We start from the raw sequence: 56,185 nt of genomic DNA on the forward strand, positions 1-56,185 counted from the left end.
CGTCGCCGCGCTGCGCCGTGACGTGGTCGGCGGCGATCTGGACGCGGTGGACGTCCGCCGGCTGACCGGCCGCGGCGCGATCGCCGTGACCCGGCCCGGCACCGGCGCCGTCATCGCCGGCCGGCGCGTGCTGGTGACCGGAGCGGGCGGATCGATCGGCAGCGAGCTGTGCCGACAGGTACGTCGCCTCCAGCCGAGCCGGCTGTTCCTCCTCGATCACGACGAGTCCCATCTGCAACGGCTCGGGCTGGAACTGTACGGCTCCGCCCTCCACGGCGACGACATCGTCATCTCGGACATCCGCGACCGGGCGCGGATCGACCAGGTGTTCGCCGAGCTACGCCCCGACGTGGTCTTCCACGCGGCCGCGCACAAGCACCTGCCGCTGCTGGAGCGTCACCCTTGCGAGGGGGTGAAGTCCAATGTGACCGGCACCGACAACGTCGTACGCGCCGCGCTCGCCGTGCAGGCGGAGCGCTTCGTGCTCATCTCCACCGACAAGGCCGCCGACCCGGTCTCGGTGCTCGGGGCGACCAAACGGGTGGCCGAGCTCATCGTGCAGGACCGGGCGGGCGCCTCCACCGTGCTGACGTCGGTGCGGTTCGGCAACGTACTCGGCAGCCGCGGGTCGCTGCTCACCGTGCTGGCGGAGCAGCTCGGCTCGGGCCGGGCGGTGACGGTGACCCATCCGGACGTCGCGCGGTTCTTCATGACCGTGTCGGAGGCCGTCGGACTGGTCCTGGAAGCGGCCAGGATGGCGAGGGGCGGCGAGGTGTTCGTCCTCGACATGGGCGAGCAGGTACGCATCCTCGACCTGGTGCGCACCGTCGCGCAGGCGCTGCATGTGCCCGACCCGGAGATCGAGTTCACCGGGCTGCAGGCGGGCGAGAAGCTGCGCGAGACGCTGTTCGCCGAGCACGAGGTGCACCTGCCCACCCGCCACCCGCGCATCCACGCCGCCGCACCGACCTCCCGGGACGAGGTCGCCACGGCGCTCGGCTGCCTGCCTGCCCTGTACGCCGCGGCGGACACCAACGACCGTGCGGAAGTACGGCGGCTGCTCGCCCGGATGCTGCCCGGATTCCCCGCGCAGGCCCAGGTCAGGGAGCGGACTCAGGAAGGGGAAAGAGCTCGTGTGGTGCCAGGTTGAGCCTGCGCAGAACCTTGAGCAGGTCAGGATGGTCCGCCAGGCGGCCGCCCGCGTACTCCCAGGCGAACGTCAGCTGCCCCTCCCAGTCGGAACGCTGCCACTGGGCGATCATGCCGCTCAGCTCGTCGGCCGTGGGCCAGCGCCACTGCTCGAAGGAGAACGCCTGGAGCATGCCCATGTAGCGGGTGACCCCGGCTTCCCGCAGCCGGGCGATGGCGTTCGGGATCTTCGACCAGTCGCAGGGCTTGCCGACCAGGCAGGGATAGACGTCGACGCTCATCACGTCCGTCGTGCCGCGGAAATCGGCGAACTGGTTCGGGTCGTCGACGTTGACGAGCGTGAAGCGGTCGGTGTCCGGGTCGAGGGATCGCACCAGGGCCGCCCGCTCGCGGACGTCGGCGGCGGCCTGGGGGCAGTTGAGATTGGTGTTCGGCTCGTCCGCCACGAAGTAGCCCGCGACCCGGGTCGACCCGGCGAGACCGTAGCGCTCGAACTGCTTCTTGACCTCGTCGTCGCTCCACTTCCAGCCGCAGTTCTCCTTGTCGTAGCCGCCCAGCCAGACCAGCGCCCGCTGGCCCGCGGGAGTCTCGTCGAGATGGGCGGGATTGACGTCGGCGAGGCTGTAGCCGTAGCGGGCCGTGTCCTGGTCGTGGGTGTTGAGGGCCACGGACGGGAACGGGGCCGCTCGCTCCGGCGGACGGTCCGGCGACTGGGGGCATCCGGCGGCGAGCGAGCCGGCCACCAGGACTCCGACCACGGCCAGGACGTGGCGCCTGCGCGGCCGTCGGCCCCGGGTCTCGGAGTCGGTCATCGGCATGTCTCCCTCGGACGTCGGGACACCCTCACACCGATCATCGCCCCCCGCGCACGGATGCGCCTTTTCCGACCGTAAGGGACACGTCATGGAATTCAACGAAGCCGTGCGGCGCACCCTCGGCGGCCACTGGCGGCTGCTCGTCGTGTTCGTGCTGCTGCCCATGCTGCTGGTGGGCGCGTTCGAGCTGCGCGACGCACGGGCCTACGTCTCCACGGCGCGTGTCCAGGCCTCCGCCACGCTGCCCACCACCGACGTGCAGGCCAACGCCATGCTGAGCCGCGTACGGGCCGTCGCCACCAGTGGTTCCGTGGTCAAGGCCGCCCTGAAGAAGTCCCGGGTCGACGACCGCAGCCAGAGCCAGGTGGGCCACGAGACGACGGTCTCCCGGCTCGGCGGCTCCGCGGTGTTCAATCTCAAGGTCACCGACCCCGACCCGCGTACGGCGGAGAAGCTCGCCGGGGCGCTGTCCGAGGAGCTGGTGGCGTTCTTCAACGGTTCGGGGAACGTGCTCGTCACCCAGCTGACCGACCGCGAGCGCGCACTGCAGCAGGAGCGGCTGCGCGTCGCGGCGAAGCTGCCGCAGGCCGCGGACGAGGCGGAGGCCGGCCGACTGACCGCCCAGCTGGGCTCCATCGACCAGCAGATCCTCGACGTGCAGAGCTCGCTGCGCGCCGCGCAGGCCGCCGGGCTCGGCGACCGGACGGCCTCGCTGCTGTCCTCCGCCTCCGACGCCACGCCGGTACCCCCGCTGTCCGTCATCCGCCTGGCTCTGGCCGGGGCGATGGGACTGGTGGCCGGGCTGCTGGTGGCGGCTCTGCTGGAGGTCGTCCGGCCGCACGTGGCCGGACAGGGCGCCTTCGGCCGTGAGCTCGGCGCCCCGGTGCTGGGCAGGCTCGGCACGACCGGCCGCCGGTGGCACCGGGCCGACCCCGACGCGCCGCCCACGGTCGACGCCGACACTCTCGTCACGCTGCGCCGGGCCGCCGCCCGCCGCCGCGTGGGAACGCTCGTCCTGACCGGGCCGGCCCCCGACGCCTGGCTGGCGGCCCTGGCACGGGATCTGGAGTCCCGGCTCGGCGGCGCCCACGGCACGACGCCGCGCGCCGGACGGGCCGGCCCGTGGTCTCCGGCGGCACCCTCCGAATCCCCGGCAGCGGCGGAAGCCGCCGGGCCCGCGGACAGCAACGGCGGCCGCAGAGACGCCGGCGGCGGCCTCGGCGCGCTCGCCGGCATGGGCTCGGCCACGGCGGTCCGCGACGAACCGGTGCAGACCGACGGCCGTGTCAAGGTGGCCGCCGCGGCTCGCGCCGCCGCGCTCCGGGTGCGCGCGTTGCACCAGGTCGACGATGTCTCCGACAGCGGCAGGTACGGCCTGGTTCCCGTGGAGCCCGCGCTCCCGGACTACGCGGAGCTGCGCCGCGTACAGGACGTTCTCGCGACGACCGGCTGGCCGGTCGTCGGAGTGCTCGCCGACCCCGTCCGCCGCCATCGCTCACGACCGAGGTGATGGGGGTGCGCGCGCTGCTGGTCCAGGCCGGGGAGCGGCTCGTGGTCGACTGCCGCTGGTCCCCCGTCGCCCGGCTGCTGGCGGAGGGCGGCGCCGGCGCCTGGCGGCCCGCCGACGGGACCGGGGCCGACGTGCGGGTCGAGGTGGAACCGCAGCACCGTCCCTTCGACATCCGCGGGTGGCGGCCGCTCGCCCGCGGCGCTCACGTCCGGGATCGTTCCGTGGTGCTGCACAACGCTTGCGGGAGCGGTTTCGACCTGTGCCTGACCGTCGTCGCCGAGCAGCTGCAGGTGCGGGCCCGGTGGCGGCCTCCGGCCCGGGAACGGATCGCCGCGCGGCTGCTGCGCTCCCGGTTCCACCTGCTGGTCCGCGCGGTCCTGCTGCAGTACCCGGCGCTGTGGTGGGCCGGGCACCACGGCCGGGTGCCCCTCCACGCCGGAGCCGTGACCCTCGGCGGCTCGGTCCCGCTGCTGGCCGGACCGGGCGGGACGGGCCGCTCCACCCTGCTGCTGCGGGCCGTCGCCGACGGGGGGCGCGCCTGCGCCGACAACCTGTGCGTCACCGACGGCCGGGATGTGTTCGGGCTGGTCGAACCGGTGCGGGTGGAGGGCGGCGGCGGCCGGCGGATGGCGTACGGGCGCTCCGAACGCCCGCTGCCGAGCCGGGTGGACAGCCTGCGCCCGGACCGGCTGGTGGTGCTGTGCCGGCGCCCCGGCGCACGGCCGTCGGTACGCCCCGCCGACCCCGCACAAGCGGCGCGGTCGCTGGTCGCCGGCACCTACATGGCAGGTGAGCTGCGACGGTACTGGCCCTTCGCGGCGGCACTGGCGCTCGGCACCGGCCTGGGGCCGGCGCATCCGCCGGTCACCGGGGCCGCGCAGGAGCTCGCCCACCTGCTCCCCGCCGACGAACTGGTGCTCGGGGACCGGCCGGACGAAGGACTCGCCGCACTGTACGGCCTGGTCTCCAGGCCCGTCGCACGGACGGAGGAGCGGCCATGACCGCACGGACGGTGGCGGTCGTCGTCACCCGGTTCGAGGCCGGCGCCGGCGTCGTGGCGCTGCGCGGCGCCCTGGGCCTGGATCCCGCGGCATTCCGCCCGACGATCGTCACCGGACGCGGCGAGCGGCTGCTCGGCGTCGCCCGTGAAGCCGGCATCGAGGTGGTCGTCGAGCCCGCGCTGGTCTCGCCCGTCTCCCCCGCCGACGACGTGCGGGCCCTGCACCGGCTGACGCGGCTCTTCGCCCGCCGCCGGTTCGACGTGGTGCACACGCACAGCGCCAAGGCGGGCGCACTGGGACGGCTCGCCGCGCACCGCACGGGCGTCCCGCGCATCGTGCACACCTTCCACGGTCTGCCCTACCACAAGTTCGAGTCCGCCGCGCGGCGCGGTCTGTACGCGGGCATCGAGCGGCGGCTCGGACGCTGCACGGACGTGGCGCTGTGCGTGGGAACGGCGGTCTCCGTGGAAGTGATCAGGCGCGGTCTGGTGGCCCCGGAGCGGGTGCGCACGATCGGGGTGCCGGTCGGACAGGACGCGCCCGTCAGGACTCCGGCCGCGCGGTCCCGGGCCCGCGCCGCGCTCGGTCTGACCGGCCCGGGGCCGGTGGTGGGCGCGGTCGGCCGCCTGGCGTACCAGAAACATCCGGAGGCGTTCGTCCGGGCACTGGCCGCGCTGCGCCACCGCCCCGGCCTGACCGGGGTGTGGCTCGGTGGCGGCGAACTCGCCGGCGAGGTGAGCCGGCTGGCGGAGCGGGACGGGGCTCCGGTGCTGTTTCCCGGGGAGCGTGCCGACGTCCCGGACCTGCTGCCCGCCTTCGACGTCTTCGCGCTGCCGAGCCGCTACGAGGGACTGCCGGTCGCCGTCGTCGAGGCGATGGTGTGCGGCATACCGGTGGTGGCGACGGCCGTCAACGCCGTACCGGACGTGGTGGTGCCGGGGCGCACGGGGCTGCTGGTGCCGCCGCAGCGGCCCGACGCGCTCGCGAGGGCCGTCGCCCATCTGCTGGACCACCCGCGCGAGGCCGCCCGCATGGTCGCCGAGGCCCGCGCCCGGATCGACGACCGCTTCACCGCGAAGACCCTGAGCGAGGACCTGTCCGCGGCCTACACCCCCGAAAGCCCCTGAACCGAGGAGCGGGCGACATGCACGTCGACATCATCGGCGGTCCGGCCGCCGACCCACGCACCGGCCTCACGGTGTTCGACAGCACCGAGGCCCCGGCCGACCTCGCGCTGCTGGAGCGGGTGCGCCGGGGCACCGAGACCGCGGACCTGGCGGCGCCGCCCGTGGTCCTGCCCGACTTCTGCCACAAGGGCAAGTCGGAGATGCCCTCCAGCATCGCGGTGGCCACCAGGGGCGCGATCCGCCCGGCCCTCACCGACGCCGCGCTCAACTGCGGCATGGCCCTCGCCGTGCTGGACGTGCCCCGGCCCTCGGAGGCCGCCGTGGAGGAGTTCTACCGGCGAGTGCGGCAGCGTTATCCCGAGCCGCCCCGCTGGAAGGCCGAGCTCAGCCGCGCCGAGGTGCTGCGCGCCGCGGTCGAGGGAGCAGGCTTCGCCGCCGAGCGGTTCGGTATCGACCCCGCCGACGTGGAGCACATCGAGGAGTTCGGTCACCTGCCGGTCGAGGAGTACGGAGGTGCCGCGCGCGCTCGCCGTGAGCTGCCCTGGCTGTGTGTGCAGCTGGCCCGCCTGCGGTTCGGCGGCATCGGGCCCAGCACGCACTTCCTCGAACTCCAGGAGGTCGAGGAGGTGCTGGAACCGGACACCGCCGCACGGCTCGGCATACGGCAGGGTCAGGTCACGCTCCAGTACCACAACGGCGGAGGGGTGCTCACCGGCCAGCTGGGCGAGCTGTACGCCCGCCGGCAGGCCGCCTCGCGGCTGCTGCGCACCGAGATGGCCGTGCAGAAGCCGCTCACCCATCTGCTGCGGGCGGGAGGGCCGGCAGAGCTGCGGCGCCGGTACGCCGCGTACTTCCGGCACGGCTGCCCGTCGGTGCCGGTCGAGGGCGACGAGGGCCGGCGGGTGCTGCTCGCCCAGCGGCTCGCGATGAACTACGGCTTCGCCTACCGCCTCGCCACCTACGCCTCGTTGCGCGCCTTCGCCCGGCTGGCCTTCGGGGCCTCCCTGCGGCTGGTCGTCGACTCCCCCCACAACTCCATCTACGAGGAAGTCGTCGACGGCCGACCCGCGTTCGTGCACCGGCACAACGCGGCCCGCGCCTGGACCCCGGAGATGATGGCCGGCCATCCCGCCTTCGCCCAGACCGGCCAGCCGCTGCTGGTGCCCGGCACCAACCGCACGTCCTCGTTCCTGTGTGTACCGGCCCCGCAGGCACACCGGAGCCTCTACACCGCCTGCCACGGCACCGGCAGCATCATCGGCGCCTTCGCGCGCAGCGGCCGCAGCGGGCCGGACCCGTTGCGCCGCTCCACGGTCCGCTTCACCTACGACCGGGCCGCACCGCGCGTCGTCCCTCAGCTCGACGACGTCGGAGTGGACGCCGCGGTGGCCATCCTCACGGGCAGCGGCCTGGTCAGGCCGGTCGCCCGGCTCCGGCCGTTCGCGGTGCTGTCATGACGATGGCACCGGCGGACGAGCGGACGTGGCACGGACTGCTGCCTCCCGGACGGAGGTACGTGGCACTGCCGTCCCGGGCGCATCCGATCGTGGTGGCCGAGGACCGGGCGCCGGTGCTGTCCTACGTCCGCGAGTCCCTGCTCGCCGTTCCGCCGCCGCTGCCGGCCTGGCTGTACCCGACGGCCCGGGCGGCCCTGTCCGTGCCGGCCCTGCCGCGCCGGCTCCCCGGCGTGGCCCTGAGCACCCCGGAGGGCGCCGACGTCACGGCGGACGCGGCGCTCGGCGGCATCGGCCGGCTGACCGCGACCGGGGCGGTGGTGCTGCTGGACCACAGCCACGACCCGGCGGCCCGGCTGATCCTGCTGGTGTTCCCGCCCGGCTCCCGGCGCCCCGCGCTCGCCGTGAAGGTGCCGGTCACCACGTCGGCGGCCCAGGGCGTCCTGCGGGAGGCCCAACGGCTGCGCGCGGTACTGGACTTGCCGCTTCGCGCCGCCCGCCCCGCCGTACCGACCGTGATGGGCCTCCTGCGGCACGAAGGCAGGCCGGCTCTGGTGACCACCGCGCTGCCGGGCACGCCGATGCTGGTCGCCTACCACCGCCCCGGCCACCACGCGCGGCCGGCGCCGGTGTGCGCCGACTTCGCCGCCGCCGCCCACTGGCTGGCGGCTCTGCAGTCGGCCACGACCGGTACGGTCGCGCCGCTCGGGCTCGCGCCCGGCGTCACCGAGGCGCTGGAGAACCGGCTGGACCGCCCGGCCCGCGTCCGGCTGCACGCCCTGGGACGGCGGCTGCGGGAGTATGCGGCGCCGCGCACAGCGGTGCACGGCGACTTCTGGCCCGGGAACGTCCTGGTGAGCGGTGGGCGGGTGACCGGTGTCATCGACTGGGAGCGGGCGAGGCGCGCGGGCGGTCCCCTGGCCGATCCCGCGCGGTTCGTCGTGGCGTACAGCGAGTACCTCGACCGCCGCACCCGGCCCGGCCACCGGGTGCCGGGGCACCCCGGACTGGTGGCCGGCCCGCCGGGGACCGCCCTGGCGTACGCCCTGCACGGCACCGGCTGGTACCCGCACCTGGTCGGCGCCTTCCTGACGGCGGCGCTCCGCCGCCTGGGGCTGCCGGCCGCCTGCGGGCGGGACGCCGTCCTGGCGGAGCTGGCCGCCGTGGCCGCCGAGGCCGAGGACCCCGGCTTCGCCCGGGCGCAGACGGAGGCCTTCACCCGTCTGGTCCTCACCGAGGAGGGGCCATGACCGTCGCGACCGCAGCCGCGCGGCCCCTCGCTCCGGCCACCGCCGCCCGGTACGAGACGCTCACCCGGACCACGGCGGCGCTGGCCTGCTGCGCCATGGTCATGCAGCCGATCCTGCGGCCCGCGGGGCCCGGCAACAGCAGTCCGGTGGACCTGCTGACGGTCGCCACGGTGCTGATGAGCCTGCTGTGGGCCGCGACCTGCGGACGGCGGCTGGGGGCACCCTACGGGGTGGCCGGTGCCCTGATGCTGCTGAGCGGCTGCCTCGCGGGCCTGTCCGGACCGCTGCCGGGCACCTCTTTGATGAACGTCAGCAAAGAGGTGCTCCTGCTGGCCTGGTGCGTGGCGTTGTACAACCTGGCGCGGCGGCCGGGCGTCCTGCGCCTGCTGCTGTCGGTGTTCGCCTACGCCGCCGTGGTGTGGGCCGCGGTCCTGGTCGCGGCGACGCTCGGGCACGTCACCGCGATCGAGGGCGTCTCGCCCACCGAGGGCGACCGCCGGCTGTTCACCCTGGGCGACCCCAACTACGCCGCCACCTACTGGGTGGTGTCGGTGTTCGTGGTGTACGCCGCCCAGCGGCCCCGGACCCGGGCGGTCCGCTGGTGCGGATACGCCCTGCTCTGCTGGGCGCTGCTGCTCAGCCAGTCCAACGGCGGGTTCCTCGATCTGTGCGTGGGGCTGGTGTTCCTCGCCGTGTACGCCGCGCACCGCAAGGGCGGCACGGCCGCCGCGGCGGTCGTGCTGCTGACCGTGCTGCTCGCGGTCGGCGGGGCGATCACCACGGCGCCGCTCGCCCAGGTGCAGGACTGGGCGCGGCTGTCGCCGCACGCGGAGCTGGTCAACACGCTGGGCCGCAGCGGGGCGAGCACCGAGCAGCGGGGCACGCTCGTGCGCGAGAGCCTCCAGCTCTACGAGCGGCAGTGGATGACCGGCTCGGGGCCGGGGACCACCAAACAGCTCCTGACCGACCGCCAGTTCGAGTACGCCAAAGAGGCACACGACGACTACCTGGCGGCCCTGACCGAGCGCGGCCCGCTCGGGGTGGCCGGGCTGCTGACCTTGATGGCGTCGGCCGCCTGGCGCTCGGCGCGGGCGCTCCGGGCGCCCCCAGGCAGCGGCTTCGCCGAGCAGGTACCCCGGCCGGCCGGACTGGTCGCGGCGCTGCTGGGGCTGGCCGTGGCGGGTGCCTACTACGAGGTACTGCACTTCCGCTTCCTGTGGGTGCTGCTGGCGTTCGTGGCGGTGCTGGCCTCGGCCCCCGACCCGGACGGCACGCCGGGTCCCGCGGAAGCGGGCCGCACCGGGGATGCGCCATGACGACTCGGTTGAGGGCGGCTGCCCTGGGACGGCGCAGCGTGGCCGGGAACCTGGCCGCGCAGGGCGCCGCCATGTGCCTGGTGTTCGTGGCCAGCCTGCTGGTGGCCCGGCTGGCCGGCGCCGAGGTGCTCGGTGAGTACGCGCTGCTGCGCGTGCTGCCCTGGCTCACCGGTGTGCTCGTCAGCTGCGGACTGCCCCTGGCCAGCACCTACTTCCTGGCCGGCGAGACGCGCGAGGACCCCCGGCTGCGGCCGACACTGGCACTGCTGGCCGCAGCCGGGGCCGTGGGCGGTGCGCTGCTGTGGCTCGCGGTCGTGCCCCTGCTCGACCGGTTCTTCACCACGGTGCCGCGCTGGCAGCTGGCGCTGATGGCGGGGGCGGTGGTCACGCAGCTGCTCACGGTGTGGGGCAAGGCCTGCTGCCAGGGCGCAGCCGACATGCGGGGCGCCGGCCTCGTCATCGTCGCCGAGGAACTGCTCTTCCTGCCCGCCTACGGAATCGCTCTGTGGACCGGTCTGCACGGGTCCAGTGCGGTGATCGCCGGGCTGCTGGGCGGCGGCGTCGCGGCCATGACCGTGTCGCTGGGCCGGCTGGCGAGCACCGGGTTCGCCCGCGGCTGGGGCCGCGTCTCGCGGCCGCTGGCGGCCGAAGTGCTGGGCTACGGAGCCCGCGGCCAGCTCGGCAACTTCCTGATGCTGGTCAACCTCCGGCTGGACTTCCTGATCGTGGGCGCACTGTCCGGACCCGCGGTGCTGGGCGTGTACGCGGTCGCCTCCAAGTTCGCTGAGCTGATGCGGCTGCCGGCCGTGGCACTCCACTACGTGCTCTGTCCGCGCTTCGCGCGTGCGACGGCGCAGGCGGCCGGCGCCGAGATGCGCCGCTTCCTGCCGAGGGCCGCCGCCCTCACCGCGGCGCTGGTCCCGCCGCTGGCCGGCGCCTCCGTGCTCGCCCTGCCGGTGCTGTACGGCCGGGCGTTCGACAGCGCCGTGGTCCCTGCCTGCATTCTGCTCGCGGGTCTGGCCGTCGAGGGCGCGGCAGCCGTCTCGACCGCCTTCCTGTTCGGCGTCCGCCGGCCCGGACTGATCTCCTGGGGCATGGGGGCCGGCGTGGTCGTGACCGTCGTCCTGGACGTCGTGCTGATTCCCCGGTACGGAGCGACCGGTGCGGCGGTCGCCTCCAGTACCGCGTATCTGGCCACCACCGGCGTGCTGGTGGCCATCGCCCGTGCCGTGGCCGCTCCCGGCACCCGACCCCTGAGGAACCGCCATGTGTTCGGCATCCGTTCCATCCGCTTCCGCACGGCCGACCGGCCGCGTCGTCCTCATCGGCGCCGTGCACGAGGCACAGGCGGTACTGGAGGCTCTGCTCCACTCGCCGCTGGTCCGGCCGGCGGCGGTGATCACACCCCCTGACGAGGAACGCCGGCGCCTGTCGGGGGCGGCCGATCTCGCGGGGCCCGCCGCGGCGGCGGGCATTCCCGTGCTGCGCGAGGGCGACGTCAACAGGCCCGAGGTGGTGGCGTTCGTACGGGCTCTGGACCCGGATCTGGTGGTCGCCGTCGGCTGGACCCGGCTGCTCGGCCAGGACCTGCTGTCCGTACCCCGGCACGGCTGCGTCGGCTTCCACGCGTCACTGCTGCCGCAGCACCGCGGGCGCGCTCCGGTGAACTGGGCGATCCTGCGCGGGGAGACCGTCACGGGCAACACCATGATGCTGCTCGACCCCGGTGCCGACACCGGCGACATCGTCGACCAGCGCCGGGTGTCCATCGGCCCGGAGGACACGTGCGCCACGGTGTACGAACGGGTGGCGCGGGCCGGCGCCGAGATGCTGCTCGCGCATCTGCCGGCGCTGCTCACGGGGAACGCCCCGCGCCGTCCGCAGGATCCCGCCGCCGGTGACGTGCTGCCCCGGCGCACGCCCGCCATGGGGGTCATCGACTGGGACCGGCCACCGCGGGCCGTGCACGACTGGGTGCGGGCACTTTCCGTCCCGTATCCGGGCGCGTTCGGGCTGCTGGACGGCGAGCGGGTGATGGTCTGGCGGACACGGCCCCCGCGCCGCGAGGAACCCGAGGGGGCGCCCGGCCTCGTGCTCGACGTGGAGCCGGGCGGGGTCCGCGTCGCCGCACGGGGCGGCAGCCTGCTGGTCACCGAGATGAGCGGTCGGGGCGAGCCGCCGCAGCCCGCCGCCGCCTGGGCCCGCCGAGCGGGGCTGCGGCCCGGGGCCCGGTTCGCCGCCGTTCCGCCCGAGGTCGCCCGCTGGGTGCTCGGCCACGGCCCCAGGCCCCAGGAGGTGGCCTGGTGAGAACCGTACTGGTGCTGGCCGCGCATCCGGACGACGAACTGCTGGGCGCGGGCGCCACCTTCGCCCGGCACACCGCGGAGGGCGACGCCGTGCACGCCGTCGTGCTCACCGAGGGCGCCAGCAGCCGCTACCGGGAGGGACTGGCGTCGGAGCTGGCGAAGGCGGCCAAGGGGGCGGCTCAGGTGCTGGGACTGGCCTCGCTGCGCCTGTGGCGGCTCCCCGACCAGCGCCTGGACTCCCTCCCGCTGATCGACGTGGTCCAGCGCGTGGAGGCGGTCGTCGACGAGCTCCGCCCCGACCTGGTGTACACGCACTTCCCGGGTGATGTGAACGCGGACCACGGGATCGTGGCGCGCGCGGCCTGGACCGCCTGCCGGCCTTATGTGCTGCCCCGGCTGCGCCGGTTCGCGGTGTTCGAGACTCCGTCGTCCACGGAGTGGGCGTGGGCGACCGGAAAGATGTTCACCCCGACGCTCTATGTGGACGTCAGCGGGACTCTGGCCGTCAAGCTGGAGGCGATGAGGTGCTACGAGACAGAGGTGCGCGACCACCCCCACCCCCGCTCGCTGCGTGCCCTGGAGGAGCGCGCCCTCTACTGGGGGAGCCGGGTGGGGCGGGAGGCGGCCGAGCCCTTGCAGGTGCTGAGGGAGGTGTACTGACGTGATTGTCGAACGGGCCCCGGCGGACCGGCTCCCGCGCGGGGACACGGCTTCGCGCCGTGCGGTGGACGTCGTCGTCGCCCTGGTGCTGCTGCCGTTCCTGCTGGTCCTGCTGGTGCTGCTCGGCCTGCTCGTCCGCTGCACCAGCCGGGGTCCTGCCCTGTACCGGCAGTGGCGGGTGGGCCGTGGCATGCGGCCGTTCACGATCCTGAAGCTGCGGTCGATGAGGGTCGGCGCCGACCGGACCGGCCCCGCGGTCTGCGGCGCGGCGGACCCGCGGGTCACGGCCGTCGGGCAGTGGCTGCGCAGGACGCGTCTGGACGAACTTCCGCAGGTGGTCAATCTGCTGCGGGGCGAGATGACCCTGATCGGGCCTCGGCCGGAGGTCGAACGGTTCCTGCCCTTCTACACCCCGGACGAACTGCGGCTGCTGGACTTCCGGCCCGGCATCATCGGCCCGGGAGCGCTGTACGCGGCCCGGCACTGCGCGGAGCTGGACGGCACGGACTCCGCCGAAACGCAGTATGTGGAGCGGCAGTTGCACGTGAAGCTGGCCCTGGACCTGGCCTACCTGCGGGACCGCCGGCCGGCCACCGATCTGCGCCTGCTGGCCGAGGCCGCGGGCACGGTGCTGGGCCGCCGCTGACGCGGGCCCGCACGGGGCTCACCGGCCGGCTTCGGCGGCGTGCCACAAGGCTCGCAGCTTCCGCGTGTCGAGGATGAGGGTGTACTGCCCGCGGATCATCTGCGCGCGCACGACGGGCGCGGTGGTGAACGTGGTGCGGCCGGCGTCGAGGGCCCGCAGGCCGATGACGAGGTTGCGCAGGTCGCCGTTGGACATACGGTCGTCGACGCTGACGGTGCGGGTGATCGCGTCGAGGATGCGTGCCGTGCCGATCGGACGGGTGAGGCCGACCCGGTCCCGGATGCGGGCGGCGAGACTGTGCAGGAACTGCTGCTGGTGCCTGATCCGGTCGAGTTCGCCGCCGGGCACGCCGTGCCGCTGCCTGACGTAGAGCAGCGCCTCCTCCCCGTGCATGAGGTGCGTGCCGGCTGTGAAACGGTGCTGCAGGACCGGGTCGTAGGAGTCGTGCTCGATCGTGACGGGCACGCCGCCGACCGCGTCGGTGAGGGCCTTGAAGCCGTGCCAGTCGATCACGGCGAAGTGGTCGATGCGGGTGCGGACGAGCTGCTCCACCGTCTGGATCATCAAGGGCGGTCCGCCCCAGGAGAACGCGGCGTTGATCTTGGCTGAGCCGTGGCCGAGGACAGGCACCCAGCTGTCCCGTGGCAGAGACATGACGTAGGCCGTGTGCCGGTCGCGGCTCAGGTGCACGAGCATCAGGGTGTCGGTCCGCTGGGCGCCGTACCGCCACAGCCGGGCGGTGGCGTCGCTGCCCGTGGTGGGTCTGGTGGAACGCCTGTCGACGCCGGCCAGGAGGAAGGTCGTGCCGCCGTCGTGGACGCTGGGGCGAGGCGGGCGCGGGCCGGTGGGGAAGGCGTCGGGAATACGTGTGACCTGGTCGCCGTAGTGGTTGGTGCCCCACCACACGGCACCGGCCCCGAGACCTGCCACCGTGAGCACGGCGGCGAGGCAGCACAGGAGGACGGCGCGCAGGATGTGGCGGCGGCGGACGGGCAGTGGGCGGGGTTCCCACTGCGGCCAGGCTGTGCGGGCAGGCATCAGAAGTCGTCCGCGTAGGGGTCGGCCAGGGCGGCCTGCGCCCAGTCCGGTGCGGCGGCGGGGAAGCCGGGCAGCAGGGCGGCGAGGATCCTGCGCACACCCGCGGTGTCGTTGCGTTCGGCCGCGGCCTGGAGGGCGGGCAGGTACCGGGCGAGGGCGACGGGGCGGGTCACGGGGGTGGCGATGGCGATGGCCGGATGGCCCGTGCGGGTACGCCGTTCATACGACGACAGCATGGGCTCGTCGCACTTCTCGCCCGGCCTGAGGCCCGTGTAGCGGATGTCGGCGTCCGGCATGTGCTGGGAGCGGGCGTAGGTGCGCACCAGGTCCGCGATCCGCACCGGCCCGTCCAGATCGAGGACGAACACCTCGCCGTGGCAGGCCATGTGGGCCGCCTCCAGGACGAGTCCGACGGCCTCCTCGATGGTCATGACGTATCGGGTCGCCTCGGGATGGGGCACTGTCACCGGGCCGCCGTCGGTCAGTTGCCGGTTGACGACGGAGAGCAGAGAGCCCCGGCTGCCGAGTACGACGCCGAAGCGGACGGCGGCGAACACGGTCCCCGGCGCGGTTCCCTGGCCGCTCCCGCACACGACGAGTTCGGCCAGCCGCTTCGTCGCGCCGAGCACCGACACCGGGTCCGCCGCCTTGTCCGTGGAGATCAGCACAAAGCGCGCGGTGCCGGCGGCGATCGCGGCACGGACCAGGTTCTCGGTGCCGCACACGTTCGTCTTGACGCCTTCGCACGGGTGCAGTTCGAGCAGCGGCAGGTGCTTGTGGGCCGCCGCGTGGAAGACGACTTCCGGGCGGAGTTCGCGGAACACCTGATCGATGCGGGGGCGGTCCCTGATGTCCGAGATCACCACGTCGTCACCTTGCAGGGCATCGCCGTACAACTCCAGTTGGAGGCGGTGCAGGTTCGACTCGTCATGGTCGAGGAGGAACAGCCGGCTCGGCGCGAAGGCCCGTATCTGGTGGCAGAGTTCGGTACCGATGGAGCCGCCGGCGCCGGTGACCAGGACCCGCCGCCCGGCGATCACCGAGCGCGCGTCGGGGCTGACCACGTGCAGTTCGGCGCGCCCGGTCAGCGCGCTGAGGTCGAGCGAGCGCATGTCGCTGCCCACGACGTCGCGTTGGAGGGCGGCGACGAACGACGGAAGGTAGCGCACGCTCGCCCCGGCGCCCTCGGCGGCCTGGGCGACCTGCCGGAAGCGGTTGGCGGCGAGCCCCGGAATGGCGACCACGACCGCTTCGACACGGTGGGCCCGGACCATGTCGCGGGTGTCGTCCAGTCCGCCGAGAACGGGCAGTCCCACGGCGAGGCCGTCGTCGCGCCGGGCCGGGTCGTCGTCCAGGAAGCCCACCGGGTCGAGTCCGAACTCGGGGGTGTGCGCGAGGTCGCGGGCGAGGGACCGGCCGGCCTCTCCGGCACCGATCACCAGGGTGCGCAGCCCTCTCGGCCGGGTCCGGCCGCGGGCCGGGGCCGCGAGCCGGGCGAGCCGGTCGCAGACGTGGTCGACGTCCCGCTCGGAGAGGTCGGGGTACATCGGCAGTGACAACAGCTGCGGAAAGAGCGCTTCCACTCCCGGCAGGCCGTCCGGCGGAACGACGGCGGCGCGCTGGAAATACGGCATGTGGTGCAGGGGGATGAAATGGACGGATGTGCCGATGCCGTCGTCGGCGAGCAGTTCGATGAGCTGGTCGCGGTCGCGGCCGTACCGGTCCAGCACACGCACCACGTAGAGGTGCCGGGCGTGCCGGCCGGGGGTCGGGGACGTCAGGGGCTCCAGTCCGGGCACACCGGCGAGGGCCTCGTCGTACCGGGCGGCCACGGCGTTCCGCCGCTGCTGCCAGTCGTGGAAGTGGCCGAGCTGGGCCCGGCCGATCGCGGCCTGGACGTCGGTCATGTTCGCCTTCAGCCCGGCTTCGTCGACCGAGTACCGCCAGTTGCCGCCGGGCAGATGCCGGCGCCAGGCGTCCGCGGACATGCCGTGCAGCCGGGCCCGGCCGATCCGGGCGGCCAGCTCCGGGTCCTCCGTGGTGACCATGCCGCCCTCGCCGACCGGCAGGTTCTTGGTGGCGTAGAAGCTGAAGCAGGCAGCCGCGGACAGGCCGCTGCCCACGGCCCGGTCCCCCACCGAGGTGCCCAGGGCGTGGGCGGCGTCCTCCACGACGCGGTTCGCCGGGAGGCCCGCGGCCTCGGCCAGGTCGTCGACGGGGGCGGGTGCGCCGCCGTAGTGCAGGACCATCATCGCCTGCGGGCTGCCGCCGCATGCCCGGGCGGCCCGCTCCACGGCGTCCGGGGTCGGCATGGCGGTAGCCGGGTCGGCGTCGACCAGGAACGGGCGCAGCCCGGCGTGGATCACGGCCTCGGCGGCACCGCAGAAGGTCAGGGCCGGCACCAGGACCGGTGCGCCGTCGGGGAGCCGGAGAGCGCGCAGCGACAGCTCCAGGGCGGCGGTACAGGAACTGACGGCGACAGCGTGGCGGGCCCCGACGTGGGCCGCGAACTCCGCTTCGAACCGCTGGGTCTCGTGGCCCGTGGTCACCCATCCGGACTCCAGTACGCGCCGGGCGGCGCGCCGCGCCTCGGGGCTGATCCGGACGACCGCGAAGGGGATGCCGCCGGGGGCGGATTCCCGCCGGCGCCGGGGATGAAGCCGATGGACCGTCATGAGGTGCTCCCCGGTGGTACCCGTGAGGGGAACGGGCGCCGAAGCCTCGGACCTGGTGGATGAACCGTAAATTTACGGCGTATAGATACACTCTGGATCCGCCGGGGCATAGTGTCAATACGCACGTCGGCTGCGCGGGAAGGGACAGCATGGCAAGAGAGCGGACCAGAGACGACGCCCGGGGGTCGGCGGCGCCCGCGCGCCGCGCCAGCGACCGCGGCAAGTACGGGCGGCTGAGCCGGGAGCGGGTGCTCACCGCCGCCCTGGAGCTGGTCGACCGGGAGGGCCTCTCCGCGCTGAGCATGCGCCGGCTCGGGGCCGAGCTGGGGGTGGAGGCGATGGCCCTCTACCGGTACGCGGAGGGCAAGGACGCCCTGCTGGACGGGCTGGTGGAGGCGCTGTACCTGGAGCTGGAGGAGCGGCTGTCCGCCGGGGAGCCGGCCGACGACGGGTGGCGGGAGGGTCTGCACCGCGTCGCCCGGGCGACGTACGACGTGTGCCTCGCCCACCCGCAGGCGGTGCCGCTGCTGGCGACGCGCATGCTGGCGGTGCCGCTGGCCCGGCGGCCGCTGGCCGTCCTGAAGGATCACGAGCGGGTGCTGGGCCTGCTGCGCCGGTCCGGCCTGGACGAGGCCGGCACGGCGGCCGCCTTCCGCGCCTTCACGGCGTGGCTGCTCGGCTATGTGGAGGTGGAGCTGCGCCCCGTCGTGGACAACCCCGACGAACCCGACCCGGCCTTCCGCCTGGGCCTGCACCGGATGCCCGCCCAGGACCTTCCCACCCTCCGCGAGACGGCCCCCGCCCTGGCCGAACCGGGCGGTCCGGAGGGCCTGTCGGCGGGGCTGGACGTGTTGCTGGACCGGTTCACCGGCCCTGACCGTCCAGCTCCCCCCAGACGATGAGCCGGTGGACGTAGTCGCGGCTGACCGGGTCGCGGTCCGTGCAGGTCGTGAGGGTGATCCGCGCCTTGTCGGGCTTGGCGCCGGGCTTGTCGGGGACCGGCGCGATGACTTCCACGTCGGTGGGCTTCACCGTTCGGCTCCCGGTGACGTGGTAGGTGAACGTCCGTCCCCGCCATTCGACGACGATCCGGTCCCCGCGCGCCAACTCGTCCAGCCGGTTGAAGGGCTGGCCCCAGCCCGTGCGGTGTCCGGCGACCGCGAAGTTGCCGACCTCCCCCGGCATCGCGGTGCCCGGATAGTGCCCAGGCCCCTTGGCGAGGTCACTCTGGGACACTCCCTCGACGATCACCGGCTGGTATCCGGCGCCGAAGCGCGGGATGCGCAGGACGGCGAGTGCCGCTCCTTCCGGAGGCGCGGACTGCTTGCGGGGCGCCGGGTCGGCGCGCGGCGTCCGGCCGGTGACGGCCGGTGCCTCGCGCCTGGCCTGCGGCTCGGAGAGATCGGCGTGCAGTGCACGCTGGGCTCGCCCGTACTCCCGGTCCCGCTGCCAGTTCTGGAAGGCGGCGAAGGCCACCAGCAGCAGGCCCACGACGATCAGCACGGTCCCGGCCGTATGGATCACTCTGCGCATGGTGCGACATCCTCGGCATCGTGACGTGGCCGGTCTCCCGCTCGACCGGTCCCCGCCGGCCACGGGTGGTCAGGCGCGGCCCTTCTCGTAGACGGCGAGCCCCCTGGTCAGCCGCAGCGGCACCAGGATCAGCTCCACGACGAGGGCCTTCCACGCGTAGTAGGTGTTCACCACCTTGTTCACGTAGAGGTAGGGCAGGTTCCGGAACACCCGGCGGTACGGGATTCTGCGTCTGTGGGCGGCGTAGACCAGGGGCGGAGTCAGCAGCAGGATCTCCATGCCCAGCCACCAGGTCAGGGTCCACAGGACACTCGCGTGGAAGACGAAGATCGCCAGGAAGGGCATGGCGTACCACAGGGGCGCGGACACGATGTCCCAGATCGCGATCAGGATCCACAGCAGGAGCACGGGCTTGTGTCTGGCCAGCCGCGCGGTGTGGATCCTCACGTTCTGGAAGAACCCCGACATCCAGCGCCACACCTGTTTGCGGAGGTAGGTCATGGTGGAGGGGTCGGCGGCCCAGGCGACGGCGTCTCCCACGTAGACCGCGCGCCGCCCCTCCTCCTGCTTGGACCAGGTGTAGTCCATGTCCTCGACGATCGTCCGCTCGGGGAACCCGCCGAAGGCGCGCAACTCCTCGGTCCGGAAGGCCGAGCAGCAGCCGGAGCAGACCACGGGGCTGTTGGCGGCGTTCTGGATCGGGCGCTGGAAATGGAAGCCGAAGAGGTACTCGATGGACCTCCCGCGTTCCGTCGGCCGGTCCTCGAACCTGGTCATGACACATCCGGCGGCGATGGCCACCTTCGGATTCTCGAACGGTTCCAGGATCAGTTCGAGGTAGTCCGGCGCGAGGAGCGTGTCGGCGTCGACCGGGAGCACGAGGTCGGTCCACACGTACGGCAGCCCGTAGTTCTGCGCCCGGGCCTTGCTCCCCTGGTTGCACTCGGCCGTGAACACCGTGACGCCGTGCGCGAGTGCCACCTCGCGGGTCCGGTCGGTGGAGCAGTCGTCCACCACGATGATCTCGTCGAACGGGCGGGTCTGGGCGAGCAGGGACTCGAGCGTGTCCGCCAGCCCCTGCTCTTCGTTGTGCGCGGGAACCAGCGCACTGACGGTGGTCATCGGCGACCTCAGCCTCGCTTGAAGATGCGGGCCAGGACCCCCACGCCTGCCGCCATCAGACCCACGAGCGCGTAGATCGGCCAGGACACCCCGGTATGGGCCAGTGATCCATTCTGCGTCATGACTGTCTCCCTGTATGTGCCGCGAGTGGCGTGTACGACAGACATTTACGTCGTACACATACACCCTCGCGGATCTCGGCAGAGCTGTCAATTTCAGCGCTTATGTCCGTTTTGCCAGCCTGGCTGGCGTGCCCCCGCCGGCCTGCCCTGCCGTCTCGTCACGGGCAAGGAAAAAGGGTCTCCGCAGGCAGATGCCTGCGGAGACCCTTCACACTGTCGGGACGACAGGATTTGAACCTGCGACCCCTTGACCCCCAGTCAAGTGCGCTACCAAGCTGCGCCACGTCCCGGTCTGCTGCTCGCGCGGTCGCCCGCGTGATCGCGACGAACAGAACTTTACCTCACGTCGGGGGTGGGGCCGAAGGGGGCCCGGCCGCCGGGGGACAATCGGTGGATGAGCGAAGCAGGGCGTACCGGGGAGACCGCCGCGGGCCGGCCCGCGGGTGTGCGGGACCGGGACAGCGAGGGGCGGGCGCGCAACGCCCGGCCCCGGGACGGGCTCGGGCGGCCGCTGCCCTACGGCGTCGAGGGCGTGCCGCGGCAGCCGGAAGGCGTCGTGCGCACCCCGGACGAGACCGTCGCCGAGGCGCAGGCGCTGCTGGACGCCGGGCGGCCGTTCCACGCCCACGAGGTGTTCGAGGACGCCTGGAAGGCGGGGCCCGAGAGCGAGCGGGCGCTGTGGCGCGGGCTGGCGCAGCTCGCCGTGGGCCTCACGCATGCCGCGCGCGGCAACGCCACCGGCGGGGCGCGGCTGCTGCGCCGCGGGGCGGGGGCCGTGCAGGAGTGGGCCGAGGCGGCGGGTGAGACGCGGCCGTACGGGATGGATCTCGCCGGCGTGGCCGGCTGGGCGCGGGGGCTCGCGGCGCGCGTCGAGGGCGGCGAGGGCCCGGTGGACGCCCGGGAGCAGGCTCCGCGGCTGCGCTGAGCGGCAGCCGGTGCCGTCACTGTCAGTGGCGTACGGCAGACTCGGGGCGTGCGAACGATTCATGTCATCGGTATCGGTGCGGGCGACCCCGACCAGCTCACCCTGCAGGCCGTGAAGGCGCTGCGGGGCACGGATGTGTTCTTCGTCCTGGACAAGGGCGAGGTGAAGAGCGACCTCACCCGGCTGCGCCGGGACATGCTGGAGACGCACATACCCGAGGGCGGCTACCGCGTGGTGGAGGCCCGGGACCCCGAGCGGGACCGGCGCGCGGGCGGCGCGGCCTACTCGCCGGCGGTCGGCGACTGGCGCAGCGCGCGCGCCGACATCTACGCCCGGCTGATCGAAGAGGAGCTGGGCGAGGACGAGACGGGCGCGTTCCTGGTGTGGGGTGACCCCGCGCTGTACGACAGCACGATCGCGATCCTGGAGGAGGTGCTGGAGCGGGGCCGCGTCGACTTCACGTACGACGTCGTGCCCGGGATCAGCAGCGTCTCCGCGCTGGTCGCCCGCCACCGCACCTGCCTGAACCGGGTGGCGCGGCCGGTGCAGATCACCACGGGCCGGCGGCTCGCCGAGGGCTTCCCCGAGGGGGTGGACGACGTGGTGGTGATGCTCGACGCCCACCAGGCCTTCCGGCAGTACACCGACGAGGACCTGCACATCTACTGGGGCGCCTACATCGGCACGCCGGACGAGATCCTGGTCTCCGGCCCGATCGCCGAGGCCGCGCCGCGCATCGAGCGGCTGCGGGCCGAGGCCCGTGAGCGCAAGGGCTGGATCATGGACACGTACCTACTGCGCCGGCACCCGAAGGAGGCCTGAGCCGGCCGCGGCGGAGGGGGCCACCCGGGCGGGCCACCGCACGTGTCAGGGCCGGTCCGCCGGTGTGATCGTGACCTCTGACGCTCGCCGACCCGGGGCGGGGCGGTCGCGTCAGGCCGGCGCGGCGGCTGTCCAGGCCGGAGCCCTGAGGGCCACCCGGCCGCGCGTCCTCGTGGCGCAATCGACCGCCCGCGCGTCTCGCTCACGACCGGCTGAGCCGCCCGTCCGTCATATCCGGGCGAGCCACTCCAGCGCGCCCGTCACGTCCGGCACCGCCGCGACCCCGTCGGGCAGCGGGGGCCGGCGGACGACCACGACGGGCAGGGCGAGCGTCCGCGCGGCCGTCAGCTTGGCGGCCGTCGCCTCTCCCCCGCTGTCCTTGGTCACGATCACGTCGATACGGCGCTCCCGCAGCAGCGCCGTCTCGTCGGCCTCGGTGAACGGCCCCCGGGCCAGCAGCACCTCCATGTCCGGTGGCATCGGCGGCTCGGGCGGCTCCACGGACCGTACGACGAAGTGCAGGCCGGTCAGGTGGGCGAAGGCGGCCAGCCCGAGCCGGCCGGTGGTCAGCAGCACCCGCTGACCCAGCCCGGGCAGCAGCGTGGCGGCCTCCGCCAGGGACGCGGCCTCGTGCCAGCGGTCCCCGGGGCCGGGACGCCAGCCGGGCCGGCGCAGCACCACGGCCGGGGTGCCGGTGGCGGCTGCCGCGCGGGCGGCGTTGGCCGTGATCGACGCGGCGAAGGGGTGCGTGGCGTCGACCAGGGCGTCCACGCGGTGCTCCCGCAGCCACGCGGCGAGCCCCTCCGCCCCGCCGAACCCCCCGATGCGTACGTCCCCGTCGACCGCGCCGGGCCGGGTGACCCGCCCCGCCAGCGAGGTGGTCACCCGCACCCCATCCCGCACCGCCAGCTCGGCGGCCAGCCGCCGCGCCTCGGTCGTACCGCCGAGGATCAGGATGTGGGACATGGACATGGCGCCGAGCGTACAGACGGCGACCGGACCGACCCGCCCCGGGATGCGGCACCCGCTAGCGCAGCAGCAACTGCAGGCCCCCCACCACCGTCGCGCCGATCACCAGCTGCTCGAACAGCCGCTGGTTGATCCGGTGCACGGCCCACTTGCCCAGCAGCGCGCCCGGCACGACGAACACCACCAGCGCCGCGTCCAGCAGCAGGGAGCGGCCGTCGATCAGTCCGAGTCCGGCGCTGAAGGGCACCTTGGAGACGTTGACGATCAGGAAGAAGAACGCCGAGGTGCCGAGGAAGCCGAGCTTGCGGAAGCCGGCCGACAGCAGGTACAGCGACATCACCGGTCCGCCCGCGTTGGCGACCATGGTGGTGAAGCCACCGAGGACGCCGTAGGAGCGGGCCTTGGCGCGGCCCGCCCGGGTGGTCACCGCGTCCGGCTCGTCGCCCGCCTCGGCCGTGCGGCGCCGCCACACCGTCACGCCCGCCATCAGCAGCAGGATCGCCCCGATCGAGGTCCGTACGACACCGTCGTCGGCCCACACCAGGAACAGCGTGCCGGCCACCACGCCCGCCGCGACCGCCGGGAACAGCCGCCACAGCGTGGGCCAGTGGGCGTGCCGCCGGTAGGTGAGGACGGCGAGCAGGTCACCGGCGATCAGCACCGGCAGCAGCACCCCGGTGGAGGCGCGGGCGGGCAGCACCGCGGCGAAGATCGCCAGACTCACCGTGTTGGCGCCGCTCACAGCGGTCTTGGAGAAACCGACGAGGAGCGCGGCGAAGGCGAGCGCGGCGAATCCCCAGCCGGTGAGGTGCCAGAGCGTCATCGTGTCCATGCGGACACTGATCCTATGTCCGTACAACTTCCCGGCATAAGGACCGTCTCGCACCGTGGGCCGAGGTCAGCGGCCCGCGTACCGCGCCCGCAGCTCCCGCTTGAGGATCTTCATGCTGGGGCCCAGCGGCAGGCTGTCGGTCACCTCGACGCGGCGCGGGTACTTGTGGCGGCCCAGGTGTTCCTTGGACCACTCGGTGATCGCGGCGGCGTCCGGGGCGGCGCCCGGGGCCGGGACGACGACCGCGCAGACCTCCTCGCCGTGCAGGTCGTCGGGGAGGCCGATGACGGCGGCCTGGGCGATGCCGGGGTGGCGCATCAGGACCTCCTCCACCTCGCGCGGGTAGACGTTGTAGCCGCCGCGGATGATGACGTCCTTCTTGCGGTCGACGATCCTGAGGAAGCCGTCCTCGTCCTTGGTGCCGAGGTCCCCGGTGCGGAACCAGCCGTCCACGACCGCCTCCGCCGTCGCCTCGGGGCGGCCGAGGTAGCCGGAGAAGACGTTGTGGCCGCGGATGACGACCTCGCCCAGCTCACCGGGCGGCAGCAGCTCGATGCGGTCCTCCACCTCGGCGCGGGCGATCTCCACGTCGACGCCCCACAGGGGGTGGCCGATGGTGCCGGGCCGGGTGCCGAAGCAGGGCTGGTTGACCGTCGCCGTCGGGGAGGTCTCCGACAGCCCGTATCCCTCGTAGATCCGAGCGCCGAACGCCTCCTCGAAGCGTTCCAGCACGGCGACCGGCAGGGAGGCGCCGCCGGAGACGCAGATCCGCAGCTCCGGCAGGGCGGCGGCCTCGGCGGCCGCGGCCGCCAGGGACACGAACATGGTCGGAACGCCGTGGAAGGTGTTGACCTTCTCCCGCACCATCAGCTCGATCGCGCGGGCCGCGTCGAAGCGGGGCAGCAGCACCAGCGTGGCGCCGGCCCGCCACGTCGAGTTCATCGACACCGTCTGCCCGAAGGCGTGGAAGAGCGGCAGCGCGCCGAGCGCGATGTCGTCGGGGCGGATGTCGTTGGCGTCGAAGGCGTTGACGGTCGCGTTCATCACCAGGTTGAAGTGGCTGAGCACGGCACCCTTGGGCACGCCGGTGGTGCCGCTGGTGTAGAAGACGACGGCCGGGTCGTCGGCGGCCCGGGTGACGTACGACGGCAGCGGCTCGGCGTCCGCGGCGAGCCGGTCGAACTCCTCGCCGAGGACGACGACCCGCACGCCGACGGCCTGCGCGGCGGCCCGGCCGGTGTCGGCCTGGGCGGGGTGGACGAGCAGCAGCGTGGCGCCGCTGTCCTTCAGGACGTGCTCGACCTCCGGCGGCGACAGCAGCAGATGGACGGGGACGACGACTCCGCCGGCCGCGGCGACGGCGTAGTAGGCCACCGGGAAGTCGGCGGTGTTCGGCGCCATGAGCGCGATCCGGTCCCCGGGCCGCACGCCGAGCGCGGTGAGCGCGCCCGCCCGGGCCAGCGCGCGCTGCCAGACCTCGCCGAAGGTCAGCCGCAGCTCGCCCTCCACCAGGGCGGTCTTGTCCGGGCGGCGCCGGGCGTTCTCGGCGAGGATCGCGGCCAGGGAGAGGGTTGCCATGGAGTGTCGCTCCGATTCCTTGCGGCTTTCGATACCGGATCCCCTTGCGGGGAGCCCCCGTTGCGCTGCCGTCCCCGGGCGGTCAGTGCCGCTCGACGAGCACGGCGCTGCCCTGCCCCACGCCGACGCACATCGTCGCGAGGCCGCGCTCGGCGCCCGTGCGGCGCATGCGGTGCAGCAGGGTGGTGAGGATGCGGGCGCCGGAGCAGCCGAGCGGGTGGCCGAGCGCGATCGCGCCGCCGGAGGGGTTGACCAGGTCGGGGTCGATGCCGAGCTGGTCGACGCAGGCGAGGGCCTGCGCGGCGAACGCCTCGTTGAACTCGGCCTCCTGGAGGTCCCCGATCTCCCAGCCGGCGCGGGCGAGCACCTTGCGGGTCGCGGGCACCGGGCCGATGCCCATCACGTCCGGGTGGACCCCGGCGGAGGCGCCGGCCACGTACTGGCCCATGGACTCCAGGCCCAGCTCGTTCAGGGCCTCCTCGCTGACCAGGATCAGGCCCGCGGCGCCGTCGTTCATCGGGGAGGCGTTGCCCGCGGTGACCGTGCCGCCGTCCCGGAAGACCGGCTTCAGCCGGGCGAGCTTCTCGATCGAGGTGTCCTCGCGGACGCACTCGTCGGCGTCGACGACCACCCCGTCCGCGCGTTCGACGGGCAGGAGTTCGTCGTCGAAGTGGCCGTTCTTGCGGGCCAGGGCGGCGAGGCGGTGGCTGCGCAGGGCGAACTCGTCCTGCCGCTCACGGGCGATGCCGTAGCGGGCGGCGACCTCCTCGGCGGTCTCGCCCATCGACAGCAGGCCGTGCAGTTCCTTCATCGCCGGGTTGACCAGACGCCAGCCGAGCCGGGTGTCGTACGTCTCGATGCGGTGCGGCAGCGCCTCGTCGGGGCGGGGCAGCACGAAGGGGGCGCGGCTCATGGACTCCGAGCCGCCCGCGATCACGATGTCGGCCTCGCCCGCGGCGATGGTGCGGGCGGCGGCGGTGACCGCCTCCAGGCCCGAGGCGCACAGCCGGTTCACGGTGGCGCCGGGCACGGTCTCGGGCAGCCCGGCGAGCAGCGCGGCCATGCGGGCGACGTTGCGGTTGTCCTCCCCGGCCTGGTTGGCGGCGCCCCAGTACACGTCGTCGACGCGGGCGGGGTCGAGCGCGGGCACGTCGGCGACGAGTCCGCGGATCACGGCGGCGACGAGATCGTCGGGCCGCACGGAGGACAGGGCACCACGCAGCTTGCCGATGGGTGTGCGGCGGGCGGCGGCGAAGTGGACGGGACGCACGGGTGGACTCCTGACCGACGACGCTGTGGACCAGCGAGCTTGATGAGCACTGAAATGCTTAATTAGCACTGCTAGTTTTCGACTATAGACCGCCCGGCGGCTCCCTGGGAAGATCCCCCGGAAACCTTCCCGCGGCACAGACGGAGGAGAGCATGCCCGACGCCCGCGAGCACGTGCTGGACGGAACGCGCGGCACGGTCGCCGTACGGGAGTGGCCGCACCCGCGGCCCCGGTACCTCGCCCTGCTGGTGCACGGCTACGGCGAGCACGCCGGCCGGTACGAGGAGGTCGCGGACGTCCTGGTGCGGCACGGCGCGTCGGTCTGGGCGCCGGACCACGTCGGCCACGGCAGATCGGCGGGCGAGCGGGTGGTGATCGAGGACTTCGAGGACGTGGTCACCGACGTGGAGGCGGCGGCCGGCCTGGCGCGCGCCGCCCATCCGGGGCTGCCGCTGGTCGTGGTCGGCCACTCCATGGGCGGCCTCGTCGCCGCCCGCCACGCCCAGCGGTACGGCGACACCCTCGCCGCGCTGGTGCTGTCCGGGCCGGTGATCGGGGCGTGGGAGACGCCCGGCCTGCTGCTCGCTGAGGCCGCCGTGCGCGGCGCGGTGCCAAAGACACCGGTCAGTCCGGCCGCGCTCAGCCGTGACCCGGCGGTGGGGGCGGCGTACGCGGCCGATCCGCTGGTGTGGCACGGGCCGATGAAGCGGCCCACGCTGGAGGCCTTCGTACGCACCCTGGAAACCGTCGCCAAGGGCGGCGACGTGGGCCGGCTGCCGATTTTGTGGCTGCACGGCGACGACGACCGGCTGGTGCCGCTGCCCGGCAGCCGGACCGGCGTGGAGCGGCTCAGCGGGGGCGCGCTCACCGAGCGCGTCTTCCCCGGCGCCCGGCACGAGGTCTTCCACGAGACCTGCAAGGACGAGGTGTTCGCCACGCTGATCCGCTTCCTGGACACCGTGCTCAACCGGTGAGACCGGCCTCCCGGGAGTGCCCTGTTTGCCCGCAGGCCCCCCGGGCACCCGCCGCACCGTGAGACGAGGTCCACCAGGCCCGGACGGCCGGGGGCCGACCGATGCACGCACGACGGAAGACGAAAGGGGCGGCTGTGGCTGACTCCCTCGAACTCGACGCGCTGTGGGAGGACTTCCACCGCGTGGTGAACATGACCTCGGCCGAGCTGTCCGCCTGGCTGCGGGTGCGCGACGCCGAGGAGCAGACCGAACCCCTGCCGGAGCAGGCGGGCAGCGAGACCGGCCGGCAGGTGCTGGCCATCCTCCAGAAGCGGCGCACCGACCTGACGGACCACGACCTGCGCGTGATGCGGGAGGTCGTCGAGACGGTGACCGAGCGGGCCGACCTGGAGAACGAGCCGGTGGCCGAGGACGAGCAGCTCCGGCACCAGCTGATGACGATCGGCCACGACCCGCTGAAGCCGTGAGGAAGACCGCGAGGCTGCCGTGAGCGACGAGCGGCGCGTCCTGCGGGAGCTGGTGGACGCGCACGGGCGGACGTACGCCGAGGAGGCCGGGATCCGGCTGACGGACACCCCGCAGCCGCTGTACCGGCTGCTGGTGCTGTCGGTGCTGCTCAGCGCCCGGATCCGGGCCTCCGTCGCGGTCGCCGCCGCGCGGGAACTGCACGCGGCCGGGATGCGGGACGCGCGCCGCACGGCCGAGGCGACCTGGCAGCGGCGGGTGGACGCGCTCGGCCGTGGCGGCTACCGGCGTTATGACGAACGCACGGCGACCATGCTCGGCGAGGGGGCCGAGTTGCTGCTCGACCGCTGGGGCGGCGACCTGCGGCGGCTGCGCGCGGAGGCGGACGGCGACGTGGACGCGCTGCGCCGGCTGCTCCAGGAGGTACCCGGCCTTGGCCCGGCCGGCGCGGACATCTTCCTGCGCGAAGTGCAGCGGGTGTGGCCCGAGGTCGCGCCCCGCCTGGACGGCAAGGCGCTCCAGGGCGCCGGACGCCTCGGCCTGCCCGAGGACCCGGACCGGCTGCTCCGGCTCGCGGGCGGCACGGACCCGGCGGTGCTGGCCGCCGCGCTGGTCCGCGCGGCCCTGGACAAGGCCGTGGTGGAGGACACCCGGCGACGGGCCGCCTGAGCCGTCCGAGGCGCCCCTACGCCAGGAACCGGCTCAGCGCCGCCGACACCAGCGTGCGGACGCCCGGCAGCACCACCGACAGGTCCGGGGCGAAGTGCGGGCTGTGGTTGCTCGGGACGGCGTCGATCTTCCCGGCCAGGTCCTCGCCGGGCGCCGCCTCCCACACCGCGGCCGGGGTCGAGGTGACGAACCAGTAGTCGTACGGCACCCCCTCGGGAGCGAGCAGGGAGAAGTCCTCGCTGCCCATGGCCGGGCCGAAGTCGAAGACCGTGTGCTCCCCGAAGACCGCGCGGTGGGCGGCGGCGGTCTCCCCGGCCAGCCGCGCGTCGTTGACGGTCGCCGGGAAACGGGACCCCGCGGTGACCTCCGGCGGCCGGGGGCAGCCCGCGGCTGCGCACTCGCCCTCGACGATCCGCCGGACCGCGGCGAGGATCCGCTCGCGCACCCGCGGGCCCTGGGTGCGCAGGTTCAGCCCGAGCCGCGCCTCGGAGGGGATGACGTTGTTGCGGGTGCCGGCGTGCAGCTGCCCCACGGTCAGCACCGCCGACTCCTTCGCCGCGACCTCCCGGGAGACCACCGTCTGCAGCCGGGTGACGAGGTGCGCGGCCGTCACCACCGGGTCGACGGTCGACTCCGGGCGTGAGCCGTGACCGCCGACGCCGTGCACGACGACGTCGATGTCGTCGGAGGCCGACATGGCCAGTCCCGTCGTGTGCGGGTAGAAACCGGCGGGGCCCGGCGCGACGTGCTGTCCGAACAGCGCGTCGGGGCGCGGGAAGCGCTCGTGGAGGCCGTCGGCGACCATCGCCGCCGCTCCCCCGCCGTTCTCCTCGGCGGGCTGCCCGACCACGACCAGCGTCCCCGACCAGGCGTCCCGGCCCGCCGCGAGCGCCTCGGCGGCCCCCGCGAGCCAGGTGACGTGCAGATCGTGCCCGCAGGCGTGCATCACACCGGGCACCGTGGAGGCGTACGGCAGCCCGGTCGCCTCCTGCACGGGCAGCGCGTCCATGTCGGCGCGCAGCCACACCACCGGCCCGTCGCCGTTGGCCAGCACGCCGACGACGCCGGTGCCCGCGACGCCCTCGGTCACCTCGTACCCGGCGTCCTTGAACCGTCCGGCGAGGCGGGCGGCGGTGCGCTGCTCCTGGAAGGACAGCTCGGGGTGGCGGTGCAGGTCCTGGTAGAACTCCGTCAGCGCGGGCACGTCGAGGCCCGCGGTCAGTTCCTCGGTCCGGTGTGCCACGGTGACCGGCTCGGGCATGCTGTTCCCCTCTCCACGGGTGTCGGCGCCTGCCGCGCGGCCATTGTGACCCGGCCCGCGGCGCGCCGCTCAGAGAGGCAGCGGCAGGTCCAGCACGCGGGCGAGGGTGCGCAGTACGCCGTTGTCGTTGTTGGACGGGGCGATGTGCCGGGCCCGGCGGACGACCTCGGGGTGGGCGTTGGCCATGGCGAAGGACCACTCGGCGGTGTCCAGCATCTCCAGGTCGTTGAGGTAGTCGCCGAACACCATGGTCTGCGCGGGCGTGATGCCCAGCTCGCGCTGGAGGCGGCGGACGGCGGCGCCCTTGTTCGCGGTGCGGTTCATCACGTCGACCCAGTGCTCTCCGGAGACGACGACCTGGTGGGTGGCGGCGAACGGCGCGAGGGCGGGGGCGACGGTGTGCTCGGCCGAGCCGAAGTCGAACAGGGCGACCTTGATGATCTCGTCGTCGACGGCGGTGACGTCGTCCACGACCCGGTGGTTCAGGTAGTACTTGCGCACCTCGGCGAGGAACGGCTCGTCGGCGCGCTCGATGTACGCCGACCGCTTGCCGCACACCACCGCGCCCACGTCCGCCCCGCCGGCCGCCAGCTCGCGCGCGGCGCGGGCTGTCGCGGCGGCGACGCCCGCCTCCAGCGGGTCGCTGCTCAGCTCCACCCCGTCGCGCACCACGTACGTGCCGTTCTCGGCGATGAACACCATCCCGTCGGCGACGCCCTCGAACTCCCGGGCCAGCGTGGCGTACTGCCGTCCGCTCGCCGGGCAGAACAGCACCCCGCGCTCGCGCAGCAGCCGCAGCGCCCGCGGCAGGCCGGCGGGGGCCCGCTTCGCGTCGTCGAGGAGTGTGCCGTCCATGTCCGTGACGACGAGCCGGATGTCGGCGCGGGCCTCGGCGGGGCGGGGATCGGTGCCGGTGGACAGGGGGGCGTGCGAGTAGGGCATGTCCTGCTTTCCGTGACGGGGGCTGCCCCGCCACCCTAACCGGGCCCCGGTTTTCCGGGACAAGGTGATCACCGGGCGGCAGAATGGGCGGCGCCGGGTACGCGCGGAAGCAGGACACGGGAGCACGACAGAGGAGGACGTATGACCACCCTTGCCGACCCCGTGCCGGGCGGCCGGCCCGGTGACGTGGCCCGGGCCACCGCCCTCAGCGGCGAACTCGCCGGGCGGGGGGTGCACGGGATCGTGCTGTCGTACGTCGACACCGCGGGCGTCGGCCGGGTGAAGACCGTGCCGACGGCGAAGCTGCCCGCCGCAGCGGCCCGGGGCGTCGGCATGTCGCCGGTGTTCGACACCTTCCTCGCGCACGACGCGATCGTCACCACCGACGTGCTCGGTTCCCCCGACGGCGACCTGCGGCTCTTCCCCGACCTGGACGAGCTGGTGGCGCTGGCCGCGCAGCCCGGCTGGGCGTGGGCGCCGGTCGACCGGATCACGCAGGACGGCGAACGGCATCCGGGGTGCAGCCGGACCGTGCTGCGCCGGACGGTCACCGAGGCCGCCGAGCGGTACGGACTCGAGTTCCGCGCGGGCATCGAGATCGAGTGGGTCTACGGCCGCGGGGACGTGCCCGACGGGGAGTTCGTGCCGGCGGCCACCGGCCCGGCGTACGGCGCCACCCGGCAGGTCGAGCTGAGCGCGTGCACCGCCGAGCTGCTGGCGGCGCTCGCCGCGCAGGGCGTGGACGTCGACCAGCTGCATCCCGAGTACGCGGCCGGGCAGTTCGAGCTGTCCGTGGGCGCGCTGGACCCGGTGGCGGCGGCCGACCGCAGTGTGCTGGTGCGGCAGACGATCCGGGCGGTGGCGCAGCGGCACGGCCTGCGGGTCTCCTTCGCGCCGGCCGTCACCGCCGGGAGCGTCGGCAACGGCGGCCACGTCCACCTCTCCGCCTGGCGCGACGGCGTGAACCTGCACGCCGGGGGCGACGGCCGGTACGGGATGACGGCCGAGGCCGAGTCGTTCACCGCGGGGCTCCTCGCCCATCTGCCGGGCCTGACGGCGGTGACCGCGCCGAGCCCGGCCAGCTATCTGCGGCTTCAACCCTCCCGGTGGGCGGGGGTGTTCACCGCGTGGGGGCCGGAGGCCCGTGAGTGCGCGGTGCGGGTGATCGCCGGCGCGGCGGGCGGCCGGGGCCGGGAGGCCAACGTGGAGGTCAAGCCCGTCGACCTGGCCGCCAACCCCTATCTTGCGCTGGCCTGCCTGATCGCCGCCGGTCTGGACGGGCTCGCCACGGGCGCCGGGCTGCCCGCCGAAGTCACCGGGGACCCGGCACGACTGGCCCCCGGGGACGCCGCGGCACGGGGCGTGGAGCGGCTGCCGGTCTCACTGGCGCAGGCCGTGGCGGCCTTCCGCGGCGACCGGGTGCTGCGTGAGGCACTCGGCCCCATCCTCGCCGACGCCGTCATCGCCGTACGCGAGGGCGAGAGCGCGGCCGTCGAGGGGTGGGACGAGGAGCGGATCGCGGCGGCCTACCGGTGGACGTACTGACATGGGCGGCCCCGTCCACGAGGAGCTGGCCGCGCTGCGGCTGGTCGACCACCACTGCCACGGCGTGACCCGCGAGGACCTGGACCTGGCGGGCTTCGAGGCGCTGCTCAGCGAGGGCGGACGGTGGCCGGGCAGCGGCATCTCCCCGTTCGACACGCCCGTCGGTCTCGCGGTCCGCCGGCACTGCGCGCCGCTGCTGGACCTGCCCCGGCACGCGCCCGCCGAGGCGTATCTGGCCCGGCGGGCCGAACTGGGGGCGGCGGAGGTCAACCGCCGCTTCCTCACCGCCGCGCACACCGGCGTCCTGTGCGTGGACACCGGGTACGCCCCGCCGGGCGCGACGAACCCTCGGGAGCTGGCGGAGGCGGCCGGCGCACGGGCGTACGAGGTCGTACGGCTGGAGAGCGTCGCCGAGGCGGTCGCCGCGCGGGGCGTGGAGCCGGACGCCTACGGGGACGCCGTGCGGGCCGCGGCCGAGGCGGCGGTACGGCGGCCCGGCGTCGTGGCGGTGAAGTCGGTGGCCGCCTACCGCACCGGCTTCGACCTGGACCCGCGGCGGCCCACCCCGGCGATGGTCACCGCGGCGGCCCGGCACTGGCTCACCGCGGGCGGCGGACGGCTGGCCGACCCGGTGCTGCAACGGCATCTGCTGTGGACGGCCGTGGACCTCGGACTGCCGCTCCAGCTGCACGTCGGCTTCGGCGACAGCGACATCCGGATGCACCGGGTGGACCCCACCCACCTGACCGACTGGCTGCACCTGACCGCAGGAACGATTCCGGTGCTGCTCCTGCACTGCTGGCCCTACCAGCGGCAGGCCGCCTACCTCGCCGCCGTGTTCGAACAGGTCTATCTGGACGTCGGTCTGACGCTGCATCACGTCGGTCCGGCCCGGGCCAGGACGATCCTCGCCGAGGCCCTGGAGATCACCCCGTTCCGCAAGCTGCTGTACAGCTCCGACGCCTGCGGTCCGGCCGAGTTCTACGCGCTGGGCGCGCTCGCGTTCCGGCAGGGGCTGGCCGGGCTGCTGCGGGACCTCGTCGACGCGGACGAGATGAGCCTGCCCGACGCGCTGCGGATCGCCCGGTGGGCGGGTGCGGAGAACGCCCGCCGGGTCTACCGGTTCCCCGCCGACTCCTGAAAGTATGATCGAACAATGTCAGACATGACCGAAACCACGCCCGGCTGGCTGTCGTCCGACGACCTGGAGCAGGCGCGGGCCCGGATGCCGATCCTGTACGTCGAGGCCGTGCCCGTGCGGGTCGACGACAGCGGCGAAGTCACCAGCATCGGCCTGCTGTTGCGCATCGGCCCGGACGGAACGGTCAGCCGGACGCTGGTCTCCGGCCGGGTACTGCACCACGAGCGGGTCCGCGACGCGCTGCTGCGCCACCTGGAGAAGGACCTCGGCCCGGTGGCGCTGCCCAGGATCCCGGCCTCGCTGCAGCCGTTCACGGTGGCCGAGTACTTCCCCACGGCGGGCATCACGCCGTACCACGACCCGCGTCAGCACGCGGTGTCCCTCGCCTACATCGTGCCGGTCACCGGTGACTGCCGGCCCCGGCAGGACGCCCTGGACCTGGTGTGGTTCAGCCCGCACGAGGCGGCGTCGGCGGCGGTGCAGGGCGAGATGCCGGGCGGCCACGGGTTCCTGCTGCGGCAGGCGCTCGGCCACCTGGGGCTTCCGCACTGAGCCCTGCGGGCCACGCCCCGGCAGCCGTACGGCACGGGGCAGGCCGCCCGCTCGCGTGCGAACGGACGGCCTGCCCGACTGCCGTGGTGATCAGACCAGGTCGAACCGGTCGAGGTTCATGACCTTGTCCCAGGCGGCGACGAAGTCCTTGACGAACTTCTCCTTGGCGTCGTCGCTCGCGTAGACCTCGGCGAGGGCCCGCAGCTCGGAGTTGGAGCCGAAGACCAGGTCGGCGCGGCTGCCGGCCCACTTCAGCTCGCCCGTGGCCGCGTCGCGGCCCTCGAACGTGGTCTGGTCCTCGCTGGTCGACTTCCACGTCGTGCCCAGGTCGAGCAGGTTGACGAAGAAGTCGTTGGTCAGCGCGCCCGGCGTGTGGGTGAGGACGCCGAGCTGCGACTGCTGGTGGTTGGCGCCCAGCACGCGCAGGCCGCCGACGAGGACCGTCATCTCCGGGGCGCTCAGGCTGAGCAGGTTGGCCCGGTCCAGCAGCAGGTACTCGGCCGGCAGGCGGTTGCCCTTGCCGAGGTAGTTGCGGAAGCCGTCCGCGGTGGGCTCCAGCGCGGCGAAGGACTCGGCGTCGGTGTGCTCCTCGGTCGCGTCGACGCGGCCGGGCGTGAAGGGCACCTCGATGTCGAAGCCGGCGTCCTTGGCGGCCTTCTCCACGGCGGCGCAGCCGGCGAGGACGATCAGGTCGGCCAGGGAGACCTTGCGGGGCGAACCGGCGTTGAAGTCCGCCTGGACACCCTCCAGGGTGCGCAGCACCAGGGCGAGCTGGTCGGGGTCGTTGACCTCCCAGTTGCGCTGCGGCTCCAGGCGGATGCGGGCGCCGTTGGCGCCGCCCCGCTTGTCGCTGGAGCGGAAGGTGGACGCCGACGCCCACGCGGTGGTCACCAGCTGGGAGACGGTCAGACCCGAGTCGAGGACCTTGGCCTTCAGCGCCGCGATGTCGGCGTCGGTGACGACCTCGCCCTCCTGCTCCGGCAGCGGGTCCTGCCACAGCAGGGTCTCCTGCGGGACCTCCGGGCCGAGGTACAGCGACTTCGGGCCCATGTCGCGGTGGGTCAGCTTGTACCAGGCGCGGGCGAAGGCGTCCGCGAACTCGTCCGGGTTCTCGTAGAAGCGGCGGGAGATCTGCTCGTAGACCGGGTCGAAGCGCAGCGCCAGGTCGGTGGTGAGCATGGTGGGCTTGCGCCGCTTGGTCGGGTCCTCCGGGTCGGCCGGGTCCGGGATGATGGCCGGGGCGTCCTTGGCCACCCACTGCTTGGCGCCGGCCGGGGACTCCGTCAGCTCGTACTCGTACTCGAACAGGTTGGTGAAGAAGCCGTTGCTCCAGGCGGTCGGGGTGGCGGTCCAGGTGACCTCCAGGCCGGAGGTGATGGTGTCCGCGCCCTTGCCGGTGCCGTAGGTGGACTTCCAGCCGAGGCCCTGCTCCTCCAGGGAGGCGGCCTCCGGGTCGTTGCCCACGTGGTCGGCGGGGCCGGCGCCGTGGGTCTTGCCGAAGGTGTGGCCGCCGGCGATGAGGGCGACGGTCTCCTCGTCGTTCATCGCCATGCGGCGGAACGTCTCACGGATGTCGCGGGCGGCGGCGATCGGGTCCGGGTTGCCGTTGGGGCCCTCGGGGTTGACGTAGATGAGGCCCATCTGGACGGCGCCGAGGGGGTTCTCCAGCTCGCGGTCGCCGGTGTAGCGCCGGTCGTCGAGCCAGGTGGTCTCGGGACCCCAGTAGACGTCCTCCTCCGGCTCCCAGACGTCCTCGCGGCCGCCGCCGAAGCCGAAGGTCTCGAAGCCCATCGACTCCAGGGCCACGTTGCCGGCGAGGATCATCAGGTCGGCCCAGGAGATCCGCTGGCCGTACTTCTTCTTCACCGGCCACAGCAGACGGCGGGCCTTGTCGAGGTTGGCGTTGTCCGGCCAGCTGTTCAGCGGGGCGAACCGCTGCTGGCCGGCGCCGGCGCCGCCGCGGCCGTCGCTGATGCGGTAGGTGCCGGCGCTGTGCCAGGCCATGCGGACGATCAGCGGGCCGTAGTGGCCGAAGTCGGCCGGCCACCAGTCCTGCGAGGTGGTCAGCACCTCGGCGATGTCCTGTTTCACGGCCGGAAGGTCGAGGCTCTTGAAGGCTTCGGCGTAGTCGAACTCCTCACCGAGCGGGTTGGCCACCGGGGGGTTCTTCGCGAGGATCTTCAGGTTGAGACGCTCGGGCCACCACTGGCGGTTGCCGCCGCCCTGGGTGGGGTGCGGGGCGCGCCCGTGCGCGACCGGGCAGCCCCCGCCCTCACCCTCGTTCTTGGGGTCGGTGACGATCGCATCGGGGTTCTCAGCCATGGGATTCCTTCCGGACTGCTAGCTGGATCTAGGTGCTCAGGAACTGCTGGCGGTGGAACGTGCGGAACAGTCGGGGCAGACGCCCCAGTAGATGACCTCGGCCTCGTCGACGGCGAAGCCCCGGTCGTCGGAGGCGGTCAGGCACGGCGCGTGGCCGACCGCGCAGTCCACGTCGACGACGGCACCGCACGACCTGCACACGAGGTGGTGGTGGTTGTCGCCGACGCGCCCCTCGAACCGGGCCGGGCTGCCGGGCGGCTCCAGGCGGCGGACGAGGCCGGCGGCGGTGAGCGCGTGCAGGGCGTCGTACACGGCCTGGACCGTGATGTGGCCGACGCGTGCGCGCACGCCGGAGGCGATCGCCTCGACGTCGAGATGGTCACCCGCCCGAACGGTCTCGAGCAGCGCGACCCGAGCGGCCGTCACCCGCAGGCCGGCACCGCGCAGCTCCTCGGCGGTGGTCGGAGGCTGGGATGCGGTCATGCGGGGAACCTATCCTCATAAACACGAATGGTTCAAGGAAACGAACGGTACAAGTTTGGTGTCGTGGCGCGGAACAGCCGTGCGCACGGGGGTGCCACAAGGCAGAGTCGGGCCGCACAACGCAAAAAGGGCCTCCGCAGACTCTCGTCTGCGAAGACCCTTCGCTCTGTCGGGACGACAGGATTTGAACCTGCGACCCCTTGACCCCCAGTCAAGTGCGCTACCAAGCTGCGCCACGTCCCGTTGCCCGTCTGACCTGGGGTTTCCCCCGGCCGAACGTGCAGGGCAACAATACCGCACTCGGGTCGGTGGTCGCGCACCCCTTTTACGACGGCTCCCGGCGCGGCGCGTCCGCGCGGACGAGGTCGCGGATCGCCGGGACGGCCAGCAGCGCACCGCACACGACGAGGCTGACAGCCCCGGAGGCCAGCAGGACGTGGTCCGTGCCGAGGACGGAGGCCGCGGGGCCGGCGAGGGCCTGGCCGACCGGCATCATCGCGAGGGAGCCGGCGACGTCGTAGGCGTGGATGCGGTTGAGGACGTCGGCGGGGACCTGGGTCTGCACGCTGGTCGCCCACATCACGCCCCAGAAGGACAGTCCGGCGCCGGCGACGGCGGCCCCCGCGGCCATGGCGGGCACGCCGAGGCCCGCGCCGACGGACGCCGGGAACGCGGCGAAGCCGAACAGGGCGATCGCACCGGCCCGCAGCATGCGGCGCGGGCGCAGCCGCAGGGCGATCAGGCCGCCGACGACCGTGCCGGCGCCGAGAGCGGAGTTGATCAGGCCGTAGGCGCGGGGGCCGTGCCGCTGGACGACCTCGGCGGCGACCAGCGGCACGCTCGGGCCCCAGGCGGCGATCATGTACAGGCACCAGACGGCGATCACGCCCCACAGCCAGGTGCGGGCCCGGAACTCCCGCCAGCCCTCGACGAGATCGGCGCGGAAGGCACGCGAGCCGCTGCGCGGGGCGCGGGCGCCCGGCGGCAGCGGGGGCAGGCGGATCAGCAGCAGGCACAGGGCGCTGATCGCGTACGTGGCGGCGTGGGCGGCGAAGACACCGCCGGGTGAGGCGAAGCCGACGAGCAGGCCGGCCAGGGCGGGGCCGGCGAGCTGGGCGGCGGACTCGGCTATGCGGATGGCGCCGTTGGCGCCCTGGATGTCGGTGGCGAGCCGGGGCACGGTGCTGGCGACGCCGGGCTGGAAGACGGCACCGGCGACGCCGTTGGCGAAGCCGATCGCGCAGATCTCCCACAGCACGACGTGGTCGGCGAAGAAGAGGGCGGCGGCCAGGGCCTGCGTGCCGAGCCGCACCAGGTCGGCGCCGATCATCAGGCGGCGGGTGGAGAAGCGGTCGGCGATCACCCCGCCGAACACGACGAGCCCGGCGAACGCGGCGGCCGTCGCGGCCATGGCCAGACCGACCGCGCCCGCGCCGTACCCGTGCTGCAGCAGGCCCGCGGCGAGCGCCACGGGCAGCATGGTGTCCCCGAGCCGGGCCACGGCCCGGGCGGCGAAGAAGAGCCCGAAGTCCCTGGACCACACCTCACGGGCACCGGCCGCAACACCAGGCCGACGGGACGTGCCGGGGACGCCTGGGACGCCTGGGACGCCTTCAGTGATCTCGCCGGGCTCGCTACGGACACCCGCGCCGGTTCGGCCGGGCATGCCGGCTACACCTGCACCGGGCCGCCCCTCCCGGAGTGGTCCGCCGGCCCGCTGCCCCGTCCGTACCCCGGCCCGGGCCTCCGCGCGCAGGCGCCAGCCCGCTCCCAGGCCGGGGTCGGGGCGGGGGGCGACGGCTGTGCAGGTGCCGTCGAGGCGGTCGTGCGTGTCCTCGGGTCCGCTTGCTTGCTCCGCCACCGACGACGTCCCCTCCCCGGCCGTGTCCGACAACGCGCCGTGGCAGCCGGAGCCCCCTCCGCTCCGGCTGTCACCGCTGCCGTCGGATCATGCCACGGGCCACTGACAACGCCCGAGGGGTTTTCCGCGCCGGGGCCGGCCCGTCACGCCTCGGCCGGGCGGCCCAACTCCGGGTAGGCGTCCAGGAGTCGGGACGGGGCCGCCTGCCGCCAGGAGTCCGCGAGGATGTCCCGCAGCTCGTCCTCGTCCTCCAGCGCCCCGAGCCGGGCCCGGACCCAGGCGAACTGCGCCTCGTGGTCGGCGATCCAGAACTTGTCCGGCTCGGCGAGGACCAGTTCCTCGCGCTCCTCCTTGGGGCAGCGCACGGCCATGGACGTCTCGTCCTCGGGCAGCGTCGCGAACATCTTCCCCGCCACCCGGAACGTGGGCATGCCCCAGGCGATCTTCTCGGACGTGTCCGGCAGGGACAGGGCGATACGGCGTACGTCTTCGGCATCCGGCATGCTCCGCACCGTAACCGCTGCCACTGACACCCCGCCCGCCCCGCCGGACGCGCCACGTCACCCACCGCGACCCGCCCCGCCGGCGGCCGCCCCTCAGGCGCCCACGTACTCCGCCAGATGCCGTCCCGTCAGGGTCGAGCGGGCCGCGACCAGCTCGGCCGGTGTGCCCTCGAAGACGACGCGGCCGCCGTCGTGGCCGGCGCCGGGGCCGAGGTCGATGATCCAGTCGGCGTGGGCCATGACGGCCTGGTGGTGCTCGACGACCACGACCGACTTGCCGGAGTCGACCAGGCGGTCGAGCAGGCCTAGGAGCTGTTCGACGTCGGCGAGGTGCAGGCCGGTCGTCGGCTCGTCGAGGACGTAGATCCCGCCGTTCTCCCCCATCTGCGTGGCCAGCTTCAGCCGCTGCCGCTCACCGCCGGAGAGCGTGGTGAGGGGCTGGCCGAGGGTCAGATAGCCGAGGCCGACGTCGGACATCCGCTCCAAGATCCGGTGCGCGGCCGGCGTACGGGCCTCGCCGGACGCGAAGAACTCCTCCGCCTCCGTCACCGGCATCGCCAGCACCTCGCTGATGTCCCGCCCGCCGAACCGGTACTCCAGCACCGACGCCTGGAACCGCTTCCCCTCGCACTCCTCGCAGGTGGTGGCCACGCCGGCCATCATCGCGAGGTCGGTGTAGATCACCCCGGCGCCGTTGCAGGTGGGGCAGGCACCCTCGGAGTTGGCGCTGAACAGGGCGGGCTTCACACCGTTGGCCTTGGCGAAGGCCTTGCGGATCGGATCGAGCAGCCCGGTGTACGTCGCCGGGTTGCTGCGCCGCGAGCCGCGGATCGGCGTCTGGTCGATGGAGACCACGCCCGCGTCGGCCGGCATCGAGCCGTGCACGAGCGAACTCTTGCCGGAACCGGCGACGCCGGTGACGACCACCAGCACGCCGAGCGGGATGTCGACGTCGACGCCCTGGAGGTTGTGGGTGCGCGCCCCGCGGATCGGCAGCGTGCCGGTGGGTTTGCGCACGGTGTCCTTCACCGCAGCCCGGTCGTCGAGGTGGCGCCCGGTGATGGTGCCGCTGGCGCGCAGGCCCTCCACGGTGCCCTCGAAGCAGACGGTGCCGCCGGCCGTGCCGGCGCCGGGGCCGAGGTCGACGACGTGGTCGGCGATGGCGATGACCTCCGGCTTGTGCTCGACGACGAGCACGGTGTTGCCCTTGTCGCGCAGCCGCAGCAGCAGGTCGTTCATCCGCTGGATGTCGTGCGGGTGCAGACCGGTGGTCGGCTCGTCGAAGACGTAGGTGACGTCGGTCAGGGACGAGCCGAGGTGGCGGATCATCTTCACGCGCTGGGCCTCGCCGCCGGACAGCGTGCCCGACGGCCGGTCCAGGGCGAGGTAGCCGAGTCCGATCTCCACGAACGAGTCGAGGCTCTGCCGGAGCGCGGCGAGCAGCGGCTCCACCGACGGTTCGTGCAGGCCGCGCACCCACTCGGCGAGGTCCCTGATCTCCATCCCGCAGGCGTCGGCGATGCTGACGCCCTTGATCTTCGAGGAGCGGGCGAGCGCGGTGAGCCGGGTGCCGTCGCACTCGGGGCAGGTGGCGAAGGTGACCGCGCGGTCGACGAAGGCGCGGATGTGCGGCTGCATCGACTCGCGGTCCTTGGACAGGAACGTCTTCTGCAGCTTGGGGATCAGGCCCTCGTAGGTGAGGTTGACGCCGTTGATCTTGACCTTGGTGGGTTCGCGGTGGAGGAAGTCGTGCCGTTCCTTCTTGGTGTAGCGGCGGATCGGCTTGTCCGGGTCGAAGAAGCCCGACTCCCGGATGACCCGCACCACCCAGCCGTCGCCGGTGTAGGTGGGGATGGTGAACGGGTCCTCGTTCAGCGACTTGGAGTCGTCGTAGAGCTGGGTGAGGTCGATGTCGGAGACGGTGCCGCGGCCCTCGCAGCGGGTGCACATGCCGCCGGTGCGGCTGAAGGTGACCTTCTGCGTCCGCGTCTTCTCGTCGCCCCGGTCGACGGTCAGCCCGCCGCTGGCGCTGACCGAGGCGACGTTGAAGGAGAACGCGCCGGGCGGGCCGATGTGCGGCTCGCCCAGGCGGGAGAAGAGGATGCGCAGCATCGCGGCGGCGTCGGTGGCGGTGCCGACGGTGGAGCGCGGGTCGCTGCCCATCCGCTGCTGGTCGACGATGATCGCGGTGGTCAGGCCGTCGAGGACGTCGACCTCGGGGCGGGCCAGGTTGGGCATGAAGCCCTGGACGAAGGCGCTGTACGTCTCGTTGATCAGCCGCTGCGACTCTGCGGCGATCGTGTCGAACACCAGCGAGCTCTTGCCGGAGCCGGAGACGCCCGTGAACACGGTCAGGCGGCGCTTGGGGATCTCGACGTCGACGTCCTTGAGGTTGTTCTCGCGGGCGCCGTGCACGCGGATCAGGTCGTGGCTGTCGGCGATGTGCGGCGCCGACGCCGGCGGCTCCGTCCTCGTGGCCTTGCTCATCGTCTCTCCCGTCTCGGTGGGCCTGCTCGGCCCGGCGGTGACTCCTGCGGCCACGCTAGCCGCGGCCCACCGGCCCGCGCTTCTCGATTCCTGACGGACCCGCGGGCGAGGGGCTCAGGCGCCGGTGACCGCCTTGTAGTAGAGCGTCGTCGGCCGCAGCACCCCGGCCGGGTCGGCCGCGTAGTCGGGGATCGTCCCGGCGCGGGTCCATCCGGCGCCGCGGTACAGGTGTTCGGCGGGGCTGCCGGTCTCGGTGTCGAGGTGCAGGAGGGTGATCCCGGCGTCGGCGGCGGCCCGCTCGGCGGTGGTGAGCAGCGTGCGCCCGAGGCCCTGTCCGCGGGCCCGGCGGTGCACCATGAGCTTCACCAGCTCGGCCCGGTGACGGCTGTTGGGCTTGTCGGGGAAGGCGAGGCTGACGGTGCCGAGGACCCGGCTGCCGTCGTGCGCCGCCCAGACGGCGAGCCGGCCGGCGGCGGCCTCCGCGGCCCGCCCGCGCCACCAGGCCACGGCCTCGCCGTGGTCCAGGGGGGCGAGGAAGCCGATGGAGGCGCCTCCGGCGACGGTGTCGGTCAGCAGCTCCGCCAGCGGTCCGGCGCACTCCTCGACGCGCTTCGCGTCCAGTCGCTCCACGATCACGGCCGCACCACCGCCAGCAGGTACCGCGCCTCCGTCTCGCCGGCGCACCGGAACCGCGTCGGCCCCCATACCCGCATCCGCAGGCAGTCCCCGCTCTCCAGCCGGTGCGCGGTCTGCTCCGCCGTGACCTCCAGGGCGCCCTCCAGCACCCAGATGTGCTGCTCCAGGCCGGCGACGGGCGGCCGGTCGTAGGGGAGGTCGGCGCCCACGGCGAGCCGGCCCTCGACGAGTTCGCCGCGCAGCCCGGCGTGCGGGGGCGACACGGAGCGTCGTACGAAGCCGGAGGCGCGGTCCTGCCACACGGCCTGGTCGGCGGCCCGCACCACCGGCACGGGCTCTGCCTCCACCTCGCTGAGCAGCTGGGACATGGTGCGGCCGTAGACATGGCAGAGGCGGTTGAGGACGGCGGCGGTGGGGCTGATCTCGGCGCGCTCGGCCCGGGACAGCGTGGACCGGCTCACGCCACTGCGGTCCGCCAGCTCTCCCAGGGACCAGCCGTGCTGGGCGCGCAGTTCGGCGAGGCGCGCGCCGAGCCGGGCGTCGACGGGGTCGGGTTCCGGGACGCCCGAGCCCTCGGATGCGTTTCTCATATTCGGGACGCTATCCCGGATATGAGACGCGCGGGTTTCCGATTCCTCACACTCGAAGCCGACCCGTTCAGACCCGCGCCGCCTCCGTCAGCGCCCGCAGCACCGGCCGGATCAGCGGATGCTCCTCCGCGCCCCGGCGTACCGCGGCGAAGACGCGGCGGGTCGGGGCCACCCCGTCGACCGGGCGGACGACGACACCGCTGAGGTCCATGCCGCGCAGCGCGGAGCGCGGTACGAGGGCCACGCCCGCATCCGCCGAGGCCAGCGCGACGACGGCGCGGAAGTCGTCGGAGGAGTGCTCCAGGCGCGGCTGGAAGCCGGCGTTCTCGCAGGCCAGGACGACGACGTCATGGCAGGGGTTGCCCGGGTAGGGGCCGATCCACGGGTCCTTGGCCAGTTCGGCGAGCGGCACCTCGGCGGCGTCGGCCAGCCGGTGGTGCACGGGGACGACCGCGTCGAAGGGCTCGGCGTACAGCGGGACGTGGGCGAGGCGCGGATCGTCGGCGGGCGGCGCCCCGCGGTACTCGACGGCCACGGCGACGTCCACCTGCCGGTCCAGGACCATGGGCAGGCTGGCGTCGCCCTCGGCGTCCTGCACGCGGATCTTTATGCCGGGGGCGGTCCGGGCGAGGGCGGCCACCGCCGGCGCGACGACCAGGGCGATGCCGGTGGCGAAGGCGGCGACGGTGACCGTGCCGGCCTGGCCGGAGCTGTAGGCCGCGAGTTCGGCCTCGGCCCGCTCCAGCTGGGCGAGGACGGCGTTGGTGTGGCTGAGCAGGATCTCGCCGGCCGGGGTGAGCCGTACGCCCTTGGCGCCGCGTTCGACCAGGCGGTGGCCGGTCTCCTGCTCCAGCGCGGTCAGCTGCTGGGAGACCGCGGAGGGGGTGAGGTACAGCGCGGCGGCAGCCGCGGTCACCGTGCGATGGTCGGCCACCGCACGGAGGATGTGCAGCCGCCGCGCTTCGATCACCACTCGATTGTCTCAGCTCAGGCGGCCAGTTCCGCCCGCGCGGCGACGAAGGCGTCCACGGCCCGGTCGACGTCCTCGGTGGAGTGCGCGGCCGACAGCTGGACGCGGATGCGGGCCTGGCCCTGCGGGACGACCGGGTAGGAGAAGCCGATCACGTACACGCCGCGCTCCAGCAGCAGTTCCGCCATCCGGCCGGCCACCGCCGCGTCACCGATCATGACCGGGGCGATGGGGTGGTCGCCGGGGAGGATGTCGAAGCCCTCCTCGGTCATCCGGCGGCGGAAGTGCGCGGTGTTCGCGGCGAGCTTCTCCCGCAGGTCGCCCGCCGACTCCAGCAGGTCGAGGACCTTCAGCGAGGCGGCGGCGATCACCGGGGCGAGCGTGTTGGAGAACAGGTACGGCCGCGAGCGCTGCCGCAGCAGGGCGACGATCTCGGCGCGGGCGGCGACGTAGCCGCCGGAGGCGCCGCCGAGGGCCTTGCCGAGGGTGCCGGTGACGATGTCGACGCGGTCCATGACGCCGTGCAGCTCGGGGGTGCCGCGGCCGGTGGGGCCGGTGAAGCCGACGGCGTGCGAGTCGTCGACCATCACCATCGCGTCGTAGCGTTCGGCGAGGTCGCAGATCTCCGCGAGGGGGGCGACGTAGCCGTCCATGGAGAACACGCCGTCGGTGACGATCAGCCGGCGCCGCGCGGACTGCGCCTCCTTCAACTGCCGTTCGAGGTCGGCCAGATCACGGTTGGCGTAGCGGAAGCGGCGGGCCTTGGACAGGCGGATGCCGTCGATGATCGACGCGTGGTTCAGCGCGTCGGAGATCACCGCGTCCTCCTCGCCGAGCAGCGTCTCGAAGACACCGCCGTTGGCGTCGAAGCAGGAGGAGTACAGGATCGTGTCCTCCTGGCCGAGGAACGCCGACAGCCGCGCCTCCAGCTCCTTGTGCACCTCCTGGGTGCCGCAGATGAAGCGGACGGACGCCATGCCGTAGCCCCAGCGGTCCAGGGCCTCGTGGGCGGCGGCGATCACGTCGGGGTGGTCGGCGAGGCCGAGGTAGTTGTTGGCGCAGAAGTTGAGGACCTCGCCGGGGCGGCCGCCCGCGGTGACGTTCACGGTCGCGGACTGCGGGGTGCCGATCACCCGCTCGGGCTTGTGCAGGCCGGCGGCGCGGATCTCGTCGAGGGTGGCGCGCAGGTCGTCGCGCACGGAGTCGAACATTGCAGGGGCTCCTAAAGGGTTACGCGGTCCAGTCGAGGATGACCTTGCCGCCGGTGCCGCTCGCCGCGTCGGCGAACGCCGCCTCGAAGTCGCGGTAGCCGTAGCGGCCGGTGATGACGGGGGCGAGGTCGAGGCCGCCTTCGAGGAGGACGGTCATCGCGTACCAGGTCTCGTACATCTCACGGCCGTAGATGCCCTTGAGGGTGATCATCGAGGTGACGATCCGCGACCAGTCGACGGGGAACTCCTCGGCGGGCAGGCCGAGCATGGCGATCTTGCCGCCGTGGGTCATGTTGGCGATCATCTCGCGCAGCGCGGCGGGGTTGCCGGACATCTCCAGGCCCACGTCGAAGCCCTCGCGCAGGCCGAGTTCGCGCTGGCCGTCGGCGATGGAGGTGCGGGAGACGTCGAGGGCGAGGTGCGCGCCGATCTTCCGGGCCAGCTCCAGGCGCTCCTCGCTGACGTCGGTGACGACGACGTGGCGGGCACCGGCGTGCTTGGCCACGGCCGCGGCCATCAGACCGATCGGGCCGGCGCCGGTGATCAGCACGTCCTCGTTGACCAGCGGGAAGGACAGCGCCGTGTGCACGGCGTTGCCGAACGGGTCGAAGATCGCCGCGACGTCGAGGTCGACCGGCACCCGGTGCACCCACACGTTGGACGCGGGCAGCGCCACGTACTCGGCGAACGCGCCGTCCCGGCCGACGCCGAGACCGACGGTCGCCCGGCACAGGTGGCGGCGTCCGGCCAGGCAGTTGCGGCACTTGCCGCACACCAGATGTCCCTCGCCGCTGACCAGGTCGCCCGCCTTGATGTCGGCGACGTCGCGGCCGGTGTCGACGACCTCGCCGACGAACTCGTGCCCGATGACGAGGGGGGTGCGGATGGCCTGCTGGGCCCAGCCGTCCCAGGACCGGATGTGCAGGTCGGTGCCGCAGATGCCGGTGCGCAGCACCTTGATGAGCACGTCGCCGGGCCCGACGGCGGGCTCCGGGACGTCCATGAGCCAGAGCCCGGGCTCCGCCTTCTCCTTGACCAGCGCCTTCACCGCTACGGCTCCTGAGGGGTGCGTTCCCGGACGCGGGCAGGCCGAAGGAGCCCGCGTCCGGGAGGGAAGTGGAATCGTGCAGCAATCTGCCGTACGGCGCCCGCCCCGGTCCATCGAGGTTTTCTTAAGCGCCGCCTCAGCTTTGCTTCACACATGCTGACCTGCGCGGACGCGGGTGGCGAGGGGCTGTTGGAGTGACGGCGCGCGGCGTCGGCGACACGCCCCTCACAGGATGGGCAGCCCGTCCTCGGCGCTGCGCTCCAGCCGTACGACGAGGTCGGCGGCGGACGCCTTGACGGTCTCCAGGCCCGCCTTCCCCCAGGGCCGGGGAGCGAGGTCGGCGACGCTCACCGTGCCGAGGACGGTGCCGGTCGAGTCGATCAGCGGGGCGCCGAGGTAGGAGCGGATGCCGTAGTCGTCGACGACGGGGTTGCCGGCGAAGCGCGGGTAGTCGCGGACGTCCTCCAGCGCCAGCGCCCGGCGCCGCACGACGACGTGCGGGCAGTAGCCGTGGTCGCGCGGCAGGACGCGGCCGAGCTGCGGCCGGGGCGGCTCGCCCGGCACCGGCGGGAGCGGCGGCGGGATGCACAGGCCCGCGAAGAACTGCCCGCACTCGCCGGGGAAGTTGACCATCGCGTACGGCGCCCCGGTGACCTCGGCGAGCCGCTGCGCGAAGGCGTCCAGGGCGGGCTCGGGCCGCTCCCCCAGCCCGAGGTGCCGCAGCCGCGCCAGCCGGGCGGGCGCCTCGCGGTCCTCCGGGGTGACCAGCAGCCGGCCGGCCGGGCGCGGTGGGTCGTAGCTCATGACGGGGCTCCGGGCTGGTACAGGGCGGCGCCGTGGCCGGTCGCGGGAGCGGCCGGGGCGTGGGCGATGAGGTGCCGGACGAGGGTCAGCAGGGTCTGCACCCCGGAGGCGGAGATCCGGGCGTCGCAGCGGACGACGGGGACGTCCGGGTCGAGGTCGATCGCGGCGCGCACCTCGTCCGGGTCGTAGCGGTAGGCCCCGTCGAACTCGTTGATCGCGACGATGAAGCCGAGGCCGCGTTCCTCGAAGAAGTCGACGGCGGCGAAGCACTCCTCCAGCCGCCGGGTGTCGGCGAGGATCACCGCGCCGAGCGCGCCCTCGCACAGCTCGTCCCACATGAACCAGAACCGTTCCTGGCCGGGGGTGCCGAACAGGTACAGCACATGCTCGGGGTCGAGGGTGATGCGGCCGAAGTCCATGGCGACGGTCGTCTCGACCTTGTTCTCGATGCCGTCGAGGTTGTCGGTCGCGGCGCTCACCGTGGTCAGCAGCTCCTCCGTGCTGAGCGGGGCGATCTCGCTGACGGCTCCGACGAAGGTGGTCTTGCCGACCCCGAAGCCGCCCGCGACGAGGATCTTCAGCGCGGTCGGGAACGGGTCGCCGTCGTCGTGGGCCGTTTCAGAGCTGTCGTCGTAGTCCATCGAGCACTGCCTCCAGAAGAGCCCGGTCGGTGGGGTGGTCTTGGAACGCGGGGGGCTTGGTGGTCAGGGCCCCGCAGTCGACGAGGTCCGACAGCAGCACCTTGGTCACCACCGCCGGCAGCTTCAGGTGCGCGGCGATCTCGGCGACCGGCTTCGGCACGCGGCACAGGTCGAGCGCCTGCGCGTGCTCGGGGCCGAGGTAGCCGAGCGGGGTGGCACCGGTGGCCATCACCTGCGACAGCAGGTCCAGGGCGACCGTGGGCCGGGTGCGGCCGTTGCTGACGGTGAAGGGCCGCACCAGCCGTCCGGCCGCGTCGTCGAGCCAGGGCCCGTCGCCGGCCGCGGCCACGCTCAAGGCCTCATCACCGAGGGTTCGGCCGCGTGCTGGCGGGGCGCTGTCACCAGATACGGCCGGACGCTCTTGACCAGCATCGCCATCTCGTACCCGAGCACCGCGGCGTCGGCCTCGCGGCCGGCGAGCACGGCGAGGCAGGTGCCGGAGCCGGCGGTGGTGACGAACAGCAGCATCGAGTCGAGTTCGACGACGACCTGCCGCACGTCGCCGCCGTCGCCGAAGCGGACGCCGGCGCTGCGGCCGAGGGAGTACAGGCCGGAGGCCAGCGCGGCCATGTGGTCGGCGCTGTCGGGGTCGAGGCCGTGCACGGACTTCACGAGTCCGTCGCTGGACAGCAGGACGGCGCTGGTCGTGTGCGGTACGCGCTGCACGAGGCCGCTCATCAGCCAGTCGAGGTCGGAAACATGGCCGGTCGGCGCTTCGCTCGCCATGGTGGATCGACTCCTTGGGGTACGAAGGTCTGCGGGAGCGGTGGGGGCGGGGCCCGGGGCGGGCCGGGGGACGGTCATCCGGCCGGCGCGCTCCCGTCGTGCCGGGCGGTCGGGGCGGTGGGGGCGGGGCCTGGCGCGGTATGGCCGTCCGGGACGCGGTGCGCCTCGGGGGCGGCGTGCGCGGGGACGGTGCGCGCCTCGGTTATGCGGGCGGTGTCCGGGCCGGGGTCAGCGGCCGGGGACGGTAGGGCGGTGGGGGGCCGGTGCGCGATGCTGCCGCTGTGCTGGGCCTCGGCGAGGCCGATGCCGCGCTGGAAGGCGGCCATCAGGCCGGGGTCGTGGCCGGCGGGCTGTTCGGACTCCGGGCGTGGTGCGGGGCCGCCGCGCAGCTGGGGGGCGATGTGCTCCTGGGCGCGGCGCCGGGGCAGCCGGGGCTTGCCCATGGTGCCGCGGACGGTGCCGGTGCGCGGCACGGGCGGCAGGCCCTCGTTCTCCTCGACGACGGCCCGGTCCTCGGGCCGGATCCCGGGCGCGGCGGAGGCGGGCGTCGGCCGGTCCGCCCGCCGGCCGCGGACGGGCAGGGGGGCGGGGGGAGCGCCGGGGACGGGAAGCTGCGCCGGGGTGCCGAACTCGTCGGGGGGCGGTGGGGGTACGGCAGAGAGGCCGTGCCCCTGGCGGGGCGCCGCGTCGGGAGTGCCCGGGGTGCCGCTTCCCCCTGGGGTCGGTACGGCGGTGTCGTACGCCTCGGCGGCCGGTACGGCGACGGGGCCGGTGGTTTCGTACGGCTCACGGGCCGGTACGGCGGAGGGGTCCCCGGTGGGGGGCTCGGCGGGGGCGATGCCGGCGGTCCCCGGGAGCGGGGCGCTGCCGAGGAGGTCCTGGGGGACGACGAGGACGGCCTGGACGCCGCCGTAGATGTTGGTCTGGAGGCGGACGCGGATGCCGTGCCGCCGGGCGAGCTGGGAGACGACGTACAGGCCGATGCGGCCGTCGGCGAGCAGGCGGGCGACGTTGACCTGGTCGGGGTCGGCGAGCAGGGCGTTCATCCGCTGCTGTTCCTCGACGGGCATGCCGAGGCCGCGGTCCTCGACCTCCACGGCGAGGCCCGAGGTGACGAGGTTGGCGCGGAGCAGCACCTGGGTGTGCGGGGCGGAGAACACCGTGGCGTTCTCGACGAGTTCCGCGAGCAGGTGGATGACGTCCGCGACGGCGTGCCCGCGCACGTCGCCGTCGATCGGCGGCACGAGCTTGACCCGCGAGTACTGCTCGACCTCGGCGATGGCGGAGCGCAGCACCTCGGTCATGGAGACGGGGTTGCTCCACTGGCGGCGGGAGACGGCGCCGCCGAGCACGGCGAGGTTCTCGGCGTGGCGGCGGATGCGGGTGGCGAGGTGGTCGACGTGGAAGAGCCCCTTGAGCAGGTCGGGGTCCTCGATCTCGTTCTCCAGCTCGTCGAGGATGGAGATCTCGCGGTGCACCAGGGACTGCAGCCGCCGGGCGAGGTTGACGAAGACCTCCAGCTTCTGCTGGCTGCCGGCCTGACTGGAGAGCTGGGCGGCCTGGACCACGGCGGTGACGGCGCCGTCGTGCGCGCGGGCCAGGTCGGCGGCGAGCAGCTCGAAGTCGTCGGCGTCGGCGGGCGGCTGGCCGCGGGTGCGGCGCGGGGGCGGGGTGTCGCCGCGGCGCAGCGCCTCCACCAGGGCCCGCAGGTCGGCCTCGCCGCGGGCGCTGCTGCGGCGCAGCGCGTCGACGCGCTCGCCGACCGCCCTGGCGGCGCGGCCCGCGGCGACGGCGGCGATGCCGACGGCGGCTCCGGCCACCGCGACCGCGCCGGCCAGGACGGCCCACAGGGTGAGGGTGGGGTGCACGCCGGTGGAGCGGACGGCGAAGAGGACGGCCGCGCAGCCGCTGAGGGCGACCGCCACGGGCGGGAGCACGGCCAGGCGCAGCAGCTGTGACCGTATGTGGGCCTCGGGCACGGCGGGGAGGGTGCGGGCTACCGGCCGCCCGTGCCGCCCGCCGCCCTCACGGCGGTCTGCGCGCGCGGCCGGTGCGCGGAGGTGAGACATCGGTGTCCTCGTACTGGTCCGTCGGGCCTGTTTGCTCGCGCGTCGGTGCGCAACGGACACTCACAGTAGTCGCGAACGGAACATGTGCGAGGGGCAGTTGACAAAGTCCCACGCAAAGCGTCCCGCTCTGGTATGAGGGCTCGTACGACAGACCGATAAACCGGCACCCAACCCGGTCCGATATGACCGTCATCTAACCCCAAACGATCGAACTCGATCGTGAACGATCGCAAAGATGTCCCAGTCATGGCGCCCGCTCCGTCGTCGGCCGACGGCGAACAGCGGCCCGTTCACCCGAAAGGAGGAGTAAGGCTGTCATGAGGTAATCGAAAGGGGTCGCACCGTGGCCGCAGCCTTTCCCCTCTCCGATCCCGACCGCTCCCCCGGCGAGCGCGCCGCCCTCGACGCCTACTCGCGCGCCGTCACCTCGGTGGCCGCGGAGATCACGCCGAAGGTCGCCGCGGTCAGCGTGGCGCACCGCCGCCGGCACGGGGGCTTCGCCACCGGCACCGGCTCCGCGGTGGTCTTCACCGACGACGGGTTCCTGCTGACCAACGCCCATGTGGTGGGGCACGCCGACGCCGGCACGGTGGCCTTCGCCGACGGCACCGGCGCCCCCTTCCACGTCATCGGCACCGACCCGCTCTCCGACCTGGCCGTGATCCGGGCCGACGGGCCCGCCCCGCCGCCGGTCCGGCTGGGCGAGGCGGGGGCGCTGCGGGTGGGGCAGCTGGTGGTGGCGGTCGGCAACCCGCTCGGGCTGGCGGGCAGTGTCACCGCCGGGGTGGTCAGCGCGCTCGGCCGCGCCCTGCCGACCAGCTCCGGGCCCGCCGCGCGGATCATCGACGACGTCATCCAGACCGACGCGACGCTGTATCCGGGCAGCTCCGGCGGGGCACTGGCCACGGCCGACGGCGAGGTGGTCGGGATCAGCACCGCGATCGCGGGCCTCGGGCTGGGGCTGGCCGTCCCCGTCAACGCCAACAGCCGGTACATCATCGGCACGCTGCTCGCCCACGGCCGGGTGCGCCGCGCCTGGCTGGGCCTCGCGGGCACCCCGGCGCCATTGCCGCCGGCGCTGCGCGACCGGCTGGGGCAGGACGCCGGGCTCCGGGTCGTCCAGGTGGTCCCCGACTCGCCCGCGGCCCGGGCCGGCCTGCGCTCCGGCGACCTGCTCCTGACGGCCGGGGACCGCCCCGTCACCGGCGCCCAGGCCCTGCAGCGCCTGATGCTCGCCGACGCCATCGGCCGGCCCATGCCGCTCACGGCACTGCGGGGCGAGGCGCTGGTCGACGTGATCGCGACGCCTCGGGAGCTGGTGACGGACGAGGACTGACGTCAGCCCAGCAGCCCGGCGAGCCCCGCCTCCGCACCCACCCCCGTCTCCGTCCCCGTCGCCGCCCCTGTCCCCGTCCCCGTCCCCGTCCCCGTCCCCGTCCCCGGCAAGTGAATCCACCCCTCCCGGTCCGCGGCCTCCCGCTCCTCCGCCGTGCGCGGCCACATCGTCCCCCCGAGCAGTACGGCCCGCGCGACCAGGGCGCACAGCAGCGCGTCGAGGTGGTCGTGGCTGTCGACGCACCGGGCCCGGACGTCCTCGGGCAGCGGCACCCCCAGCCCGGTCTCCACCGCGGACACGATGTCCTCCCGCACCCCGCGCGTCTCCGTCCCGGCCCGCTTGTAGCTGCCGGCGGGCCGGATCCCCCAGCAGCGCAGGGCCGCCGCCGGGTACACCTCGGCGATCCGCCCCGACCCGTCCCGCGGTACGGGCCCGTCCGTCGCGGCCAGGGCGTCCAGGAGGCGGGCGGCGCGCAGGGCGACGACGCCCAGCAGATCAGTGGAGACCGACAGCGGCGGCCGCATGCGGGTCGCCTTCCAGGTGAGGTCGTCGGTGAGGCGGAACCGCAGCGGATCGAGGCCGGCCCGCCCGTCCGCGCGCCCCTCGTACCGGGCGGCGGACGGCAGCCGCTCGCCCCGGTGGTGGGCGGTGACCAAGTCGACGAAGCCGGACGGCCAGCCGAGCGGGCAGTCGAGCCCCGTCTTGTCGGCCGCCCGCACGAGCGCGAGCAGCTCCGCGTCCCCGTCGGGCACGACGAACTCCGCGTCGAGCCCACCGGCGCCCCAGGTGACGCGGCACACGGCGGTGCGCCGCGCGTCCGCCGCCAGATCGACCCCGACTGTCACGACCTGCCGTTCCGTCATGCGCCCATCCTCTCAATGGAGTTCACCGCATCCCGCCGGTCGCGGTCCGCAGGTCACGGTCCGCCGGTCACGGTCCGCCGGATCGTGAACGGCCTGTTTCGCTTCTCCCGCACCGACCGTTGAGAATTGTTCGATTCTCTAGGGTTCTGTTCGGCCACCGTCCGTCCTCCGAAAGCGAGTCCGCCATGCGCCGCCGCCGGCCGCCCGTCCTGCTGAGCCTCACGGTCGCGGTCCTCGCCGCCCTGACCACGGCCGCCGCCCCGCCCGCTCCCCAACCCGACCACCACCGCCGGCTGCTGGCCCACGACGACTTCCGGCACGGCACCGGGCAGTGGCGGGCCGAGCTGGAGCGGGGCGGCAGCGTCACGGCACGGGACGGCGTGCTGGACGTCGACGTGCCCGCGGGGGCGTCGGTGTGGTTCACGCGTCCCTTCTCCGGACGGTACGAGATCGACTTCACCGCGACCCCGGTGGCCGCGGGCGGCCCCAACGACCGGGTCAGCGACCTCAACTCGTTCTGGAACGCCAGGGACGCCCGTTCGCCCGAGGACCTGTTCGCCACGCCCCGCTCGGGCGCACTCGCCGAGTACGACCACCTCACGACGTACTACGCGGGTGTCGGCGCCAACTACAACACCACCACCCGGCTGCGCCGCTACGTCGGCGTCGCGGGCGAGCGGCCCCTCGTCTACGACTACACGGCACCGCTGCTCACCGCGAACCGGCCGCACCGCGTGCGCCTGGTGTCGGACGGCCACCGCGTCCGGTACTGGTGCAACGGCGAGCTGGTCTTCGACTTCGCCGACCCGCGGCCGTACACCAGCGGCTGGTTCGCCTTCCGCACCACCTTCAGCCACTTCCACGTCACCGACTTCCGCGTCTGGCGGCTCGACGGCGGCAGGGGCTGACGGCGAAAAATCCTTTGGCGGGCCGCGACGGCCCCTGCTACCTTCCCGGAGGCCGTGCGAGAGACGAGGAGGTGGTACCCGTGAACGCTGTATCGACATGGGTGCTCCCCTCAGGGGTCACGGTCGGGCGGTAGGTCGTCCGGGAGCGCCGTTTCACGAGCACTCCCGAAAGGCACCACCATGCGCTTCACTTCCGAGCAGCGCCTCGACGACGGCGTCCGCGAGCGCGAGTTCACCCTCGGCGAGACCCCCGGCACCCTGTGGACGCCGCCGGGGTCCACGCCGGCCCCGCTGATCCTGATGGCCCACAACAACGGCCTGCCCAAGGCGGATGCGCGGCTGGTCGCCCGGGCCCGCTACACGGCGGCGCGCGGCTACGCGGTGGCCACCGTCGACGCCGCCGGGTGCGGTGACCGGCCCCGTTCCGCCGCCGACGAGCAGGCCCGCGCCGACCTGCGGCGGGCGATGCGGGCCGGCGAACCGGTCGACGGCATCTTCGAGTCCTTCATCGGCCCGCTGGTCCAGAACGCGGCCCCGGAGTGGCTGGCGGCCCTGGACGCCGTCCTCCAGCTGCCCGAGGTGGTCGGCGGCCCGGTCGGCTACTCGGGGTGGACCGCCCTCGGGATCCGGCTCGCGGCGCTCGACCCGCGCATCGCGGCCGCCTGCTGCTTCGCCGGCGGCTATGTGCCCCTCGCCCAGCGCGAGGAGGCCCGGCGGGTCACCGTACCGCTACTGTTGCTGCTCCAGTGGGACGACGAGGGCAACCCCCGGCAACGGGCGCTGGACCTCTTCGACGCCTTCGGCGGCGAGCAGAAGACGCTGCACGCGAACCTGGGCGGCCACACCGGCACCCCGTGGTTCGAGCTGGAGGACAGCTGCCGGTTCTACGACCGCCACCTGAGGTAACCCGGCCGGGCCCGCGCGGGGGCGGACGGCCGTGGAGGCGCGGAGCACGTCATACGGCTCCGCCGGGACGTCGCGGCGGGCATGATGGGGGCCATGGCCCCTGTCGCCCGCCGCATGTTCGAGCTCCTGGAGCCGATCTGCCTGGTCACCTTCTTCGCCGACGAGTGCAACGCGGAACTCGCCGCGCTCGGCCACCGCACCTACTGGGACGGGTACTTCGCCAGCCGCGCCGCGCCCCTGGGGCGAGTGCCGGCGAACGTCGTGCACGCGGCCTTCTACAACTTCGCCGACGGGGAGGCCGCTCGGCACATCCCCGGCGCTTGGGAGACGATCCCGCCCGAGGCGTCCCTCGCCGCGCGGCAACGGGGCAGCGCGGCCTCCCTGCGGCGGATCCTCGGCGCCGAACCGGCCGGCTCCCCCGGCCTGGTGCGCGCCGCCGACCTCACCACCAAGGCCGCGACGAGCGCGCCCATGGAAGGCCGGGTGATGTACGCCGGGATGCGCGCCCTGCCGGTGCCCGGCGACCCCGTCGCCCGGCTGTGGCACTCGGCGACCATGCTGCGCGAGCACCGCGGCGACGGGCACATCGCCGCTCTGCTCACCGAGCGCATCGGAGGCACGGAGGCCCATGTGCTCTCCGCGCTGGAGCAGGGCATCCACCCGCCCGAGTCGTTCGGGCGCATCCACCATCTGCCCAAGGAGCGGCTGGCCGCGGTCATGGACGGCCTGCGCGCCCGCGGACTCGTCGACGCCGAGGGCCGGTTCACCGACGCGGGCCGCGCGACCAAGCAGCGCGTCGAGGCGCTCACCGACGATCTCGCCGCCGCGCCGTACGAGGCCCTGTCCCCCGCCGAGCTGGACGAGCTGGTCGCCGTACTCGAACCCCTCACGGCGAGGCTGGTGGCCGCGGGGTCGAAGTGACGGACCCGGGCACCGGACAGGTCGTGACGGCTCCGCCTCAGCGGTCACCCGCCAGATCCAGCTCGTCCCTCGGGGGCACGGCAGGCGCCGGCACCGGGCCGGGCCGCCGCCACGCGCGCTCGACCGGCGCGGACACCCCCCGCCACCACCGCTCGGTGGGCACCTTCCCGGCCGGCTCGAACGGCTCGCCGGGCTGCGGCAGGGCGACGGCCTGCCCGGCCTCGTCCGCGACGTCCTTCATCCACTCCCCCGGCTCCGCCCAGGCGTGCGGGGCGAGGTTGAAGGTCCCCCAGTGGATCGGCAGCAGCACCCCGCCGGGCACGCCGCCCTGCAGATCGAGGTGGGCGCGCAGGCCCTCCTCGGGCGTCATGTGGATGTCCGGCCAGAACTCGCTGTAGGCGCCGACCTGGATCATCGTCGCGTCGAACGGCCCGTGGGCGGCGCCGATCGAGCGGAAGCCGTCGAAGTAGCCGGTGTCGCCGCTGTGGTAGACGCGGTGCTCCTCGCCCGCGACGACCCAGGAGGCCCACAGCGTGTGCTGGGTGTTGCGCAGGCCGCGTCCGCAGAAGTGGCGGGCCGGGGTGGCGGTGAGGGTGAGGCCGCCGACCTTCGTGTCCTCGTGCCAGTCCAGCTCGCGCAGCCGGCCGGCGGACACGCCCCAGTGCTCGAGGTGGGCGCCGACGCCCAGCGGCACCGCGAACAGGGTGTCGGTGCCGGCCAGTGCCTTGATGGTGGGCAGGTCCAGGTGGTCGTAGTGGTCGTGGGAGATGACGACCACGTCGACGGGGCCGAGCGCGGCCAGCGGCAGCGGCACCGGGTGCAGCCGCTTCGGCCCGGCGAACGGGAACGGTGAGCAGCGCTCGCCCCACACCGGGTCGAACAGCACCCGCTGCCCGTCGATCTCCACGAGGACGCTGGAGTGGCCGGCCCAGGTCAGCCGCAGACCCGTCGCCGCGGGGCGGGCCAGGTCGGCGAGGGTGGTGGCGTGCACGGGCACGGTGCCCCGGGGGGCGCGGCGCTGCCGGGCGTCCTTGTCGAAGTAGATCTTGGCGAAGTCCAGCGCGGAGCCGGAGGGGCGGGTGCGGGCCACACCGCCCGGGTTCTGGAAGACACCGTCCTTGAAGTGCGGTGACCGGCGGATACGGGCCATGCGTTCACCGCCGGGGTCCGC

53 protein-coding genes and 2 tRNA genes (2 of these 55 cut by a window edge) are annotated in these 56,185 nt (G+C 73.8%); 24 read left to right on the forward strand and 31 right to left on the reverse strand.

Translation table 11 applies throughout. The features are described from left to right. Positions 1-1,150, forward strand: partial view of a polysaccharide biosynthesis protein gene (locus IE308_RS04715; protein WP_190216695.1) — the 3' portion only. The gene continues 317 nt to the left of window position 1, outside the view; the window shows 1,150 of its 1,467 coding nt (coding positions 318-1,467); its start codon lies off the left edge, out of view; the stop codon is at positions 1,148-1,150. Here the strand turns inward: IE308_RS04715 and IE308_RS04720 are convergent. Next, the gene (locus tag IE308_RS04720) at positions 1,101-1,961 is read right to left on the reverse strand and encodes a hypothetical protein (protein ID WP_190216696.1); all 861 of its coding nucleotides are present in this window, start codon (positions 1,959-1,961) and stop codon (positions 1,101-1,103) included. The two genes, IE308_RS04715 and IE308_RS04720, sit on opposite strands and share 50 nt — an antisense overlap. 91 nt (positions 1,962-2,052) lie before the next feature. Between IE308_RS04720 and IE308_RS04725 the strand changes: the two genes are divergently transcribed. The 10 genes from IE308_RS04725 to IE308_RS04770 are packed head-to-tail and all read left to right on the forward strand — an operon-like array spanning position 2,053 to position 13,234. Further along, entirely contained in the window at positions 2,053-3,474 is a 1,422-nt protein-coding gene (locus IE308_RS04725; protein WP_190216697.1) for a GumC domain-containing protein, read from the forward strand. A gap of 5 nt (positions 3,475-3,479) precedes the next feature. Further along, positions 3,480-4,475 (forward strand): hypothetical protein, encoded by a 996-nt coding sequence (locus IE308_RS04730; RefSeq protein ID WP_190216698.1) that lies wholly within the window; start codon positions 3,480-3,482, stop codon positions 4,473-4,475. Then, the gene (locus IE308_RS04735; RefSeq protein WP_190216699.1) at positions 4,472-5,602 is read left to right on the forward strand and encodes a glycosyltransferase family 4 protein; all 1,131 of its coding nucleotides are present in this window, start codon (positions 4,472-4,474) and stop codon (positions 5,600-5,602) included. The genes IE308_RS04730 and IE308_RS04735 overlap by 4 nt, the downstream gene beginning before the upstream one ends. 17 nt (positions 5,603-5,619) lie before the next feature. Further along, positions 5,620-7,059, forward strand: coding sequence for an RtcB family protein (locus IE308_RS04740; protein ID WP_190216700.1), 1,440 nt, complete (start codon positions 5,620-5,622; stop codon positions 7,057-7,059). Next, positions 7,056-8,306 (forward strand): phosphotransferase, encoded by a 1,251-nt coding sequence (locus IE308_RS04745; protein WP_190216701.1) that lies wholly within the window; start codon positions 7,056-7,058, stop codon positions 8,304-8,306. The genes IE308_RS04740 and IE308_RS04745 overlap by 4 nt, the downstream gene beginning before the upstream one ends. Beyond that, positions 8,303-9,622, forward strand: a complete 1,320-nt coding sequence (locus IE308_RS04750) for an O-antigen ligase family protein (RefSeq protein WP_190216702.1) — start codon at positions 8,303-8,305, stop codon at positions 9,620-9,622. The genes IE308_RS04745 and IE308_RS04750 overlap by 4 nt, the downstream gene beginning before the upstream one ends. Then, on the forward strand, positions 9,619-11,034 hold the full coding sequence (locus tag IE308_RS04755; RefSeq protein WP_190216703.1) for a lipopolysaccharide biosynthesis protein: 1,416 nt from the start codon (positions 9,619-9,621) through the stop codon (positions 11,032-11,034). Before IE308_RS04750 ends, IE308_RS04755 begins: the two co-directional genes overlap by 4 nt. Beyond that, positions 10,955-11,929: a methionyl-tRNA formyltransferase gene (locus tag IE308_RS04760; protein WP_190216704.1), complete on the forward strand. Its 975-nt coding sequence runs from the start codon at positions 10,955-10,957 to the stop codon at positions 11,927-11,929. The genes IE308_RS04755 and IE308_RS04760 overlap by 80 nt, the downstream gene beginning before the upstream one ends. After that, the gene (locus tag IE308_RS04765; protein WP_204359461.1) at positions 11,926-12,588 is read left to right on the forward strand and encodes a PIG-L deacetylase family protein; all 663 of its coding nucleotides are present in this window, start codon (positions 11,926-11,928) and stop codon (positions 12,586-12,588) included. The genes IE308_RS04760 and IE308_RS04765 overlap by 4 nt, the downstream gene beginning before the upstream one ends. A gap of 1 nt (position 12,589) precedes the next feature. Continuing rightward, positions 12,590-13,234 carry a sugar transferase gene (locus IE308_RS04770; RefSeq protein WP_110633579.1) on the forward strand — a complete coding sequence of 215 codons (645 nt, stop codon included), beginning with the start codon at positions 12,590-12,592 and terminating at the stop codon, positions 13,232-13,234. A gap of 18 nt (positions 13,235-13,252) precedes the next feature. Here the strand turns inward: IE308_RS04770 and IE308_RS04775 are convergent, their stop codons facing one another. Together IE308_RS04775 and IE308_RS04780 are read right to left on the reverse strand one after the other, a co-directional pair. Next, on the reverse strand, positions 13,253-14,272 hold the full coding sequence (locus IE308_RS04775) for an LCP family protein (RefSeq protein WP_190216705.1): 1,020 nt from the start codon (positions 14,270-14,272) through the stop codon (positions 13,253-13,255). Beyond that, positions 14,272-16,947 carry a DegT/DnrJ/EryC1/StrS family aminotransferase gene (locus IE308_RS04780; protein ID WP_190216706.1) on the reverse strand — a complete coding sequence of 892 codons (2,676 nt, stop codon included), beginning with the start codon at positions 16,945-16,947 and terminating at the stop codon, positions 14,272-14,274. The genes IE308_RS04775 and IE308_RS04780 overlap by 1 nt, the downstream gene beginning before the upstream one ends. A 149-nt stretch (positions 16,948-17,096) precedes the next feature. Here IE308_RS04780 and IE308_RS04785 point away from each other — a divergent pair, with 149 nt between their 5' ends. Next, positions 17,097-17,849 carry a TetR/AcrR family transcriptional regulator gene (locus IE308_RS04785; protein WP_190216707.1) on the forward strand — a complete coding sequence of 251 codons (753 nt, stop codon included), beginning with the start codon at positions 17,097-17,099 and terminating at the stop codon, positions 17,847-17,849. Here the strand turns inward: IE308_RS04785 and IE308_RS04790 are convergent. The 4 genes from IE308_RS04790 to IE308_RS04805 all read right to left on the reverse strand — a co-directional run bounded on the left by IE308_RS04790 (position 17,812) and on the right by IE308_RS04805 (position 20,014). Then, positions 17,812-18,480: a class E sortase gene (locus tag IE308_RS04790; protein WP_190216708.1), complete on the reverse strand. Its 669-nt coding sequence runs from the start codon at positions 18,478-18,480 to the stop codon at positions 17,812-17,814. The two genes, IE308_RS04785 and IE308_RS04790, sit on opposite strands and share 38 nt — an antisense overlap. A gap of 69 nt (positions 18,481-18,549) precedes the next feature. Further along, the gene (locus IE308_RS04795; protein WP_190216709.1) at positions 18,550-19,602 is read right to left on the reverse strand and encodes a glycosyltransferase family 2 protein; all 1,053 of its coding nucleotides are present in this window, start codon (positions 19,600-19,602) and stop codon (positions 18,550-18,552) included. Between the two features lie 8 nt (positions 19,603-19,610). Next, complete coding sequence (locus IE308_RS04800; RefSeq protein WP_162655650.1) at positions 19,611-19,724, reverse strand: LPXTG cell wall anchor domain-containing protein; 114 nt, start codon at positions 19,722-19,724, stop codon at positions 19,611-19,613. 216 nt (positions 19,725-19,940) lie between these two features. Continuing rightward, positions 19,941-20,014, reverse strand: a tRNA-Pro gene (locus IE308_RS04805). Between the two features lie 104 nt (positions 20,015-20,118). Here IE308_RS04805 and IE308_RS04810 point away from each other — a divergent pair. Continuing rightward, a complete protein-coding gene (locus tag IE308_RS04810) occupies positions 20,119-20,649 on the forward strand; it encodes a DUF309 domain-containing protein (protein WP_190216710.1) in 531 nt (176 codons plus the stop codon). Between the two features lie 48 nt (positions 20,650-20,697). After that, entirely contained in the window at positions 20,698-21,471 is a 774-nt protein-coding gene (gene cobF / locus IE308_RS04815; RefSeq protein WP_190216711.1) for a precorrin-6A synthase (deacetylating), read from the forward strand. A 228-nt stretch (positions 21,472-21,699) separates the two neighbouring features. Here cobF and IE308_RS04820 read toward each other — a convergent pair whose 3' ends face one another. The 4 genes from IE308_RS04820 to IE308_RS04835 form a co-directional block, all read right to left on the reverse strand. Further along, a complete protein-coding gene (locus IE308_RS04820) occupies positions 21,700-22,443 on the reverse strand; it encodes a cobalt-precorrin-6A reductase (protein ID WP_373314431.1) in 744 nt (247 codons plus the stop codon). A gap of 55 nt (positions 22,444-22,498) precedes the next feature. After that, positions 22,499-23,272 carry a sulfite exporter TauE/SafE family protein gene (locus IE308_RS04825; RefSeq protein ID WP_190216712.1) on the reverse strand — a complete coding sequence of 258 codons (774 nt, stop codon included), beginning with the start codon at positions 23,270-23,272 and terminating at the stop codon, positions 22,499-22,501. Between the two features lie 66 nt (positions 23,273-23,338). Beyond that, complete coding sequence (locus tag IE308_RS04830; RefSeq protein ID WP_190216713.1) at positions 23,339-24,850, reverse strand: long-chain-fatty-acid--CoA ligase; 1,512 nt, start codon at positions 24,848-24,850, stop codon at positions 23,339-23,341. A gap of 82 nt (positions 24,851-24,932) precedes the next feature. After that, a complete protein-coding gene (locus IE308_RS04835) occupies positions 24,933-26,120 on the reverse strand; it encodes a thiolase family protein (RefSeq protein WP_190216714.1) in 1,188 nt (395 codons plus the stop codon). Positions 26,121-26,272: 152 nt separating this feature from the next. Here IE308_RS04835 and IE308_RS04840 point away from each other — a divergent pair, with 152 nt between their 5' ends. From IE308_RS04840 to IE308_RS04850, 3 genes are all read left to right on the forward strand, one after another. Then, a complete protein-coding gene (locus tag IE308_RS04840) occupies positions 26,273-27,094 on the forward strand; it encodes an alpha/beta hydrolase (RefSeq protein ID WP_190216715.1) in 822 nt (273 codons plus the stop codon). A gap of 134 nt (positions 27,095-27,228) precedes the next feature. Then, complete coding sequence (locus IE308_RS04845; protein WP_110633545.1) at positions 27,229-27,561, forward strand: DUF3140 domain-containing protein; 333 nt, start codon at positions 27,229-27,231, stop codon at positions 27,559-27,561. Positions 27,562-27,580: 19 nt separating this feature from the next. After that, complete coding sequence (locus tag IE308_RS04850; protein WP_190216716.1) at positions 27,581-28,228, forward strand: endonuclease; 648 nt, start codon at positions 27,581-27,583, stop codon at positions 28,226-28,228. Positions 28,229-28,244: 16 nt separating this feature from the next. Here IE308_RS04850 and IE308_RS04855 read toward each other — a convergent pair whose 3' ends face one another. Both IE308_RS04855 and IE308_RS04860 read right to left on the reverse strand, forming a co-directional pair. Beyond that, entirely contained in the window at positions 28,245-29,489 is a 1,245-nt protein-coding gene (locus IE308_RS04855; RefSeq protein ID WP_190216717.1) for an amidohydrolase, read from the reverse strand. Between the two features lie 69 nt (positions 29,490-29,558). Then, positions 29,559-30,431 (reverse strand): Cof-type HAD-IIB family hydrolase, encoded by an 873-nt coding sequence (locus tag IE308_RS04860; RefSeq protein ID WP_190216718.1) that lies wholly within the window; start codon positions 30,429-30,431, stop codon positions 29,559-29,561. A gap of 141 nt (positions 30,432-30,572) precedes the next feature. Between IE308_RS04860 and IE308_RS04865 the strand changes: the two genes are divergently transcribed. From IE308_RS04865 to IE308_RS04875, 3 genes are read left to right on the forward strand one after another with little or no spacing between them, the layout of a single operon-like run. Then, positions 30,573-31,976, forward strand: a complete 1,404-nt coding sequence (locus IE308_RS04865) for a type I glutamate--ammonia ligase (RefSeq protein WP_190216719.1) — start codon at positions 30,573-30,575, stop codon at positions 31,974-31,976. A 1-nt stretch (position 31,977) separates the two neighbouring features. Further along, a complete protein-coding gene (locus IE308_RS04870; RefSeq protein ID WP_190216720.1) occupies positions 31,978-33,117 on the forward strand; it encodes an amidohydrolase family protein in 1,140 nt (379 codons plus the stop codon). 24 nt (positions 33,118-33,141) lie between these two features. Then, complete coding sequence (locus tag IE308_RS04875) at positions 33,142-33,669, forward strand: NUDIX hydrolase family protein (RefSeq protein WP_162655649.1); 528 nt, start codon at positions 33,142-33,144, stop codon at positions 33,667-33,669. Positions 33,670-33,759: 90 nt separating this feature from the next. Here the strand turns inward: IE308_RS04875 and katG are convergent, their stop codons facing one another. The 16 genes from katG to IE308_RS04955 all read right to left on the reverse strand — a co-directional run bounded on the left by katG (position 33,760) and on the right by IE308_RS04955 (position 50,080). After that, on the reverse strand, positions 33,760-35,991 hold the full coding sequence (katG, locus tag IE308_RS04880) for a catalase/peroxidase HPI (protein WP_190216721.1): 2,232 nt from the start codon (positions 35,989-35,991) through the stop codon (positions 33,760-33,762). A 36-nt stretch (positions 35,992-36,027) separates the two neighbouring features. Beyond that, positions 36,028-36,474, reverse strand: a complete 447-nt coding sequence (locus IE308_RS04885) for a Fur family transcriptional regulator (RefSeq protein ID WP_110633520.1) — start codon at positions 36,472-36,474, stop codon at positions 36,028-36,030. A 169-nt stretch (positions 36,475-36,643) separates the two neighbouring features. After that, a tRNA-Pro gene (locus tag IE308_RS04890) sits at positions 36,644-36,717 on the reverse strand. Between the two features lie 82 nt (positions 36,718-36,799). After that, positions 36,800-38,017, reverse strand: coding sequence for an MFS transporter (locus IE308_RS04895; RefSeq protein ID WP_229908703.1), 1,218 nt, complete (start codon positions 38,015-38,017; stop codon positions 36,800-36,802). 461 nt (positions 38,018-38,478) lie between these two features. Continuing rightward, positions 38,479-38,838, reverse strand: a complete 360-nt coding sequence (locus tag IE308_RS04900; RefSeq protein WP_162655648.1) for an MmcQ/YjbR family DNA-binding protein — start codon at positions 38,836-38,838, stop codon at positions 38,479-38,481. Between the two features lie 93 nt (positions 38,839-38,931). Next, complete coding sequence (locus IE308_RS04905) at positions 38,932-41,325, reverse strand: ATP-binding cassette domain-containing protein (protein WP_190216723.1); 2,394 nt, start codon at positions 41,323-41,325, stop codon at positions 38,932-38,934. A gap of 114 nt (positions 41,326-41,439) precedes the next feature. After that, on the reverse strand, positions 41,440-41,961 hold the full coding sequence (locus IE308_RS04910; RefSeq protein ID WP_229908704.1) for a GNAT family N-acetyltransferase: 522 nt from the start codon (positions 41,959-41,961) through the stop codon (positions 41,440-41,442). Continuing rightward, positions 41,958-42,551 carry a helix-turn-helix domain-containing protein gene (locus tag IE308_RS04915; RefSeq protein WP_190216725.1) on the reverse strand — a complete coding sequence of 198 codons (594 nt, stop codon included), beginning with the start codon at positions 42,549-42,551 and terminating at the stop codon, positions 41,958-41,960. The genes IE308_RS04910 and IE308_RS04915 overlap by 4 nt, the downstream gene beginning before the upstream one ends. A gap of 67 nt (positions 42,552-42,618) precedes the next feature. After that, positions 42,619-43,521: a LysR family transcriptional regulator gene (locus tag IE308_RS04920; protein ID WP_110637289.1), complete on the reverse strand. Its 903-nt coding sequence runs from the start codon at positions 43,519-43,521 to the stop codon at positions 42,619-42,621. A 17-nt stretch (positions 43,522-43,538) separates the two neighbouring features. Next, entirely contained in the window at positions 43,539-44,732 is a 1,194-nt protein-coding gene (locus tag IE308_RS04925) for a glycine C-acetyltransferase (protein ID WP_190216726.1), read from the reverse strand. Between the two features lie 19 nt (positions 44,733-44,751). After that, positions 44,752-45,780: an L-threonine 3-dehydrogenase gene (gene tdh, locus IE308_RS04930; protein WP_110633499.1), complete on the reverse strand. Its 1,029-nt coding sequence runs from the start codon at positions 45,778-45,780 to the stop codon at positions 44,752-44,754. Positions 45,781-46,005: 225 nt separating this feature from the next. Continuing rightward, entirely contained in the window at positions 46,006-46,584 is a 579-nt protein-coding gene (locus IE308_RS04935) for a GAF domain-containing protein (RefSeq protein ID WP_190216727.1), read from the reverse strand. Then, positions 46,581-47,225 (reverse strand): GTP-binding protein, encoded by a 645-nt coding sequence (locus tag IE308_RS04940; protein WP_110633493.1) that lies wholly within the window; start codon positions 47,223-47,225, stop codon positions 46,581-46,583. Before IE308_RS04940 ends, IE308_RS04935 begins: the two co-directional genes overlap by 4 nt. Continuing rightward, positions 47,203-47,574 carry a DUF742 domain-containing protein gene (locus IE308_RS04945; RefSeq protein ID WP_110633490.1) on the reverse strand — a complete coding sequence of 124 codons (372 nt, stop codon included), beginning with the start codon at positions 47,572-47,574 and terminating at the stop codon, positions 47,203-47,205. Before IE308_RS04945 ends, IE308_RS04940 begins: the two co-directional genes overlap by 23 nt. Positions 47,575-47,576: 2 nt before the next feature. Beyond that, positions 47,577-48,011, reverse strand: a complete 435-nt coding sequence (locus IE308_RS04950; RefSeq protein ID WP_110633487.1) for a roadblock/LC7 domain-containing protein — start codon at positions 48,009-48,011, stop codon at positions 47,577-47,579. A 74-nt stretch (positions 48,012-48,085) separates the two neighbouring features. Further along, positions 48,086-50,080: a sensor histidine kinase gene (locus tag IE308_RS04955; protein WP_190216728.1), complete on the reverse strand. Its 1,995-nt coding sequence runs from the start codon at positions 50,078-50,080 to the stop codon at positions 48,086-48,088. 343 nt (positions 50,081-50,423) lie between these two features. Here IE308_RS04955 and IE308_RS04960 point away from each other — a divergent pair, with 343 nt between their 5' ends. Next, a complete protein-coding gene (locus IE308_RS04960; RefSeq protein WP_190216729.1) occupies positions 50,424-51,416 on the forward strand; it encodes a S1C family serine protease in 993 nt (330 codons plus the stop codon). Positions 51,417-51,418: 2 nt separating this feature from the next. Here IE308_RS04960 and IE308_RS04965 read toward each other — a convergent pair whose 3' ends face one another. Further along, positions 51,419-52,279 (reverse strand): DUF429 domain-containing protein, encoded by an 861-nt coding sequence (locus IE308_RS04965; protein ID WP_190216730.1) that lies wholly within the window; start codon positions 52,277-52,279, stop codon positions 51,419-51,421. 185 nt (positions 52,280-52,464) lie between these two features. Here IE308_RS04965 and IE308_RS04970 point away from each other — a divergent pair, with 185 nt between their 5' ends. The 3 genes from IE308_RS04970 to IE308_RS04980 all read left to right on the forward strand — a co-directional run bounded on the left by IE308_RS04970 (position 52,465) and on the right by IE308_RS04980 (position 55,014). Next, positions 52,465-53,187, forward strand: coding sequence for a DUF6250 domain-containing protein (locus tag IE308_RS04970; RefSeq protein WP_190216731.1), 723 nt, complete (start codon positions 52,465-52,467; stop codon positions 53,185-53,187). Positions 53,188-53,367: 180 nt separating this feature from the next. Continuing rightward, entirely contained in the window at positions 53,368-54,093 is a 726-nt protein-coding gene (locus tag IE308_RS04975) for a dienelactone hydrolase family protein (protein WP_190216732.1), read from the forward strand. A 93-nt stretch (positions 54,094-54,186) separates the two neighbouring features. Further along, positions 54,187-55,014 carry an SCO6745 family protein gene (locus IE308_RS04980; RefSeq protein ID WP_190216733.1) on the forward strand — a complete coding sequence of 276 codons (828 nt, stop codon included), beginning with the start codon at positions 54,187-54,189 and terminating at the stop codon, positions 55,012-55,014. A gap of 37 nt (positions 55,015-55,051) precedes the next feature. Here the strand turns inward: IE308_RS04980 and IE308_RS04985 are convergent, their stop codons facing one another. Continuing rightward, positions 55,052-56,185, reverse strand: the 3' portion of a protein-coding gene (locus IE308_RS04985) for an MBL fold metallo-hydrolase (RefSeq protein WP_190216734.1). Its footprint extends 60 nt past the window's final position; the window shows 1,134 of its 1,194 coding nt (coding positions 61-1,194); its start codon lies beyond the right edge, outside the window; its stop codon occupies positions 55,052-55,054.

Source organism: Streptomyces griseosporeus, assembly GCF_014656055.1.
In the GTDB taxonomy this organism is placed as follows: domain Bacteria; phylum Actinomycetota; class Actinomycetes; order Streptomycetales; family Streptomycetaceae; genus Streptomyces; species Streptomyces griseosporeus.

Bases quoted from the DNA above. Each gene is read 5' to 3' on its own strand.
- IE308_RS04950 (WP_110633487.1), bottom strand. From the start codon at position 48,011: ATGGCGAGCGAAGCGCCGACCGGCCATGTTTCCGACCTCGACTGGCTG.
- katG (WP_190216721.1), bottom strand. From the start codon at position 35,991: ATGGCTGAGAACCCCGATGCGATCGTCACCGACCCCAAGAACGAGGGT.
- IE308_RS04755 (WP_190216703.1), top strand. From the start codon at position 9,619: ATGACGACTCGGTTGAGGGCGGCTGCCCTGGGACGGCGCAGCGTGGCC.
- IE308_RS04860 (WP_190216718.1), bottom strand. From the start codon at position 30,431: ATGCCCTACTCGCACGCCCCCCTGTCCACCGGCACCGATCCCCGCCCC.
- IE308_RS04745 (WP_190216701.1), top strand. From the start codon at position 7,056: ATGACGATGGCACCGGCGGACGAGCGGACGTGGCACGGACTGCTGCCT.
- IE308_RS04905 (WP_190216723.1), bottom strand. From the start codon at position 41,325: ATGAGCAAGGCCACGAGGACGGAGCCGCCGGCGTCGGCGCCGCACATC.
- IE308_RS04875 (WP_162655649.1), top strand. From the start codon at position 33,142: ATGACCGAAACCACGCCCGGCTGGCTGTCGTCCGACGACCTGGAGCAG.
- IE308_RS04840 (WP_190216715.1), top strand. From the start codon at position 26,273: ATGCCCGACGCCCGCGAGCACGTGCTGGACGGAACGCGCGGCACGGTC.
- IE308_RS04825 (WP_190216712.1), bottom strand. From the start codon at position 23,272: ATGGACACGATGACGCTCTGGCACCTCACCGGCTGGGGATTCGCCGCG.
- IE308_RS04795 (WP_190216709.1), bottom strand. From the start codon at position 19,602: ATGACCACCGTCAGTGCGCTGGTTCCCGCGCACAACGAAGAGCAGGGG.
- IE308_RS04830 (WP_190216713.1), bottom strand. From the start codon at position 24,850: ATGGCAACCCTCTCCCTGGCCGCGATCCTCGCCGAGAACGCCCGGCGC.
- IE308_RS04750 (WP_190216702.1), top strand. From the start codon at position 8,303: ATGACCGTCGCGACCGCAGCCGCGCGGCCCCTCGCTCCGGCCACCGCC.
- IE308_RS04790 (WP_190216708.1), bottom strand. From the start codon at position 18,480: ATGCGCAGAGTGATCCATACGGCCGGGACCGTGCTGATCGTCGTGGGC.
- IE308_RS04720 (WP_190216696.1), bottom strand. From the start codon at position 1,961: ATGACCGACTCCGAGACCCGGGGCCGACGGCCGCGCAGGCGCCACGTC.
- IE308_RS04820 (WP_373314431.1), bottom strand. From the start codon at position 22,443: ATGTCCATGTCCCACATCCTGATCCTCGGCGGTACGACCGAGGCGCGG.
- IE308_RS04735 (WP_190216699.1), top strand. From the start codon at position 4,472: ATGACCGCACGGACGGTGGCGGTCGTCGTCACCCGGTTCGAGGCCGGC.
- IE308_RS04940 (WP_110633493.1), bottom strand. From the start codon at position 47,225: ATGGACTACGACGACAGCTCTGAAACGGCCCACGACGACGGCGACCCG.
- IE308_RS04975 (WP_190216732.1), top strand. From the start codon at position 53,368: ATGCGCTTCACTTCCGAGCAGCGCCTCGACGACGGCGTCCGCGAGCGC.
- IE308_RS04935 (WP_190216727.1), bottom strand. From the start codon at position 46,584: ATGAGCTACGACCCACCGCGCCCGGCCGGCCGGCTGCTGGTCACCCCG.
- IE308_RS04800 (WP_162655650.1), bottom strand. From the start codon at position 19,724: ATGACGCAGAATGGATCACTGGCCCATACCGGGGTGTCCTGGCCGATC.
- IE308_RS04885 (WP_110633520.1), bottom strand. From the start codon at position 36,474: ATGACCGCATCCCAGCCTCCGACCACCGCCGAGGAGCTGCGCGGTGCC.
- IE308_RS04740 (WP_190216700.1), top strand. From the start codon at position 5,620: ATGCACGTCGACATCATCGGCGGTCCGGCCGCCGACCCACGCACCGGC.
- IE308_RS04855 (WP_190216717.1), bottom strand. From the start codon at position 29,489: ATGCCCGAGCCGGTCACCGTGGCACACCGGACCGAGGAACTGACCGCG.
- IE308_RS04915 (WP_190216725.1), bottom strand. From the start codon at position 42,551: ATGAGAAACGCATCCGAGGGCTCGGGCGTCCCGGAACCCGACCCCGTC.
- IE308_RS04980 (WP_190216733.1), top strand. From the start codon at position 54,187: ATGGCCCCTGTCGCCCGCCGCATGTTCGAGCTCCTGGAGCCGATCTGC.
- IE308_RS04865 (WP_190216719.1), top strand. From the start codon at position 30,573: ATGACCACCCTTGCCGACCCCGTGCCGGGCGGCCGGCCCGGTGACGTG.
- IE308_RS04810 (WP_190216710.1), top strand. From the start codon at position 20,119: ATGAGCGAAGCAGGGCGTACCGGGGAGACCGCCGCGGGCCGGCCCGCG.
- IE308_RS04925 (WP_190216726.1), bottom strand. From the start codon at position 44,732: ATGTTCGACTCCGTGCGCGACGACCTGCGCGCCACCCTCGACGAGATC.
- IE308_RS04780 (WP_190216706.1), bottom strand. From the start codon at position 16,947: ATGACGGTCCATCGGCTTCATCCCCGGCGCCGGCGGGAATCCGCCCCC.
- IE308_RS04970 (WP_190216731.1), top strand. From the start codon at position 52,465: ATGCGCCGCCGCCGGCCGCCCGTCCTGCTGAGCCTCACGGTCGCGGTC.
- IE308_RS04785 (WP_190216707.1), top strand. From the start codon at position 17,097: ATGGCAAGAGAGCGGACCAGAGACGACGCCCGGGGGTCGGCGGCGCCC.
- IE308_RS04965 (WP_190216730.1), bottom strand. From the start codon at position 52,279: ATGACGGAACGGCAGGTCGTGACAGTCGGGGTCGATCTGGCGGCGGAC.
- IE308_RS04900 (WP_162655648.1), bottom strand. From the start codon at position 38,838: ATGCCGGATGCCGAAGACGTACGCCGTATCGCCCTGTCCCTGCCGGAC.
- IE308_RS04870 (WP_190216720.1), top strand. From the start codon at position 31,978: ATGGGCGGCCCCGTCCACGAGGAGCTGGCCGCGCTGCGGCTGGTCGAC.
- IE308_RS04955 (WP_190216728.1), bottom strand. From the start codon at position 50,080: ATGTCTCACCTCCGCGCACCGGCCGCGCGCGCAGACCGCCGTGAGGGC.
- IE308_RS04725 (WP_190216697.1), top strand. From the start codon at position 2,053: ATGGAATTCAACGAAGCCGTGCGGCGCACCCTCGGCGGCCACTGGCGG.
- IE308_RS04775 (WP_190216705.1), bottom strand. From the start codon at position 14,272: ATGCCTGCCCGCACAGCCTGGCCGCAGTGGGAACCCCGCCCACTGCCC.